This is a genomic window from Rathayibacter sp. AY1F8 (assembly GCF_002932165.1).
GTDB lineage: Bacteria > Actinomycetota > Actinomycetes > Actinomycetales > Microbacteriaceae > Rathayibacter.
Map to the genome: position 1 here is coordinate 1 of NZ_PSVB01000016.1, position 55,312 is coordinate 55,312.

Below are 55,312 nucleotides of genomic sequence, written 5' to 3' on the forward strand. Positions count from 1 at the left end.
GGCTCATGGGGGACCGTTCTCGAGGGGGAGGACGGTGGGGGAGCCGTCGGTGCTGACGCTAGGGGAGCGGCGCCCCGGATGACCCCGAACGGGTGACCCCAGAACGGGCCGGATGTGCGCGACGGCAGCGGATCCGGTCGTCCGGCGGGCGGAACCGTCTGGAAGGCGAGCGTCCTCTCAGCCGCCCGCCACCGGCACGATCCGCAGCCGGCTCATCGCCCAGACCAGCGCCCCCGACGCGAGGAACGCGACCGCGATCCCGACGACGAACACCGACACCTGCCCGTACCCGGTCGCGGGATCCAGGAACGGATAGGGCACCCAGCCGTCCGTCGCTCCGCGGATCAGCACCACGACGAGCCAGACGATCGGGTAGACCACGACCAGCCAGAGCCTGCGCCACGGCAGCGGAGGGCGATCCGCGAGCAGCAGCCAGTCGAGCAGTCCGTAGACGGGGAACAGCACGTGCATGACGGTGTTGGCCCACGGCAGCGCCACTCCGCCCGCCACATCGGTGAGGAGGGTGTTGTACACGAGGCCGACGACGATGATGTACCCGGTGAAGGCACCCCGCACCAGTAGGAGCCCGCCGGGCGCGGGACGGCGGCGGAGCGCGAGCACGGCGGTGGCTCCGAGCACGACGGCCAGCACGATGTTGCTCTGGATGGTGAAGAAGCCGAAGAAGTTGAACGGGTTCAGCGGCGTCCGAGAGGCGGTGTCGACGGCCGTCGCGATCACGGCCACCAGAACGGCGGCGGCCACGAGGAGGCGGAGGAGCGCGACCGGCACGCGGGCCGACTCCGCCCGGGAGGAGGGAGCGGGCGGCGTCATCGCTCGAGCGTAGCGCCAGAGCGCCTACCCTGTCCCCGTGCTCACGATCGGTGTCGACCTCGCTGCGGAGCCGGTGCGCACCGCTCTCGCCGCCCTCGAGTTCTCCGGCGGCCGGGCCGTCGTCCGCTCGCTCGTACTCGGCGCCGAGGACGCGACGATCGTCGATGCGTCACGGGACGCGGCGGTCATCGGGATCGACTGCGCGTTCGGCTGGCCGGTGGAGTTCGCGGCGTTCGTCTCCGCGCACACGCGACGGGAGGTCTCGCCGCGGACGCTCGCGGGACGCGACTGGCGCCGCCGCCTCGCGTACCGCGAGACGGACCGGGTGGCGCGCGAGGTCACCGGCCGCTGGCCGCTCAGCGTCTCGACCGACCGGCTCGGGATGACCGCGATGCGCTGCGCGGAGCTGCTCGACGCCTTCGCCGCGAGCGGGGAGGACGTCGACCGCTCCGGGCGCGGACGGCTCGTCGAGGCGTACCCGGCGGCGGCGCTGCGGCTCTGGGGAGTGGACACCACGGGGTACAAGACGCGACCGGAGGCCGTGGCGCTCGCCGCGGAGTCGCTGCGACGGGCCGCACCCTGGCTCGATGCGCCGGCGCCCGCGCTCGCGCTGATGAGCCGCTCCGACGACGCGTTCGACGCCGTCGTCGCCGCTCTCAACGCCCGCGCCCACGCCCTGGGCGCGACCCTGCCGGTGCCTCCCGAACTGCAGGAGGCGGCGGAGGCCGAGGGGTGGATCGCGGTCCCGACCGGATCGCTCGCGGAGCTCGCGGGCTGATCCGGCCGTCTCGGCGGGTGTGCACTCAGGCCGGGATCTTCGCCCCCAGCAGGCCGGCGGCGACCTCGGCGGCCCGCTCGGCCTCCTCGACGGTCGAGAAGGGTCCGGTGGGGACGAGGGAGGGCGCGGTGGTCAGTCGGGCGTCGATCTCGAGTCGGAACCGGGGCAGCTCCGCCCCGGGGACGACGACGATCCTGACTCCGTTCCGGCTCCATCGCGCGGGTTGGATAGAAGAAATCTGTGTCATGGTGCTCTCCGCTTTCGCGATCATCCGCACGGGTGGCTGACGCCTCGACCGTGCACGCTTCACGCTACGTCCGGTGCCCGTCTCTCCGAACGGGCTTGACCTCTCAGGCTCGTCGGGCGTAGCGCCTCATTGCAGTCGGTCGAGGGTGTCGCTGATCCGCCGCAGGCACTCGATGAGGACCGACACCTGCGCGGCGTCCAGGTCGGCGAGCACCTCGCCCTCGGCGGCGACGAGATTGCGCATCGCCTCGTCGACCCGCTTCGTGCCCCGCGGGGTGAGCGAGACGATCTTGCTGCGCGAGTCGGCGGCGTTCTGCTCGCGGACCACGAGCCCGCGGGCCCCGAGGCGGTCGACGCGGCTGGCGAGGTTGCCGCTGGACAGCGCGAGGTGCGTGGCCAGGGCCGAGGGCGTCATCCCGCCCTCCCCGCGCTGCCGCAGCAGCGAGAGGAGCTCGAACTCCCACGGGGCGAGATCGCTGACGGCGAAGGACTGCCGCCGAACCTCCTGCACGCGCGGGCTGAGGCGGCGGAGGCGGGAGACGACGTCCAGAGGCGCGAAATCGAGGTCGGGCAGGGCCCCGGCCCACGCGTCGATCACCAGATCGACATCGTCGTCTTCGCGCATGCCCCGATTATCCCCGGACGGCGCGGGCGCCGACGACGGGTGGTCCGGGGAGGCCGGCGGGCCTAGCCTGTGCGGACGACGGGCGGACCGGTCAGGCGCGGGCGGCCCGGACGTAGGCGACGATCGCGTTGGCGTGGCCGTGGCCCAGGCCGTGCTCGGTCTTCAGCCAGGTGACGACCTGCATGTGCGGCTCGGAGCGCAGACGCTCGTCGGCGAGGTCCAGCCAGTCCTGGACGGGACGGTCGTAGGTCTTCTCGATGCTCGGGAAGTACGAGGCCGGTCCCTTCGGCTTCGCACCGTCGGCGGGCGGTTCGGGAGAGAGCACGCGGTCGGTCATGCGGTCACGATAGCGAGCCGCGGTCAGGTCGTGTAGGCCGAGGGGTCGAACCGGCCGAGCTCCTCGCGGAAGGCGAAGGCGAAGTCGGGCCAGAGCAGGGTGAGTCGCCGGTTGTCGTCCAGGTACCAGCTCTCGCAGCCGCCGTTGGTCCAGACGGTGTCGGCGCTGAGGGCGTCGAGGCGGGCGACGGAGGCGGCCTCGGCCTCGGCGGTGACCTCGAGCCGGTCGGCGCCGGAGACCGCGAGGTGGTCGAGCGCGCCGAGCACGTAGTCGATCTGCGTCTCGATCATGTGCACCGCGGAGTTGTGGCCGAGGCTCGCGTTGGGGCCGTTGACGACGAAGAGGCTCGGGAACCCGTGGACCGCGGTCGACTCGTACGCGACCATGCCGTCGGCCCAGCGGTCAGCGAGGAGGACGCCGCCGCGGCCGCGGATGCGCCGGGCGAAGGGCGGCCGCGTGGAGTGGAAGCCGGTCGCGACGACGAGCACGTCGACCCCGTGCGGGACGCCGTCGTCGCCGAGCGCGGCGCCCTCCTCGACGCGCCGGAGCGGACCGGGGACGACGCGGACGTGCGGCTGCGCGAGAGCGGGGTAGTAGTCGTCCGAGAGGAGCACGCGCTTGCAGCCGATCTCGTAGTCCGGAGTCAGCACGGCGCGGAGCGCGGGATCGATGATCTGCGCCTCGAGGTGGCCGAGCGCCTCCGCCCGCAGCCGGTCGATGGCCTCGGGCACGGCGACGCGGCCGGCGAAGCCGAGCTCGGCGCGCCAGAACAGCTCCTCGCGGAGCCTCGCCAGGGCCCCGGGCGCGCGGGAGAGGGTTCGGCGCTCCTCCGGCGGGTACGGGCGGTTCCGGCGGGGGACGACGTACGGGGCCGAGCGCTGGAAGAGCACCACCTCGGCGGCGCGCTCGGCGAGGTGCGGCACGATCTGCACGGCGGAGGCTCCCGAGCCGACGATGCCGACGCGCTTCCCGTCGAGATCGACGTCGTCCCGCCAGCGGGCGGAGTGGAAGGCAGGACCCGCGAACGAATCCAGGCCCGGTACGGCCGGGAGGCGTGGCTCGGAGAGGCGCCCCGCGCAGACGAGGAGGACCGCGGCAGAGTAGTCGCCCCGGGAGGTGCGCACCCGCCAGCGGTGCGCCTCCTCGTCGAAGACCGCCTCGAGCACCTCGGTCCCCAGCCGGAGCCGGGGCGCCAGGCCCTCCTTCTCGACGACGCGCTCGAGGTAGGCCTGGATCTCGGCCCCGGGGGCGTAGAACGCCGACCAGTCGGCCTCGGGGGCGAAGGAGTAGGAGTAGAGGTGCGAGGGGATGTCGCAGGAGACCCCGGGGTAGACGTTGTCCCGCCAGGTCCCGCCGATCCGCTCGGCGCGCTCCAGCACGACGAACGAGGTCCCGCCGCTGCGCTCCAGGCGGACCGCGGCTCCGAGGCCGGCGAACCCGGCGCCGATCACGACGACGTCGACGTCCATCAGACCGTCGTCCTCGCCAGGACGCTGCCCGCCGGGTCGCGGTGCGGATCGGCGAGGAAGTGCTCGAGGACGGCGAGGAGCTCGGCGGGCCGCTCGGCGAGCACCGCGTGACCGGCGTCGAGGACGGCGTAGCGGGCGTCGTCGATCGCGCCGAGCAGGGCCTCGGCGCCCTCGACTCCTGCGACGGCATCGGCGGAGCAGCCGACCACGAGGGCGGGAACCCGGCAGTCCATAGCGGCCGCAGCGACGTCGGCCCGGGCGGAGGCGGCGAGCATCCTGGCGGCGTCGGCGCCCCACGGGGAGGAGGTGGTGGCCGAGCGGACGGCGAGGAGCCGAGCGGCCTCCTCCTGCGCGTCGGGCGGCAGCATCGGCCAGAGGCGCGCCGTGCGGAGGAGGCGCTCCGTCGGGCGCAGCCATCCGGCCACGAGGGCGAGGGCGCGCACCCGCCGATCGCCCGCGGCGAGGGCCACGGCGGCTCCGAGCGAGTGGCCGATCAGGACGGCCTCCTCGGCGCCGAGCGCGTCCAGGGAGGCGCGGACCGCGGCGGGTCCGTCGAGCCAGGGGTCGCCGAGATCGGCGAGCTCGAGCGCGGCGACGCGGTGGCGCCGCGCCAGCATCGGCAGCAGCAGCCCGGTGTCGCTCCGCGCGCCCCGGCCGACGCCGGTCAGCAGCAGGACCGCGCGCGGGCTCCCGGCGCCCGCGGTCAGCAGCCGCACGGTGGCGCTGTCCGACTCGATCCGCTCCTCCCGGACCAGCTCGGCCTGGCGCCGCAGGTACTCGGAGCGGGTCATGACGCCCGGCGGGTCCCGCGGACCGGGAGGCGCATCCGCTGAGGACCCGCCGCTGCGACGGGCTCCGCCCGCAGCGCCCTCTCCGGCGCGACCACGCCGTACGTCGTGGTGCGCTGGCGCCAGCCGCGGCCGATCTCGCCGCTCAGCCGGGCGACGGTCGCGATGTCGAGCGAGCGGTAGGCCTCCGCTCCGGCCTCGGGCCGCAGGGCCCCGTCGAGCAGCAGGCCGCCGAGGTCGTCCGCCCCGCCGCGGAGGAGGACCTGCGCCGCATGCAGTCCGAGCTTGGTCCAGGCGGTCTGCACGTGGGCGATCCGGCCGTGGAGGATGAGCCGTGCGACGGCGTGCACGGCGCGGGTCTCGCGGAGGGTCGGCCCGCCCCGGCTCGCGCGCACCACGGAAGGAGGCGCCTCCGCCGGGACGAAGGGCATCGCGATGAACTCGGTGAAGCCGCCCGTCTCGTCCTGTATCGCCGCGAGCGTGCGCAGGTGCGCGAGCTGCTGCTCGGGGGTCTCGACGTGTCCGTAGACCATGGTCGAGGTGGAGCGGAGGCCGCTGCGGTGCGCGGCCGTGATCGCCTCCCGCCACTCGGCCACGGTCGGGTCCGTCCCCTCGCTCAGGACGGCGCGGACGTCGTCGTCGAGGATGCGGGCGGCGGTCCCCGGGACGGAGTCCACGCCGGCCTCGCGCAGAGCGTCGAGCATCTCGGGCAGGGTTCGGCCCGTACGCCGGGCGACCTCGAGGATCTCGCCGGGCCGGTAGGCGTGCAGGTGCAGCGAGGGCTGCCGCTGCTTCAGCGTGCGGACGATCAGCAGCAGATCGTCGCCCGGGTGCTCCGGTCCGATCGCGCCCTGGAGGCAGAGCTCGGTGGCGCCGAGCGCGACCGCCTCGTCGGCGAGCTCCTCCAGCCGCTCGACGGTCAGATCGCCGACTCCCCAGAGCGAGGTGTCGATGTTGCGGTTCACGACGACCGAGACCTCGTCGCCGGCGGCGTCGTGCCGCAGGTCGTCCGCCAGAGCGGAGAGGGCGTCGAGGTCGTCGCCGTCGGCTGCGAGCAGGGCGAGGTAGTCGGCGTCCTCGAGACCGGCGGGGTCCGTCTCCGCCCGGGCGAGCACGGCGCCGAGGGCGGGCGCGACCGGTCGGGGCAGGGGGTCGAGCGAGTCGCGGTAGGGCCGGGGGAGGACCGCCGCCGCCTCGTCGGCGAGCCAGGTCCCGCGGTCGGCGAGTGCCTCGACGTAGGGAGCGACGCGCGGATCGATCCAGGTGGCCGAGTCGCGGAGGTACTGCGGGTGGGCGGTCAGCCGCTCGTGCAGCCGGTAGCCGGCCGCCGCGGTGAGCCGCGCGAGGTCGTCGATGTTCGGCCAGGGGCGCTCCGGATTCACGTGATCCGCCGTGAGCGGGCTGACACCGCCCCAGTCGTCGACCCCGGCGCGCAGCAGCAGCCCGAGCTCCTGCTCGTCGGTGAGGTTCGGCGGCGCTTGGATCGTCGCCTCGGCGCCCAGCACGAGGCGCGCGACCGCGACGTTGGCCACGTACTCCTGCAGCTCGAGGTCGACCTCGTTCTGCATGGCCGTCCGCGGCTTCGCGCGGAAGTTCTGGACGATGCACTCCTGCACGTGGCCCCACCGCTCGTGGGACTCGCGGATCGCGAAGAGGGCGTCCGCCCGCTCCGCCGCGTTCTCGCCGATGCCCAGCAGCACGCCGGTGGTGAAGGGGATGCGGCTGCGGCCCGCGTCCTCGAGCACGCGCAGGCGCAGCGCCGGGTCCTTGTCCGGGGAGCCGTAGTGCACGCCGCCCTTCTCGGACCAGAGGCGCTCGGCGGTCGTCTCGAGCATCATGCCCATCGAGGGCGCGACCGGGCGGAGCCGCTGCAGCTCGGCCCACGACATCACGCCGGGGTTCAGGTGCGTGACCATGCCCGTCTCGCTCATCACCAGGACGGCCATGGCGCGCACGTACTCGAGCGTCGAGGCGTAGCCGTGCTCGGCGAGCCAGGCGCGGGCGACCGGCCACCGGTCTTCCGGACGGTCGCCGAGCGTGAACAGGGCCTCCTTGCAGCCGAGCGCGGCACCGGCGCGGGCGACCTCGAGGATCTCCTCCGGCTCCATGAAGGTCGACTCGCGCTTGGCCGCGAGCCCGCCCGGTGTCTCCACGAAGACGCAGTAGTGGCACCGGTCGCGGCAGAGCTTGGTCAGCGGGACGAAGACCTTCCGCGAGTAGGTGACGACGCCGGGCCGTCCGCGGCGGGCGAGTCCGTCGTCGCGCAGGCGGCCGGCGGCCTCCAGCAGCAGGTCGAGGTCGTCGCCGCGCGCGCCGAGGAGCTCCTCGGCGGTCACGCGCGTCAACGCCTCGCCGCGGTCGAGCCGGGCGAGCAGGGTGGCCGTGGTCATGCGGGAGCGGCCCTTCCGAAGGGGGTCGTGGCGGAGGCGGGAGGTCAGAGCGCGCGCAGCCGCGGCGCGAGGTCGCGCTCGAAGGCGTCGAAGAAGCGCTGCTGGTCGTCGCCCGGGGCGTGGAAGACCAGGTGGGTGAAGCCCGCGTCGACGTAGGGCTTGATCTGCGCGACCGTCTCCTCGGGGTCGGAGCCGACGATCCAGCGCTTCGCGACCTGCTCGATCGGCAGCTCGTCGGCGGCGCGCTCCATGTCGACCGGATCGGTCAGCGAGTGCTTCTGCTCGGGCGACAGCGAGAGCGGCGCCCAGAAGCGCGTGTTCTCGAGCGCGAGCGCCGGATCGGGATCGTAGGAGAGCTTGATCTCGATCATGCGGTCGATGGTCGAGGAGTGGCGATCGGCCGCCGCGGCGCCCGCCTCGACGGCGGGGAGCAGCTTCTCGGTGTAGAGCTCCATGCCCTTGCCCGACGTGCAAATGAAGCCGTCGCCCGCCCGGCCGGCGTACTTGGCGACGACGGGGCCGCCCGCCGCGATGTAGACCGGCACGCCGCTCTCGGGCTTGTCGTAGATCGACGCCTCGTGCGTGGAGTAGTACTCGCCGTCGAAGGTGACGCGGTCGCCCGCCCACAGCGCGCGCATCAGCCGCACGGCCTCGCGCAGGCGGGCGAAGCGCTCCTTGAAGTCGGGCCAGGTCTGCTCGCCCGCGCCCTGATAGCCGGTGGCGACCTCGTTCAGCGCCTCGCCGGTGCCGACGCCGAGCATGATCCGCTCGGGGTAGAGCACGCCGAGCGTGCCGAACGCCTGGGCGATGACGGCGGGGTTGTAGCGGTAGTGCGGGGTCATGACGGAGGTGCCGAGGGTGATGGTGGAGGTGCGCTCACCGGCCGCGGCGAGCCAGGCGAGGGAGAACGGCGCGTGCCCGCCCGTGTGCCGCCACGGCTGGAAGTGGTCCGAGACGACCGCGGTCTCGAAGCCGTGCCGCTCGGCGCCGACCGCGAGCTCGACGAGCTCCCGGGCGCCGAACTGCTCCGCCGATGCCTTGTACCCGAGCGTGATCGTCATCTGCAGCCTTCGTGAGAGGTGGGACGGCCCCCGGAGCGGGAGCGGCCCCTCCATTCTGCGCCCGCCGCGGCGTCCGGCGGGACGGGTGGACGCACCCGGGGGGAGGCGTACCCCGATCCCGTGCTGGGGAGGAGCGTCAGGCCGGCGGAGCGGCGATGTTCACCATCCAGCCGACGCCGTAGCGGTCGACCAGCATCCCGAAGCGGTCGCCCCAGGGCGAGGCGACCAGCGGCTCGACGACCGTGCCGCCCTCGGCCAGGCCGTCCCAGTAGCCGCTCAGCTCGGCGTCGTCGTCGCCGAAGAGCGCGATCGTGATGCGGGCGCCGCTCTCGGCCGGGCTCGAGGAGGGGGAGTCGGAGCCCATCAGGATCATCCCGCTCGGCGTGACGAGCTGGGCGTGCATGATCCGGTCCTGGTCGGCCGGATCCGCGCTCATCCCGAAGTCGCCGAAGCGGCTGGAGCTGAGCTCGCCGCCGAGGACGTCCCGGTAGAACTCCATCGCCTCCTGCGCGGAGCCGTCGAAGCCGATGTAGGGGCTCAGTGAAGTGGGCACGGCACGCCTTTCCGTCGAGGTGCGCCCAGTATCTCCGCGTCCCGACGCGAGCACCAGGGGCGTCCTGCAGAAGGCCCGCCCCCGGCCCTCAGAGCTCGTCGCGGGTGGGCGGGTTCGCGCCGGAGCGGGAGGTCGTGATGCCGGCGACGTGCGCGGCGTGACGGCCGATCGCGTGAAGGGCGGGGCCGTCGAGGAGCATCCCGTTCGCGGCGCCGAGGCCCTGGCGGAACGCCTCGTCGAGGATCGCGCCCATCGCGGAGTCGCCGGCGCCGATCGTGTCCGCCACCACGATCCGGGCGGCGGGCACGGTCACCCGCGTGACGGCCGAGGCCAGCAGAAGTCCCTCCGCGCCGCGTGTGACGACCGCGAGCTGCGACCCGAGGGAGAGCAGCCGGCTGAGGACCTCGTCGAGCTGCATCGTCGGGTAGAGCCACTCCGCGTCCTCGTCGCTGAGCTTCACGACCTCGCACGCGGCGGCGATCCGCTCGAAGCGCGCGAGCGCCTCGGCGTGCGCGCCGACCAGAGCCGGGCGGATGTTCGCGTCGACGCTCGCCGTCACTCCGGCGGGCAGAGCCTCGAGGAGCTCGAGCACGGCGGATCCGCCCGGCTCGAGGAAGATCGCGATGGAACCGGTGTGGACGTGGGAGGCGCCCTCCGGGTCCGCCGCCGGCGGGTTCCAGGAGAGGTCGAAGACGTAGCGGGCCGACCCGTCCGCGGCGAGGACCGCCCGAGCGGTGCTGGTGCGCTCCGAGTCGCCGTGCCGGACCTCCACGCCGGAGGCCTCGAGGTGGGCGCTGATGCGGCGGCCGCGCTCGTCGTCGGCGATGTCGGTGACGAGGGTCGCGGGTCGCCCGAGTCGGGCGAGCGTGAGGGCGACGTTGGCCGGGGAGCCGCCGACGTGCTCCGTGGCGCTGCCGTCGCGCTCGACGATGTCGATCAGCGCCTCGCCGATGACCAGGGTGCGGGAAGCCGGGCTGACGCGCTCGTCGGTGGAGGACATGCCGACATCATGCCGGGTGACGGGGTCGCCCCGCGACGCGCGGGGCCGACTGGCGCAAGCGGCTCGCGTCCCGACCGCGGTCTCAGCCCCGGGCGCGCAGGTCCGCCAGCACCGCGTCCACGGTCGTGATCTCGATCAGCGGCGCGTACAGGGACATGGCGTCGAGCGCGCGCTGGTGGTCGGCCTCGGAGGCGCCCGCGCAGGCGTCCGCGGCGACCCTGACCCGCACTCCGGCGTCCGCGGCCGCCAGCGCCGTCGAGAGCACGCAGCAGTCGGTCGAGACGCCGGTGAGCACGAGCTCGCGGGAGTCGTCGAGCTCGGCCTCGAGCTCGGGCCCCCACTTGCCGAAGGTCGTGGCGGTGATCGTGCGGTGGCCCTCGAACCCGGCCACGAGCTCGTAGAGCCGGTCGCTCTCGGGGACGAGCGCGAACGGCCATTCGCGGTAGTAGGGGATCCACGCGCCGGCGGGCCGCTCCGGGGCGACGAAGCGGGTGGTCACGACCCGCTCGCCGAACGCCGGGAGGAGCCGGCGGGTCCCCTCGGCCGCGCGCTCGAATCCGCCGGATCCCCACGGCGACTCGGCGTCGGCGAAGACGTGCTGCAGGTCGATCGCGACGAGCAGGCTCACGCCGAGGCCTCCTGGCGGCGGACGGCCCCGCGCGAGAGGGCGAGCGTTCCCGCGAAGCCGATCACGAGCGCCACGAGGACGCCGAGGTTGGCGCCGGCCCAGTCGCCGTCGCGGCCGCCGAGCGGGCCGAGGAGGTAGCCCTCCCACTCGAACCCGGGGGAGTAGTTGACCACCAGGCCCCAGCCGACGACGGCGCCGATCAGCACGAGGGCCACGGGGACCGCCGAGACGCTGCCGTAGCGGCCGCGGGAGTCGTACAGGGCTTCCTGGTCGTAGTCGCGCCGGCGGAGGAGGAGATCGGCGAGGAACACGCCGAGCCATACCGCGATCGGCACGCCGAGGGTGATCAGGAAGCCCTGGAACGGGCCGAGGAAGTCGCCCGCGACGAACACGACGTAGACCGCTCCGAGGACCATCAGCACGCCGTCGATCCCTGCGGCCACTGGCCGCGAGACCTTGAGCCCCGTGCTGAGCAGTGCCAGGCCCGAGGAGTAGATGTCCATCACGGCCCCGCCGATCAGGCCGAGCAGCGCGACGACGATGAAGGGGAGCAGGAACCAGGTCGGCAGGATCCCGGCGAGCGCTCCGATCGGGTCCGCGGCGATCGCGTCCGAGAGCTCCTGCGAGGAGCCGGCCAGCAGCAGGCCGACGACCACCAGCACGACGGGCGCGACCGCTCCGCCGATCGTCGTCCACGCGATCACTCCGCTCGTGCGGGCACCGCGGGGGAGGTAGCGGGAGTAGTCGGCCGCGGCGTTCACCCAGCCCAGCCCGAAGCCGGTCATCATGAACACGAGCCCGCCGATGACCGCGGCGGCCGAGCCCGCGGGCAGGGCGCCGACGGCGGCGAGGTCGATCCGGTCGAGGACGAGCACGACGTAGACCACGGTCAGCACGGCGGTCGCGACGGTGATCGCGAGCTGGAGCCGCATGATCAGGCGGAAGCCCGCGATCCCGGCGATCACGATGAGCGCGGCGACCACGATCAGCGCGACCACCTTGGTGAGCACGCCCCCGTCCCAGCCGAACTCCTCGAACACCGTCGCCGTCGCGAGCACCGCGAGGGAGGCCAGCACCGTCTCCCAGCCCACCGTGAGCAGCCAGGAGATCACCGAGACGAGGCGGTTGCCGTCGACCCCGAAGGCCGCCCGGCTGAGCACCATCGTGGGGGCGGAGCCGCGCTTGCCGGCGACGGCGACCAGACCGCAGAAGAGGAACGAGACGACGATCCCGATCACGCTGACGAGCGTCGCCTGCCCGAAGGAGAGGCCGAAGCCGAGGAGGAAGGAGCCGTAGCTCAGCCCGAGCACGGACACGTTCGCGGCGAACCACGGCCAGAACAGGTCGCGGGGGCGGCCGTGCCGCTCCGACTCCTGGATCGTGTCGAGGCCGTTGAGCTCGATGCCGCTTGCGGGGCGGGTGCTCGGACGATCGGGGGAGGTCATCGCGTCCTCGTTCTCACGGGTGCCGGCCCTGCGCCGGAGCTGTGACGAACCTACAGCGCCCCGCGCTCGAACAGCAGCCGGAGCGATTCGAGGTCGTCCGCGACCCGCGCGCAGTCCTCGTCCCAGTCGTCGAGGCTCATCCCGGGGCGCCGCCGCACGGTGAAGGCCACCTCGGCGCCGTCCCCGTTCACGAGCACCCGGAGCGGATTGTCCACCACCGTCCCGTCGGGGAGCGTGACCTCGTGGTCCGCGACGCCGAACGGGTTCTGCGGGGCGAAGCGCACCTCGACCCGGCCCATCGGCGAGTCGGCGAACCAGCGTCCGTCGACCTGCTCGAGCGCGGAGGAGGCGAGGCCCGCGGCCCACCGCGGGAGGTTCGCCGGGTCGGAGACGAAGGCGTACACCTCCGCGGCCGGAGCCTCGATCACGACGCCCACGGGGCGCGATTCGTACAGGGTCATCCGCTCGTCCTTCCTCTGCAGCCGGTCAGTGCTCGTCGCCGAAGCTGGCGACCAGCAGCGCGGCGAGCGCCGTCCGCTCCAGCATGCCCTCGATGCCGATCGCCTCGCTGCGCGCGTGCGCACCCTCGCCCGGGGCGCCGAGCCCGTCGAGGACCGGCAGGCCCAGCGCGGCGACGAGGTTGCCGTCGCTCGCCCCGCCGACCGCGATCTCGCGGAGGGGGACGTCGATCCGCTTCGCGACCCGCTCGGCCCTGCGGTAGAGCGCGGCGACGGAGGCGGTCCGCTCGAAGACGGGCCGCTCCCAGGAGCCGCGCACCTCCAGCCGGATGCGCGGGTCGGCGGCGGCGAGCGCGTCGAGCTCGGCCTCGACGCGGGCGGCCTCGGCGGATCCGCGGATCCGCGCCTCCAGCTCCAGGCGCACGCGGGCCGTCGTCACGTTGACCCGCGAGCCGCCGGAGACCACTCCGATGTTGACCGAGGTGCCCTTCTCCTCCCGCGCGATCGCCAGCACCCGCGGGATCAGCGAGCCGAGCTCGTGGATCGCGCTCGCCCCCTTCTCCGGCTCGACCCCGGCGTGCGCCTCGACCCCGACCACGTCGATCACGAAGCGCCCGATGCCCTTGCGCGCCGTCTTGACCGCGTCGCCGATCGCGCCCTCGAACACCAGGACCGCGTCGGCGCCCACGCACTGCCGCTCCAGGAACGGGCGGGAGGCGGCGCTGCCGATCTCCTCGTCCCCGCTCATCACCAGGCGGACGGCCGGATGCGGGACGCCGGCGTGGCGGAGCGCGGCCACCAGCCACACCATCTGCACCAGCCCGGCCTTCATGTCGTAGCTGCCCGGTCCGCTCAGGCGGTCGCCGTCGACGGCGAAGGGCCAGGAGCGGGTCGTGCCCAGGGGCCACACCGTGTCGTAGTGGCCGAGCAGCGCCACGAACGGACGCGTGCCCCGGTGCGGTCTCGCGCCGCCGCTCGCCGGGACGGTCCAGCTGGTCGCGGTCGGCGCGTCCTGCGCACGCCGGTGCTGCACGTCGGCGTCGTGCCCGAGCCGCTCTCCCACCCAGTGCACCAGGAAGGCGTGCAGCTCGCCGAGCGCCTCGAGGGAGTCGCTGGGGCTCTCGATCATCACGAGGTGCCGGACGTCGTCGAGCATCCGCGAGCGGTTGTCGCGGAGGAAGGAGCGCACGCGGGCGGCGTCGTCGGCATCGGGGAAGGTCATCGACTCCGGAGTACCAGAGTGGGGCCGCTCGCGCGAACCGGCTGAACCGTTCGGGCCCCCGTTACGTTGGTGCAGGAAGAGGTGGAGATGTCCGAGGATCAGGCCCAGATGCTGCGTGCGCTGCACGACGAGCACGCCAGCGCGCTCTGGCGGTTCGTGCTGCGCCTGACCGGCGACCGCCAGATGGCGGAGGACGTCGTTCAGGAGGCGCTGCTGCGCGCCTGGAAGCACCCCGAGATCCTCGCCCAGGGCGAGGCCGCCGCCCGCTCCTGGCTCTACACCGTGGCCCGGAACCTCGTCATCGACGACCGCCGCAGCGCCCGCTACGCCCGGGAGCTGGGCACGGACGAGGTCCCCGAGCGCCCGACCGCCGACCGCACCGACCAGGTGCTCGACGCCTGGCTGCTCTCGGACGCGCTCAGCGGACTGAGCCACGACCACCGCGCCGTCATCGTGCACGCCTACTACGGCGGCCGCACGGTCACCGAGATCGCCGCGCTGCTGGGGATCGCCCCGGGCACCGTCAAGTCTCGGATGCACTACGGGATGCGGGCCCTCAAGCTCGCACTGCAGGAGCGGGGGGTGACGGAGCTGTGAACCGCGACCCCTCCTCCGACGACCGGCACGACGACCCCTTCCGCGACTGGGACGCCGCGTACCTCCTCGGATCCCTGACCGCCGCCGACCGCCGCGAGTACGAGCTGCACCTGCGCGCCTGCCCCGGCTGCCGCGACTCCCTCGCCGAGTTCGTCCCGCTGCCGGGCCTGCTGGCCCACCTGCCCCAGGACGAGGCGGTGCGCCTGGTCGAGGAGCCGGAGGCGGCCGGCGATCCGGCTCCGGCGGCACTGCTGACCCGCCTCGCCGCGGCCACCGACTCCGTCCGCCGCCGGACGCGGCTGCGCATCGCGGGCCTGGTGCTCGCCGCCGCGGGCGTCTCGGCCGCCGCCGCCGTCGCCCTGCCGCTCGCGATCGGCCCGTCCCTCGCCCCCGTCGAGACCGTCGGCTCGACCGTCTCGCTCGCCGCGGCTCCGGGCGTCCCCGTCGAGGCCTCCGTGCGGTTCGTGCCGCAGCAGTGGGGCACGCGGATCGACATGGACTGCAGCTGGGCCGACACGGCCGAGCAGTACGCGGGCTCGGCCGGCTACGTCCTCTACGTCACGGACACCTCGGGCGGCACCGAGGCCGTCGGATCGTGGACGAGCGCGCCGGGGACGACGATGGAGCCCAGCCTCGCCACCGGGCTCCCGCTGTCCGAGATCGCCTCGGTCGAGGTGCGGCTGCAGGGATCGGACACCGTCGTGCTCACCGGCCGCCCCTGAGCGGGCCGCCGGATTCCCAGGTGCGCGCGCGGCGGACTGAGTAGCTTCTCAGTCATGACGATCGCGACCCTCGCCCTCGCCCCCGCCTCCGTGGCGACCGCCTCCTCCTCCGACAGCATCGACGAGCTCTCCGGACTCGTCGGCGTCGCCGCGCGGGTGATCGCCGCGCTCGGAGAGGCGGGCGTCGGCCTGCTGACGCTGATCGAGACGGTGTTCCCGCCGATCCCGAGCGAGCTCGTGCTGCCGCTGGCCGGCTTCCTCGCCCAGCAGGGCCGGATGAACCTGGTGCTGGTCGTGATCACGGCGACCCTCGGCGCCTACCTCGGCGGCCTGATCCTCTACGCGCTCGGCCACCGCATCGGCACGGAGCGCTCGATCCGCCTGCTCTCCAAGCTCCCGCTGGTCGACCGCGAGGACTTCGAGAAGGCGGTCGGCTGGTTCCGCCGGCACGGCACCTGGGCGGTCCTCTTCGGTCGCCTCATCCCGGGCGTGCGCAGCCTCATCTCGCTCCCCGCGGGGGCCGAGCGGATGAACCTGCTGCTGTTCTCGGGACTGACGATCCTCGGCTCCGGCATCTGGAACGGCCTGCTGATCGGCCTCGGCGCGGCCCTCGGCACGCAGTACGAGCTCGTCGACCAGTATGCGGGCGTGCTCGACGCGATCATCTACAGCGCGTTCGGCGTGCTGCTGCTCGCGCTCGTGGTGCGCCGCGTGCGGCGGCACCGTGCCGCGGCGCGCTCCGGATCGCGCCACTGACCTGCGTCCTCGGGCGGGCGGGCGCAAGGCCCCGCGCCACCCCGCCCGGGTGCCCTAACGTTCGAGGGGTCCGCACTCCCCGACGCGAAGGAACGCCATGTCCGAGACCGCCGCGCCCACGATGTCCCGCACCTCCGTCGAGCGCTGGTGGATCATCGCCGTCTCGCTGATCGCGATCGTGCTCGGCGTCATCGCCGTCCTGATCCCCGGTCCGACGCTGCTGACCGTCGCCATCGTCTTCGGCATCCACCTGATCGCCGCGGGCGTCTTCCGCCTGCTGCTGGCCTTCACCGCCTCGCGGCTCGATGCCCGGGTGCGCTGGCTCGCGGGCCTGCTCGGCGCCCTGATCCTGGTCGCGGGCATCCTGTGCCTGTCGAACCCGTTCGAGTCGCTGAGCGTCCTGGGCCTCGTGATCGGCGCGGGCTGGATCCTCGACGGCGTCTCGAGCATCACCAGCGGCCGCACCGTCGCCGGCCCCGCGTGGCTGCCGATCGCGGCAGGGATCGCCTCGGTCATCGCGGGCGTCCTGACGATCATCATGCCCGTGCTGGCGCTGGCCTCCTTCGTCACGGTCGCGGCCATCCTGCTGATCGTCGTGGGCGTCTCGGGCCTGCTCCTGCTCCCGGGCCGCACGAAGCGCCCCGAGGGCGCCGAGGCGTAGACCGCGCGGATGGCCGATCCCGATCTCGTCCCCGAGCTGCTCGTCGCCGACCTCGCCGGAGCCTGGGATTCTGGTGCGGTCCCTGCGGGTCCCGGATCCACTACGCCCGGCCTGAGGAGGGCTTCGCGTACCTGGTCCTCGGCTCCGCGCACGTGATGCTCGAAGAGGCGGGGCGGGGCCGCAACTGGATCGCGGCACCGCTGGAGCGCCCGTTCGGCCGGGGGATGAACCTGCAGCTGCACGTCGACGACGCGGACCGGACGGCGGCGGCGCTCGCCGAGGGCGGGACGCCGCTGTTCTCGCCGCTCGAGACCCGCTGGTACCGGGTCGGAGCGGAGGAGGCGGGCGTCCGTCAGCTGGTGGTGGCCGATCCCGACGGGTACCTGCTGCGGTTCCAGTCGTCGCTCGGACGCCGACCGGCTCGAGCGGACGTCCCCGTCGCTCCCTGACCGGCCGATCGCGCCACCATCCGCTCGGCTCAGGACGTCATGCCAGCGAGTGACGACCGTGACACCGCGCGGCTGGTTCCCTCGAGACATGACGCAGCACCCCGCCACCGCGACCCTCCCGCAGGTCCCGGCCGCCGCCCTCTCCGAGCCCGCGATCGAGCAGGCCGCCTCGGCGGAGCACGAGCCCCTCGTCCGTCCGGCAGACCTGGTGTCGGCGCTCACGGGCGTCGCGCTCTGCTTCTTCTCCCTCTTCGTCTACGCCATCGCGCACTGGCAGTACTTCGGCACGGACGTCGACGAGATGAGCGTCCTCGGCTGGCTCGCGCCGCTGATCGCCGGCGTCGCCTGCCTGCTGTCGGCCGTCGTGTCCGTCGGGGTCCGCGCCTCCGGGCGCCGCGCCGAGCGGACCGCGGCATGATCCCCGTCCTCGCCGGGCCCGGCCTCGAGGCCGCGGAGCAGCTCCTCGTCCGCGCCGGATGCCTCCGCCCCGAGCACCCGTGGGCGGCCGGTGCCGCCACGGAGGCCGCGCCGCGGATCGACTTCGCCGTCCTCGCCGAGCAGGCGTGCCTCCTCGACCTCTCGGAGGAGGCGGTCGCCCGCATCGCCGTGTCGCTCGCCACCGGCCGTCCCGTCGATCTGCGGAGCGCCTTCGGGCATCTCGCGCGCGACCACGCTCAGCTCGTCATGACCGCGGTCGCCGCTGCCGCCGGGCACGACCGCGTGAGCAGCCGGATCCGCGTGGTCGGCGACGAGCGCCGGGTCGAGACGGCGCCGCCCCTGGCCGTCTGGCCCTCCTGAGCCCCCCGCCCGCCCCGATCGGGCGGGCGCGCTCGCCGATCCGACCCTGGGCTCCGCGTTCCTCCGATGCTCCGGCCCGGTGAGCCGTACGGAGGTGCCGTGCCGCCGACCCGCGTCGCTACGGCCTTTCGGAGGTGCCCGGTTTAGGGTGTCCGTGTGCAACGAGTCGACGATTTCCCAGGAGCCGGACCGGTGGCGACCTCACCCGAATCCGGTGACCAGGGGGAGGCGTCCGCGCATCGGCTCTCCCCGACGGCGACCTCTCCCGTGCAGGTGACGAGCGGCGAGGCCGGCTACCAGGGCGGCAACGTGGCCGATCCGGTGTGGCAGTCGTGGCGCGACGAGCTCGCCAAGGTCGGCGGTCCGTCGCCCCTGCTCCACTTCGTGGACTCGCCCCGGACGCGCATCGAGCTCTCGACCACGCACCCCGGCGGGCTGCCCCCGTTCATCTCGGGCAAGACGACGCTCCTCTCCTCGCTCATCCGCGACGAGCTCGCCCTGCGCACCGCGAAGAACGCCGCGGGCGCGATCACCGACAAGGGGATCGAGCTGCGCTCGGTCCGCGGCATCGAGGGCGTCCACCTCGCCATCGGCCTCGCCCAGTGGCGCGCCGGCGACACGGAGTTCACCGCTCCCGTGCTCCTCCGCCCGCTCGCCATCCGCCGCTACGGCCGCGACTTCGAGCTCAAGCTCAAGGGCCAGCCCTACTTCAACCCGCAGCTCGCGCGCGCCCTCAAGCAGCAGTTCGGCATCACGATCGACCCCGAGCAGTTCGTCGAGCTGGCCGTGCAGAACGGCGTCTTCAAGCCGCAGCCGGTCATCGACCAGCTGCGCGGCCTGACCTCGCACCTGCCGTGGTTCGCCGTGCACCCGCGCCTCGTGGTCTCGAGCTTCGCCGACGTGGCGGGCGACATGCTCCGCGACGCCCGGATGCTCGAGCACCCCGTCCTCGACGCCGTCGCCGGGAACCCGGCCGCCAAGCGGGCGCTGCAGCAGTCGCAGAAGGTGGCGTCGATCATCCCGCAGGACGAGCGTCCTCCGGCGACCGACAACCTCCTCCTCGACGCGGACGCCGAGCAGGAGCAGGTGATCGCGAACATCGCGGCCGGCAACTCGCTCGTCGTGAAGACCCTCCCCGGCACGGGCGGCACCCAGACCATCGTCAACGCGATCGGCGCCCTGGCCGCCCAGCACAAGCGCGTGCTGGTCGTCAGCGCCCGCCGGTCGAGCCTCGACAGCATCCACCAGCGCCTGCTCTCGGCGGGCCTGGGCGGCATCGCGGTCGGGCCCCGCACGCTCCGCCGCGACCTCATCCAGTCGATCGGCCGCAATGAGAAGGCGGCGCGCCCCTCCGTCAGCGAGATCGACGACGCCCTGCTCCGGCTGCGGAAGGTGCTGCTCGACTACCGCGGCGCGCTCTCCCGGCGCGACGAGAGCTTCGGCGTCTCGGCGCTGCAGGCCCTCGAGGAGCTCGCCCGCCTCTCGCAGCTGCGGACGCCCCCGTCGACCGCCGCCCGCCTCGACCGCCGCTCCGTCACCGCTCTCGCGCACAGCCGCCCCGAGGCGACCCGGATGCTGATCGAGTCGGCACGCCTGGGCGAGTTCCGCTACGGCCCGGGCGACTCGCCCTGGTACGGGGCCCAGTTCGACTCCACCGCCGACGCCGAGATCGCCCACGAGCTGGCCAAGCGACTGCACCTGCGCGACCTGCCGCGCCTGCTCGACCGCGCCCAGGACGTCATCGGCCAGACGCGGATGCGCCCGTTCGAGTCGGTCGCCGAGCTCGGCATCTACCTGCGTCTGCTGCAGGACGTCCGCGAGACGCTGGACAAGTTCCAGCCGGCCGTCTTCGACCGCTCGATCCAGGACCTCATCGTCGCCACCTCGCCGCGCCGCGAGGCAGCCGAGATGTCGTCCACCAACCGCCGGCGCCTGAAGAAGCTCGCCCGCGAGTACCTGCGTCCCGGCGCGCACGTCACCGACTTGAACGCGGCGCTCCGCCGGGTGCAGCAGCAGCGGACGCTGTGGCAGCGCTACGCGGTCGCCGGCACGATCCCCGAGGTCCCGGTCGGCGTCGCCGACGTGCAGGTGGCCTACCAGCAGGTGACCGACCAGCTGAGCCGCCTCGACGAGCCGCTCGGCCGCCGCGGGACGAACCTGCAGCTCGCCTCGCTCCCTCTCGCGGAGCTGGCCTCGATGGTGTCCGGCCTCGCCGAGGACAGCGAGGTGCTGGCCAACCTCCAGGAGCGGACGACCCTCCTCGCCACCCTGCGCGACTGGGGCCTGGACCCGCTGCTCACCGACCTCTCGCGCCGCCACGTGCCGGCCGAGCTGGTCGCGGGCGAGCTGGACCTGGCCTGGTGGCGCTCGGCGCTCGAGATCATGCTGACCGACGAGCGTGCGCTGCTCGGCGGCAACACGAGCGTGCTCGACCGGCTCGAGGCCGACTTCAAGCTCGTCGACGAGGCGCACGCCGCCTCGAGCGCCGAGCTGCTGGCCTGGAAGCTCTCCGAGACCTGGAAGATCGGGCTCGTCGACTGGCCGCAGGAGCGCGACGCGCTGCGCGCGCTGCTGCGCACCGAGGCGGCGACGACCCCTCAGGAGCTGCAGAAGGCCGCTCCGCACCTCTCGCGCGTGCTCGCTCCGGCCTGGCTCGCCTCGCCGTACGAGGTGCACCGCATCGGCACCGAGACGACCTTCGACGCGGTGTTCCTCGTCGACGCCGGGGCGACCACGCTGGCCGAGAACGTCGGAGCGATCCGCCGGGCCAAGCAGGTCGTCGCGTTCGGCGACCCGGTCACGCAGACCCCCACTCCCTTCGGCCTGCGCGTCGACGAGACGCCGGAGTTCGGCTCCACCGCCTCGCGGACCGACGTGGAGGCGCTGCACGCCCAGTCGGCGCTCGCCCGACTCGGCGAGCTGCTCAACACCGTCACGCTCACCCGCAGCTACCGCGCGGGCGGCGAGGACCTGGCCGAGCTGGTCAACCGCCGCTTCTACGGCGGCCGCATCGACTCCCTGCCCTGGGCCGGCTCCTTCCTCGGACACGACTCGCTCCGCTTCCACTACATCGCGAGCGGGCACGGCATGCCCGAGAACGACTCCGGAGCCGTCGAGTCCGTCGACGCCGAGGTCGCGAAGGTGGTCGAGCTGGTGCTCGAGCACGCGGTGATCCGTCCGCGCGAGTCGCTGATGGTCATCACCGCGAGCCCTCGCCACGCCGTGCGGGTGCAGCAGGCGGTGCTGACGGCCTTCGCCAAGCGCACCGACCTGAGCGACTTCATCCTCGGCGACCGGCCCGAGCCCTTCGCCGTCGTGACGCTGGAGCAGTCGGTCGCGCAGAGCCGTGACCGCGTCATCTTCTCGATCGGCTACGGCCGGACGCCCCACGGCCGCCTGCTGTCGAACTTCGGCGCTCTCGCGGAGCCGGGTGGAGAGCGCCTGCTGGCGGTCGGGATGACCCGTGCCCGCCGCTCGATGGACATCGTCTCGTGCTTCCGCCCGGGCGACATCGACGAGTCGCGCATGCGCTACGGCATGGTCGCGCTCGCGCAGGTGCTGCAGGAGGCGGAGGACCGCGTCCAGCCGAGCGACCGCGACGACTACTCGGAGCCGATGCTGGTGGATCTCGCCGCGCGCCTCGAGCGCCGCGGACTCCGGGTCAACATCGGGCACAAGGGCAAGCTGGCCCTCGTCGCCGCGCACGGGACCCGTGCCGTGGTGGTCGAGACCGACCGCGACGTGAGCACGCAGAGCCTGCGCGTGTCGCTGCGCCTGCGTCCGGAGCTGCTGCGCCGGCTGGGCTGGCACTACCTGCGGGTGCACAACTTCGAGCTGTTCGCCGACCCCGAGGCCGTGGCCGCGCGGGTGGCCGGGCTGATCGGTGCGACCGCGGGGGAGGAGCAGACCGCTGCTCCCGCCGCCGGCGAGGCTCCTGCTGCTCCCGCCGCTCCTGCCGCCGCCGCCGCTCCGGCATCGGGGGAGACGCAGCCCGTCGAGCCGCTGCCGCGCGACTGATCGTGGCGCCGGATCCCGACGCCCCCGCGGGTGCCGACCGCCCGTTGCGGCGCACCCGCGGCGGTCGGCGGGCGACGCTCCCCGCGAAGCCCGGCACCGATCCGTCCCCGCACGACGCTCCGGTCGCCGACCCCTCCGCGCCGCCCGCGCGCCCCGACACCGGCCCGAACGACGCGCGCCTGCGCCAGGACGTCCCCCCGCACTACTGACGTCAGCCGGACCGGTCGGTGATCCGCGAGTCGGCGCTCGACCCGTCGACGACCTCGGACCTCACCCCGCCGCGCCCCGCCTCGACGAGCGAACGCGTCACGCCGCTGTCCGGCGACCGCTCACGTCGGACCCGGCGACGGTGACCGGCTGCTTCCCGTCCGGTGCCTGCGGACGATCGCGTCCGTCCGGTGCCTAGCTGATCGACCGCTTTCCGCCTCATGCCCGGCGATGTCCGATGAAGGCGTGGACACAGGAACGATCAGTCCCCGCCGGAGACGCTGAAGGCCCCGATAGGCGACCTACCGAGGGTGCAGGTGTCGTCCGAAACGCGTGCCAGCGTTTCGAACGCACTGTTCGCACACCGCTCCACGGAACGCTCTCCATCGGGAAGCCGACCGCGGTCTTCTTCCGCCTCCGGCGGAAGAAGACAGAGCGACTCAGTCGACGTGCTTGCCGGAGTTCGCGGTGGTTGCGGTGCCGTTGTTGGCGAGCAGATCGCGGATGTCGGCGAGGAGCTCGAGCTCGGTGGGGGCCTTGTCCTCCGCGGCGGGGGCGTCGGCGGCCTTCTTGGCGAACGCGGCGTTCTTGAGGTGGTTGATCGGCAGGACGAACGCGAAGTAGAGGACGAAGGCGACGATCACGAACTGGATCAGGGCCGAGACGACCGAGCCGTAGGCGATGACGGTCGGGTCCTCGCCGTTCTCTCCCGGTCGGATGGGCCAGACCAGGGCCTCGAGGGAGGAGGCGTCGAAGATCACGCCGATGAGCGGGTTGAAGATCCCCGTCACGATCGCGTTGACGATGGTCGTGAAAGCGGCGCCGATGACCACGGCGACAGCCAGGTCGATGACGTTGCCGCGGAGGATGAACTCCTTGAAGCCGTTGATCATGATTGTTCCGTTTCTGCCGTGAGCGGTGGGTGGCGGGTCAGCTCCCGGAGGAGGAACCCGAGGAGGAGGACCCGGAGGAGCCCGAGGACGACGAGGAGGAGGACGATCCGGAGCCCGAGGACCCCGAGCCGGACGAGGAGCCGCCCGAGCCCGATGAACCCGAGGATCCGGAGGAGGAGCCGCCCGATCCCGAGGAGCCCGACGACGAGTCGGATGAGCCGGAGCCGGATGCGCCCGAGCCGGACGAGCCGGCACCCGAGGAGGAGGAGCCGCCCTCGCTCGACTTCCCGCCGGAGCGGGAGTCGGTGCGGTAGAAGCCCGAGCCGTTGAAGGTCACGCCGACCGCGCTGAACACCTTGCGCAGCGCCCCCTGGCAGCTCGGGCACTCGGTGAGCGTGTCGTCGGTGAACTTCTGCTGGATGTCGAAGGCGTTGCCGCACTGCGTGCAGCGGTAGGAGTAGGTGGGCACAGGGGGCTCCTCGGAGGCGGGTGGGGGAGAAGGAGGACGGGGTCAGTGGCGCAGGTCGACGATGCCGGAGGGAGTGACGACTCCGTCGACGGCCTGGTCGTGGACCTCGCTGGGCACCCGGTCGACGAGCTCGCTGTCGAAGACGACGGCGTAGACCGGCGGGCACTTCTCCATCGAGCCGAGGGTCTTGTCGAAGTAGCCGCGCCCCCAGCCCATCCGCATCCCCTGCCGGTCGACGGTGGCGGCCGGGACGACGATGAGGTCGACGTCGTTGATCGCGATGGGGCCGAGCAGCTGCCCGACGGGCTCGGGCATGCCGAACAGGCCCTGGGTCTCGGTGTGGCCGTCGCCGACCGCCCAGTCGAGCAGGCCGTCCTGGCGCGAGACGGGGAAGAGGACGCGGATGCCGTGGCTCTCGGCCCAGCCCAGGAACGGCCGGGTGCTCGGCTCGTCCGGAGCGGAGAGGTAGCACGCGAGGGAGCGGGCCCCCACGCGGGTGGCGAGCTCGATCAGGTGGGCGGTGATCTGCTCCGCGGCCTGGTCGCGAGCGGTCGAGGTCTGCGTGCGGCGGCGCTCGCGCAGCTCGGCGCGCAGCGCCCGCTTCTCGTGCGTGATGTCGGCTGGCATGCGCTCAGTCTAGAACCGGGCCCCGCGCCGGCCTCCGCGCGGACGACCCTGAGGGACGCTCGTCCCGGACCGCCCCGGAACGGGGTCCGGCGCCTTCCGTCGCCGGTCCTGGCGCGAAACTCCCGCGACTTCCCCCGCCGCTAGGATGGCGCCCCATGGGCACTCGAATCCGCAAAGCAGTCATCCCCGCCGCAGGTCTCGGCACCCGCTTCCTGCCGGCGACGAAGGCCATCCCCAAGGAGATGCTGCCGGTCGTCGACAAGCCGGCGATCCAGTACGTGGTCGAGGAGGCGGCGGACGCCGGCCTCCAGGACGTGCTCGTGATCATCGGGCGCAACAAGAACGCGCTCGCCAACCACTTCGACTCGGTGCCCGAGCTCGAGCAGAACCTGTCCCAGAAGAAGGACGACAAGAAGCTCGAGCACGTCAAGTACGCCAGCGACCTCGCCGACGTGCACTTCGTCCGTCAGGGCGAGCCGAAGGGCCTCGGCCACGCGGTCTCCCGTGCGCAGCGCCACGTCGGTGACGAGCCCTTCGCCGTGCTCCTCGGCGACGACCTGATCGACGCCCGCGACCCGCTGCTCTCCCGCATGATCGACGTCGCCGAGCAGCGCGACACCACGGTCGTCGCGCTGCTCGAGGTCGACCCCGACCAGATCCACCTCTACGGCTGCGCGGCGGTCGAGGCGACCGACGAGGACGACGTGGTGCGGATCACCGGGCTGGTCGAGAAGCCCTCCAAGGAGGACGCCCCCTCGAACCTCGCGATCATCGGCCGCTACGTGCTGAAGCCCGACGTGTTCGGCGTGCTCGAGCACACCGCTCCGGGCAAGGGCGGCGAGATCCAGCTGACCGACGCGCTGGAGCGCATGGCGCAGGACCCGGCCGAGTTCGGCGGCGTCTACGGCGTCGTGTTCCGCGGCCGCCGCTACGACACCGGCGACAAGCTCGACTACATCAAGGCCATCGTGCAGCTCGCCTCCGACCGCGACGACCTCGGCAAGGACCTCAAGCCCTGGCTGAAGGACTTCGTCGCCGGCCTCTGAGCCCCGGCGAGCGCTCCTCCGGAACGGACGGGACCCCCTGCTGCGGCACGGGATCCCGTCCGTTCGTCCGTTCCCCGAGAGCACGGAACGCCGCGGAGTCCAGTCCCCCTCCCGCAGTGCGGCGGAGCAGTAGGGTCGCATCATGCCGCTCCCGATCCCGACGCTCACCGAGGGTCGTGTCACCGTCCGCCCCATCCGCGTGCGCGACGCCCGCCCTCTCGAGCGGGAGCTGATCGCGAACCGGTCGTGGCTGCGCCAGTGGGAGGCGTCCGACCCCCGGGGAGGCGCCGCATTCGACGTGCGCGCCAGCATCCGCTCGCTGCAGCAGAACGCGCGGGCCGGCGGGGGAGTGCCGTTCCTCATCGACTGGGACGGCGAGCTCGCCGGGCAGCTCAACATCTCGAACATCGGGTACGGCTCGCTCTCCTCCGGGTCGATCGGCTACTGGGTGTCCGAGCGCTACGCCGGGCGGGGGATCACTCCGATCGCCGTGGCCCTCGCGGCCGACCACGCCTTCCTCGACCTGGGGCTGCACCGGATCGAGATCTGCATCCGCCCGGAGAACCGGCCGAGCCTGCGCGTGGTCGAGAAGCTCGGCTTCCGCTACGAGGGCCTGCGGCGACGCTTCATCCACATCAACGGCGACTGGCGCGACCACTTCTGCTTCGCCCTCGTGGCGGAGGAGGTGCCCCGCGGCGTGCTCCGCCGCTACCTCGACGGGCAGGTCCCGTCGGAGGTCGGCGTGCCGACCGACGCGGATCTCCGCGCCTCGCGCCGCTCGGGTCTCTCCGGACCCTCCGACGGCGCCGGTGTCCCTCCGACGGGGCCCCGACTGATCCGCGATCCGCACGGACACACCTACCCGTAATGACGGACGGGAGTGCCCGGTGCTCCTAGCGTTGTCCGCATGAGTAGCGACTGGCTGGGCGGGGGCGTCGTCTGGGCGCTCGCCGCCGTTCTGTGGGTCGCCTACCTGATCCCCACGTGGATGCGCAGGCGGTCGTACAACGCGACCGAGCGCAACGCGGTGAGGCTGCAGCAGACGCTGCGGATCCTCGCCGAGACCGCGGAAGTGCCCGAGCACGTGCGTGCGGAGGCGACAGCCCGCGAGGTGGCGCTGCAGCAGCGCCGGCTCCGGGTGACCGAGACACGACGACGAGCCGAAGAGAAGGCACAGGCGATGGAGCTGGCACAGGCGGAGAAGGCGGCGCGCGACGCGCTGCGACGGGCGACCGCGAGCGCACGGCGGAGCACGCGGTCAGGGCCCTCGGTCCTGCGCTGGCGCCAGGGCGCCGCGCTGGCCGTGCTGGTCGGGGCGGTCGCCGCGCTGGTCGGGCTCGTGATGCTGCCCTTCGGCGGCACGGGTGCGGTGCCGCTCGTCGGCCTGCTCCTCGCCGTCGCGGGGCTCGGCACGCTGATCCTGCTGGCTCCGGGTCGCCGGCGCGCGGCCGCTCCGGCCGCAACAGCGACGACGGCCGCCGCGACCGAGCGCCGGCGCGCCGAGGTCTTCGAGGCCGAGCTCGCCGAGGAGGCGGCGGACGACGCCTCCGAGGAGCTCGCCGAGGACCGTGCGAGCTGGACGCCGCAGCCGCTCCCCAAGCCGCTCTACCTCTCCCGGGGCACGGTCGCCGCCTCCGCGATGGCGTCGATCGACGCCGTGGAGCGCCTGCGCACCGCCGCGGCGGAAGCGGAGCTCGCCCAGCGCGCCGCCGCGACCGCTCCCGAGGTGGCGCCGCTGCGCGTCCCGCGTGCTGCCGCTCCCGCTCCCGAGGCGCCGCGTCCCTCCTCCCGCTTCGCCGCGATGGGCGTCGTGGACGGCGTCGACGCGATCGACCTCGACCAGGCGCTGCAGCGCCGCCGCGGGGCCTGACCCGAGTGCGAGGCGCCTGCTCGTCCGTGCTAGTGTGGACGAGTTGTTCGGGCCGGTGACGGCTCGGAAGGCACGGGTCCGTGGCGCAGTTGGTAGCGCGCTTCGTTCGCAATGAAGAGGTCAGGGGTTCGAATCCCCTCGGATCCACCACCACGGAAGGCCCGCTCGAGAGAGCGGGCCTTCTGTGTTCTCCCGGCGGCCGGATCGGGAACCTCGCCTGTTCGGCGGGTCGACCGCCTCGCGGCCTCGACGCGCTCGTCGGCGGAGGAGTGGTCCGTTGGATCGGCTTCGGTACTAGGCGTCTCCGCCGATCCTGGCTCGACCGCCGAGGACGGCGACTCCCGTCGAGACTCCGGCGACTGCGACCATCGCGACGATGCCCAGTGCCCGGAGCACGAACGCCTTGTGCTCCGAATCCTTGAGTGCTTCGTCGTCGATCGCTTCTTTGAACAGCCGAAGGACCGAGTAGCGGTCCGCCGCGCTCAGGGTGTCACGATCCAGTTCGCGGTTCAGGACGGCGCGGTACTCGGCGAAGGCCCTGTGAACCTTCTTCTGACTCTTCCAGTTGGCTCGAACGGCTGAACTCGCCTGATCTCGCACTTCACTGAACGAGTCGAGGACGAGATTCTTGAAATCCGGGAACTGCTCGACGACCTTCAGGGCGAGCTCCTCGCTCATGTTCGGCAGCTCGGATGCGAACGCTATGAACTTCTCTTTCGACAGATTCCTCCAAGAGTCGATACCGATCCTCTGCTTGAGATCGTCCTCGTTCGAGTAGTCCATGCTGATCCCTCTTCCCTCCACGGCGACGGCCGATCATCGCTTCAGAGTATCGAGGAGTAGCCGTCGGTCCACGTGCTCTCCGGGCGGGAGAGCGCGCGGGTCGGTCGTGCAGGTCCTGACGATCGGGCGCCCGAAGCTGTGGGCCGCTCGCCTCCGTGCGTCCTCCGTGTCCCCCATCCGGGCCGCGCCTGACGGGAGCCGCCCTCCTCCGGTCCGTCGGGGGAGCCGCGGCGACGTACGCTCGCCCCTCGTGCTCTCGCAGCACGCGAGGCACTCGAACGATGGACGACCAGGGGACGGGACGACATGGGGACCACAGCACACAGGGCACGGCGGAGAGCAGCAGGGGTCGGCGCGGGGGCGATCGCGCTCCTGGCGGGGCTCCTGGCGGCACCGCCGGCGCAGGCGTCCGGGACGCAGACGCTGCTCGCGCTCGGCGACTCGATCACGCGCGCGGCCACGACCTGCGGGGTGAACCGCGACTGCGTCGAGAACTCCTGGGCGACGGGATCGGCGCCCGCGGTCGACTCGATCGCGAACCGGATGGCGGCGGCGGATCCGCGGACGGCGGTCCGCGCGGTGAACTACGCGAAGTCGGGCGCGGTCATCAGCGGAGTCGAGTCGCGGATCGACGCCGCGGTCGCGGCCGGGGAGGAGCCGGACGTGGTTACGCTGCTGATCGGCGGCAACGACCTCTGCTCGCTGAGCCTCTCGCCCGACTCCCGCGACGGCTACGCGATGACGCCCGCGGCCTCCTTCGCCGCGTCGGCGACCCGGATCCTGCGCTCGATCGGCGAGGAGTGGCCGGAGGCGACGGTGCTCGTCGGCTCGGTCCCGGACATCGAGTCGGAGTGGGAGGCCGTGAAGCCGACGCCGGGCGCCGCGATCTGGGCCTGGGGCGGGGTCTGCCGGACCCAGCGCGGAGTCGACGCCACGACCGGAGCCTCTCTGATCGGCTCGGCCTACACCGCCTCGCTCGCGGCGGCGGAGGACCGGGAGGCCGCCTTCAACGAGGCACTGGAATCGGCCTGCGCGTCCGCCGCGAACGACTGCGTCTGGGACGGCGGCGCCCTCACGGCGGCTCCGATCTCGCTCGACCAGCTCTCGACGGACGTCGACTACTTCCACCCGAACGTCGCCGGCCAGGCGATGATCGCGGAGGAGCTGTGGACGGCCTGGGGCCTCGGCGACGAACCGGCTCCGACCCCGACCCCGACTCCCACGTCGGCGCCCACCGCGGCTCCTGCTCCGGCACCCACGGGCTCGCCCGCGCCGTCGCGCGACACGACGGCTCCGAAGACCGTCATCACCGCGCCGACGAGCGGATCGACGGTGCGCGGCTCGGTCACCCTGGTCGCCACCGCCAAGGACGACGTCGGCACGACAAAGCTGAGCTTCTGGAGCGGAGCCACGCGGCTGGGCGACGCGACGAGGGCGTCGGACGGCACGTGGCGCCTGACCGTCTCGGCCTCCTCCTACCCGGCCGGGCGGTACGCGATCGTCGCGCACGCCTCCGACGCCGCGGGAAACCTCGGGCGGAGAGCTTCGATCACCCTCAAGCGCTGAGCGGCTGAGGGGGCCGCCACCGGCCCCCTCAGCCCCGCGCGACGAGCAGCACGTCGGGACGATCCCAGTTCTCGACGGTCTGCAGCACCCAGAAGATCCCGAAGAGGGCGAGCGCGACGGCCTCGCCGAGCAGGAGCCACTGCTCGCCGAGAAGTTCCGCTCCCCGCCCCGTGAGAAGCAGGAGCACCAGCGCCGCATCGACCGCGGCGATCAGCACCGCGAGAACGGCGTAGCAGCGGGAGTAGAAGCGCGGCGTCCCCGGCCCGCTCGCTCCCTCCTCGCGCACCGCGACGGCGTGCAGACCCGCGGTGACGGCGATGAGGAGGAAGAAGACGCCGGCGGCGGCGTAGTGGCCGAGCCGCAGGAACGACGGAAGCGTGCTCCAGGCCGCCAGAGCGATCAGGAGGGCGGCGGCGATCGCGGTGCGGACGAGCGCCCAGCGGTCGAGGACCCGGTCGAGGGCGAGCAGGATCACGGAGGCGACGAGGACGGCCGCGGCCGTGACCAGGTAGGCGGGCAGGGAGGCGGCGACCTCACCCGCGGCCGTCGTGGGAAGGCACGACGCCCCTCCCGCCGGGCACACCGCTCCCTGGAGGCGCTGCAGCTCCTCCGAGGCGAGGGGCACCGGCACGATCGCGATGACCGGCGCCGTCATGCCCGCCAGCAGCAGGAGGAAGCGCCGCACGCTCCTCCCGGCGAGGACGACCAGCGCGACGCCGACCGCGAAGAGCGCCCCGGTGAAGAGGGAGCGGACCGGGGTGTAGTACGAGGCGCTGATCGAGCGCAGCGGGCCTCCGACGACGAGCTGGTGGACGAGGCCGGCCGTGAGGAGCACCACGGCCGCCACCAGGGAGAGGCGGACGTAGCGGTAGGTGCGGAGGGAGGAGACGGCACCGCCCCCGCCCAGCGCGTCGCCGCGGGCCACCCGGCTACTCCGCGCGCAGGCCGGAGGAGGCGAGGGCGAAGTCGACGTCGATGCGGATAGCGACGCGGAGGGGGTTCGGGCGCGGGGTGCGGTAGCGCTGGGAGTAGAGCTCGACGGCGTGCTGCACGGCGTCCGGCTCCTCCTCGATCGTCGCCGGACCGCCCAGGCTCAGCCACCGGATGCCGTCGACCTGCCCGACCGTCGCGGTGCCGCCCCGCCGGACGTTGAGCACCTTCTGGCTCTCGCGGGAGGTGATGACGCGGACGACGCCGTCCTCGTAGGTGAAGCCCACGGCGACCACGTGCAGGCGGCCCTGGCGGCCGGGGGTGGAGAGGGTGGCCAGGTGGCGCTCGGTGACGAAGGCGAGGCCGTCGGCGCTCAGGATGCTCATCCCGCGAGCGTAGCCGGAGGCGCCGACGCGCTCCTGGGGGCGGACCGCCGGTCAGCCCTCGAGGATCAGCGCCTCGCCCTGGCCGCCTCCGCCGCAGAGCGCGGCGACGCCGAGCCCGCCGCCTCGGCGACGGAGGGCCAGCGCCAGGTGCAGGGCCAGCCGTGCTCCGGAGGCGCCCACCGGGTGGCCGAGCGCGATCGCCCCGCCGTCGAGGTTGACCTCCTCGGGCTCGACGCCGAGATCGTCCGCCGACTGGAGGACGACGGAGGCGAACGCCTCGTTGATCTCGATCAGGTCCAGGTCGGACACCGCTGCACCGCGGCGGCCGAGCGCCCGGAGGATCGCCGCCGACGGCTGTGAATGCAGGGAGTTGTCCGGTCCGGCGACCTGCCCGTGCTCGGCGACGGTCGCGAGCCAGGGCAGTCCGCGCTCGCGGGCCCAGCCGCGGGACACGACGACCAGCGCGGCGGCGCCGTCCGTGATCGGGGACGAGCTGCCCGCGGTGATCGTGCCCTCGGGCGAGAACGCGGGGGCCAGCCGGGCGAGCGTCTCGACCGTGCTGTCCTCCCGGATCCCGTCGTCGGCGGACACGACGAGGTCCGGTCCGCGCCGCTGCGGCACCGCGACCGGCACGATCTCCTCGGCGAGCACGCCGGTGGACCGTGCCGCGGCGGCCCGCTGGTGCGAGAGCGCGGCGAAGGCGTCCTGGCGCTCGCGGCGGATGCCCCGTGCGGCGTTGCCGTCGTCGGTCACCCTCCCCATCAGGCGGCGGTCGAACGGATCGAGCAGGCCGTCGTGGAGGAGTGCGTCCTCGAGCGGACGCGGACCGACACCCAGGCCCGAGCGGGATCCGAGCAGGAGGTGCGGCGCGTTGGTCATCGACTCCTGCCCTCCGGCGACGACCACCTGCGCCTCGCCGAGCCGGATCATCCGCGCCGCGTCGATCACCGCGGTGAGACCCGACAGGCAGAGCTTGTTGATCGTGACCGCCGGGACGTCCCAGCCCAGGCCCGCGAGGACCGCGGCCTGCCGGGCGGGGCCCTGACCGGCTCCGGCCTGGATCACCTGGCCGAGCACGGCCGCGTCGACGTCGGCCGCGGAGGCGCCTGAGCGCTCGAGAGCCCCTCGGATGGCAGCGGCGCCGAGCTCGACGCCCGAGAGCGGCGCGAAGGCTCCGGAGAAGCGGGCGAACGGGGTGCGGGCGCCCCCCAGGATCACGGGGGTGGTGTCGTCAGTGGACACGGGGACTCCTTCTCGACGGTGAGAGCGGGGGAAGCGGTGGGGAGACGGATGCCGGATGCCGGCCCGGGTCAGGGAACGAGCAGGATCTTCCCGCGGACGTGGCCGTCCTCGCTGAGCCGATGCGCCTCGGCGGCCTGCTCGAGCGGGAGGCGCGGACCGGTCGCGACCGCGAAGCGCCCCTCGCTCGCCAGCCGGGCGGCGAGCGGCACGCCCTCGCGGCGGAGGCGCTGCTCCTCCTCGGTCAGCGGCACGGGACTGCCGCCGCTCCAGGCCCGGATGCCCAGCTCTGCCGCACGAGGGCCGGCGACCACTGTTCCGACGTGCTGCGGATCCGCCACCAGCGCGAGCGAGGCGGCGAGCGCCTCGTCCGTCCCGGCCGCGTCGAGCACGCGGTCGACGCCCTTGGGCGCTACGGCGCGCAGCCGCTCGAGCAGCCCGGGCCCGTAGGCGACCGGCACCGCTCCGAGCGCGCGCAGCGCCTCCTGGTTCGCCGGGCTCGCCGTGGCGATCACCCGGGCTCCGCGGTCGACGGCGAACTGGATCGCCGCCCGTCCTACCGCGCCGGCGCCCGCGTGGACCACGAACGTCGATCCCTCCGCGACGCCGAGCGAGACCACCGCCTGGTAGGCGGTGGAGACCGGGATGCCGAGCGCGGCCGCCTCCTCGAAGCCGAGTCCGTCGGGGAGCGGATCGAGGGAGTCGGGGGAGACCGCGACGGCGGTCGCGTAGGTGCCGGTGGCGCCGCTGACGATGACCCGGTCGCCGACGCTCCAACCGGTCACTCCCGGACCGACGGCGGAGACCACGCCGGAGCCGTCCGACCCGAGCCTCCGCGGACCGTCGAACGGCGGGCTCGGGCGCAGGCCGGAGCGCACCTTCCACTCGATCGGGTTCACGCCGGCCGCGCGGACGGCGACCACCACGGTGCCGGGCCCCGCCTCGGGCTCCGGCGCCTCGACGGTCTCGAGCACCTCGGGCCCGCCGATCCGCTCGTACTGCACGATCCTCGCCATGTCGTCCTCCTCCTCGCGGGCCACCGCCCGCTCCGGTCGCCTCAGTCCAGCAGACTCTCGCGCACCTGGCGGCGCAGCACCTTGCCGATCAGCGAGGTCGGCAGCTCGTCCACCGGGACGATCCGCCTGGGCACCTTGTAGGGCGTCAGGTGCAGCCGGCAGAAGTCGCGCAGCGCCTCCGGATCCACGGCCGTCCCGGCCCGCAGGACCACGGCCGCCGCGACGCTCTCGCCGCCGTCCTCGCGGGGGAGCCCGACGACGGCCGCGCGCGTCACGTCCGGGTGCGACTCCAGCACTCCCTCGACCTCGGAGGGGGAGACGTTGAAGCCGCCGGTGATGATGAGCTCCTTGGCCCGGTCGACGATCGTCACGAAGCCGTCGGCCGAGACGGTCGCGATGTCGCCCGTGCGCAGCCAGCCGCCGGGGAGGAGGGCCTCGGCCGTCTCCTCCGGCCGCTTCCAGTACCCCTGGAACACCTGCGGCCCCCGGAGCAGGAGCTCGCCGGACTCGCCCGGGCCGCGGTCGACCGACGGATCGGCGGGGTCGACGAGGCGGATCGTCGTGCTGGGGAACGGCACGCCCACGGTGCCGGGCCGGCGGGTCGGGCCGACCGGGTTCCCGAGGGCGACCGGCGAGCTCTCGGTCATGCCGTAGCCCTCCACCAGGAGTCCCCGGCTCGCGCGCTCCCACCGGTCCACCGTCGCGACCGGCAGGCTCATCGCTCCCGAGATCGCGAAGCGGATGCCGCGCAGGTCGAGCTCGTGGCGCTCGGAAGCGCGGGCCAGCGCGTCGTACACGGGCGGCACCGCGGGGAGGAAGGTGGGCGGCGACGACTTCGCGGCCGCCTTCACGAGGCCGACGTCGAAGGTCGGGAACAGCACGACCTTCGCGCCGATGCTGATCGCGAAGGTCAGGCACAGCGTCAGCCCGTAGGCGTGGAACAGGGGGAGCACCGCGTAGAACGTCTCGTCGCCCTCGCGCAGGCCCGGCACCCAGGCGCGGCCCTGCAGGGCGTTCGCACGGAGGTTCGCGTGCGAGAGGATCGCGCCCTTGGGCGTCCCGGTGGTGCCGCTCGTGTACTGCAGCAGGGCCGTGTCGCCGAGGACCGGGCGGGGGTGCGAGCGCGCGATGCGGCGGTTCTTCAGCAGCGACGCGAAGGGCACCAGGGAGCGGCTGCGGGGGGTCGCGGTGAGCTTCTCGCGTGACCGGCGCACCGACGGCAGGGGGAGCCGCAGCGCCAGGCGCTTGCCGAGCGGGAAGGAGCGGGTGAGGTCGACGGAGACGACGCGCTCGATGCCCAGGTCGGCGGGCATGGTCGCGACGACGTCGGCGATCTTGTCCCAGACGACCGCGAACCGGGCGCCGTGGTCCTCGAACTGCCGCCGCAGCTCGCGCGGCGTGTAGAGCGGGTTGTGCTCGACCACGATCGCCCCGAGGCGGAGAGCGGCGTAGAACGCCACCACGTGCTCCGGGCAGTTCGGGAGCACCAGCGCGACGCGGTCGCCGGCGCGCACGCCGAGGCGCCGCAGGCCCTCCGCCGCGCGCGCGACCTGCTCGCCGAGCTCGGCGTAGCTGGTCTCGGCGCCGAAGAACTCGAGGGCGGTGCCGCGGCGGTACCGCGCGACCGAGTCCTCGAGCAGGTCGACGAGGGTCTGGGTGGGAGGGTCGATCTCGGCGGGCACGCCCTCCGCGTAGGAGGTCAGCCACGGCTTCGTCGCCAGGTTCGAGGATCCGGAGGTCACGGGCCGAGTATCGGGCACCCGCCTCCGCACTTCCTCCGAGGCGCGCGGAGGGGGTGCCGCGCCGGGCGCGGGAGCGGCAGGCTGGCGGCATGAGCGCAGCCATCGACCTCCTCCGCGACGCCTTCGGCCGGGTGCACGAGAACGTGCACGCCGTCCTCGACGACAGCACCCCCGATCAGCTCGCGTTCCGCGCGGACGCCCGCTCGAACTCGCCCGCCTGGCTCGTCTGGCATCTCGTCCGGGTGCAGGACGACCACCTCGCCCCGCTCGCCGGCCACGAGCAGGTGTGGACGGCCGACGGCTTCCACGGCCGGTCCGGCCTGCCCTTCGGGCCCGACGAGACCGGCTACGGGCAGGAGCCGGCCGAGGTGGCGGCGCTCGCCGCGGTGCCCGCCGCGCTGCTCGCGGAGTACGCCGACGCCGTGCACCGGCAGACGCTCGCCCTCCTCGACACGCTCGGCGACGAGGACCTCGCGCGCGTCGTCGACGAGCAGTGGGATCCGCCGGTGACCCTCGGGGTGCGGCTGGTCTCGGTGATCGACGACGACACGCAGCACGTCGGCCAGGCCGCGTACGCGAAGGGTCTCGCCGAGCGCTCGGCGCGCTGAGCCCGGCCTCTACGCTGGCGGGATGCGCGCGCTCCGGACCCTGCCCGCGAGCGCGGTCCTCGCCCTCGCCACCGCGCTGACCCTCGTCGGCTCCTGGATCCCCTCCTACTGGAACGACGAGACCGCGACCCTCCGCCTGGCGCGGCTCCCGGTGGGGGAGCTCCTCGCCTTCGTGCAGGAGAAGGACGCGGTGCACCTGGTCTACGGCCTGCTGATGCACGGCTGGATCGCGATCGCCGGGGAGTCGGAGCTCTCGGTGCGCGCGCCGTCCGCTCTCGCCACGGGAGCGGCGGCGGCGGGCGTCGTCGTCCTGCTGCGATCGTTCGACCGGCCCCGGGCAGCACTCCTCGCCGCCGCGGTGCTCGTGCTGCTCCCGCGGTCCTCGTTCTCGGGGACCGAGGCGCGATCCTCCGCTCTGGCCACCGCGCTCGTGGTGGGAGCGGCGGTCCTCGTCGTGCGGGCGGCCCGCTCCGGAGGCGCCCTGCGCTGGACCGCGTTCGCGGCCGTCGCAGGTCTGGCGAACGCCGTGTTCCTCTACTCCGTGCTGGTGCTGCCGGCTCTCGTCGCTCTCGCCGCGGCCGCGGCGCCCCGGGGTGCCGTGCGGGCTCTCCCGGCGAGCGCCCTCTCGGCACTGGGCGCCGTGCCGGTGCTGCTCCTCGCCGCAGGGCAGAGCGGCCAGGTCGGCTGGCTCCGCTTGCAGCCCGTGACCGCGTTCACCGTCCTGGTCGAGCCGTTCTTCGGATCCGCGTGGTGGCTGGCCGGGATCGCCGTCGCGCTCCTCGCGGTCGCCGCGGTGCGGGGCGGCCTGCGCGGGCCGCTCCTGCCGGCCCTCGTCCTCTGGATCGTGCTGCCGACGGCGGTGCTGGTGCTCGGGACCCTCCTCGTCGAGCCGATGTTCACTCCGCGCTACCTCGCGTCGAGCACGCCCGCCCTCGCGGTCCTCCTCGGCCTCGCGCTCGACTCGTTCAGGGCCCGGACGGGCGTCGCCCTCCTCGCCCTGATCGCGGTGGCCGCCCTGCCGGTCCTGGTGCAGATGCGCACGGTCACCGGGAAGCCGGCCGGGCAGGATCTCCGCGGTCTGGCGGCCGCCGTCGAGGAGCGGGCCCGTCCGGGCGACGCCGTCCTCCTCGGCTCCTCCGGGACGGTCTCGCTCCGGCCCCGGCTGGCGCTCGCCGCCTACCCGGAGGCGTTCGCGGGCGTGGACGACGTCGCCCTCGCCGCTCCGTACGGGACGACGGGGACGTACTCCGACGTGCTCCTGGAGGGCGAGGCCCTGCTCGCCGCGCTCGCCGGGGAGGACCGGGTCTGGCAGGCGCTGCCGGAGGGCGAGGCGGACACGGTGCTCGCTGAGGCGGGGTTCGTCGCGCGCGAGCGGATCCGGGTGCCGACAACGGTGCTGACGCTGTGGGAGCGCCCGGAGGGCCGATGATCCGGAGCGCTCGGGGCGTCGCAGCCCCGGAGTGGAGAGACGCCGGAGTGCCCGGAGCCCCGCCGACGGGGAGCCGCTACCCTTGTCCCCGGCGCCGTCGCAGAGCGGTGGCGTCCGCGGAGCGAGGACCGCGCCACCGAGAGGACCCGAACGTGACGTTGCCCGAGACCACCACCACCGCCATCGCGAAGCGGAAGGGGCGCGACGTCGCCCCCGAGATCGCGCGCTCCTGGCTGCTGGTGAACGCCACCCGCACCGAGACGTTCGACGCCGCGCACGCGTCCCGCGCCGACCAGATCGTCCTCGACATCGAGGACGCGGTCGACCCCAAGGCGAAGCCCGACGCGCGGACCGACGTCGCGGAGTGGCTGACCGGCGAGAAGCGCGCCTGGGTCCGCATCAACGACCACTCCACCCCGTTCTGGTCCGACGACGTCGACGCGCTGAAGGGCCTGCCCGGCCTCGCCGGCGTCATGCTCGCCAAGACCGAGGCCGCTGAGCACGTCACCGAGACCTTCGATCGCCTCGGCGGCTCCACCCCGGTGCTCGCCCTGGTCGAGTCCGCCCTCGGCATCGAGGAGGCGGTCTCGATCGCCCGCGCCCGCGGCACCTTCCGCCTCGCGTTCGGCAGTGGCGACTACCGCCGCGACACGGGCACCAGCGCCGACGACCTCGCGATGGCCTACCCGCGCTCGCGCCTGGTCGTCGCCTCGCGCATCGGCGACCTGCCCGGCCCGATCGACGGCCCGACCGTCTCGAACAGCCACCCCGTGCTGCGCGAGCAGTCCGCGCTCACGGTCTCGCTCGGCCTCACCGGGAAGCTCTGCCTCGACACCGAGCAGCTCGCCGTGATCAACGAGGTCATCAGCCCGACGCCGTCCGACGTCGCCTGGGCCCGCGACTTCCTCGATGACTTCGAGGCCCGCGGCCGCGTCATCCGCGACGGCAGCGACCTGCCCCGGCTGGGCCGCGCAAAGAAGATCGACAAGCTGGCCACGGCGTTCGGCGTCAACCCGCTGTGATCCGTCGCGGGGAGGGCGCCACCGCGGCACACTGAGGGAGCCGCGGAGACCCTCCCGCGCAGGACGGAGACTCCGATGGGCGCGGTCAGCACCTTCCTCTGGTTCGACGACGGCGCGGGGGAGGCGGCGCGCTTCTACACGGAGCTGGTGCCGAACTCGCGAATCACCGGAAGCCAGGTGCTGCCGGAGGGCTCCCCGTCGCCCGGCGAGGTGCTGTCGGTGACGTTCGAGCTCGACGGGCAGCGGTTCCAGGCGATCAACGCCGGGCCGCGGTTCCCGTTCACCGAGGCCGTCTCGATCGTCGTGACCGTCGGCGACCAGTCCGAGCTCGACCGGCTGTGGGACGCCCTGATCGCGGACGGCGGCGAGGAGAGCCGGTGCGGCTGGCTCCGCGACCGCTGGGGGCTGTCCTGGCAGATCGTGCCGGAGGTCCTCCCGCGTCTGCTCGGAGGCGCCGACCCCGAGGCGTCCGCGCGCGCTCTGCAGGCGATGCTCGCGATGAGCCGCCTCGACATCGCGGAGCTGGAGCGGGCCCATGCCGGCGCGTGACTCCGCCCGCCCGCGCCGCTCGACCTCGCTGCGGCGCGCGTACCTCCGCGACTACCGCTACGCCTACGGCTCGCGCTTCGTGCACCTGCGGGAGGGCTGGGACGTGTCGCGGTATGCGTCCGGCGACGGCGCTCCGGTGCTGCTCATCCCCGGGATCTACGAGACGTGGCAGTTCCTCCGGCCCATCGCCGAGAGGCTGCACGCGGCGGGCCATCCGATCCACGTGCTGCCCGCGCTCGGCTACAACACGCGGCCGATCGTCGCGTCGGCCGGACTCGGCCAGGACTACCTGCGCGAGCACGATCTGCGCGGAGTCGTCGTCGTCGCGCACAGCAAGGGCGGCCTGATCGGCAAGCACATGATGGTCGTCGACGACCGCGAGGACGGGCGGATCGAGCGGATGATCGCCGTCTCGACCCCGTTCAACGGCTCGTCGCTCGCACGGATCGCCCCGGCGCGGGCGCTCCGGGAGTTCGCGCCCCACCGCCCGCTGATCCGCACCCTGCTGGCCGAGCGCGAGGCCGACGCGCGCATCACGTCGATCTACGGGATGCGCGACCAGTACATCCCCGGAGGGAGCCGCCTCGCCGGGGCGCGCGAGAACATCGCGGTCTCGGTGGTCGGCCACTTCGCGCTGCTCTCGAGCCCGAAGGTGCTCGACCTCATCGCGGCCCGGGTCTGAGGCCGGACGGGATCCGCTGGGCTCGCCGCCCACGTGAGGCGCCTGCCGTGCGGCGCGACCGCGACCGGAGGACGGCCGCCTCAGCGACGGGCCGAGCCGCCCGCCGCGCTCAGGACCAGGGAGTGAGCAGCACGAGCGGGATCTGACGCTCGGTCTTCGTCTGGTACTCGGCGTAGTCCGGCCACGCGGCGACCGCGCGCTCCCACCAGGCCGCGCGCAGATCGCCCTCGAGCACGCTCGCGGCGTAGTCCTTCTTCACTGGCCCGTCCTGCAGCTCGACGTGCGGCTCCTTGAGCATGTTGCCGTACCAGACGGGGTGCTCGGGCGCGCCGCCCTTGGACGCGACGACCACGTACTCGCCCTCGTGCTCGACGCGCATCAGCGCGGTCTTGCGGAGCTTCCCGCTCTTCGAGCCGACGGTGGTCAGGACGATGATGGGGCGGCCGCGGAGGAGGTTCCCCTCGGCTCCGCCGGTCCGCTCGTAGAGCTCCGCCTGCTCGCGGGCCCACTCGGACGTGCTGGGTTCGTACTCTCCGGTCAGCGGCATGCCTCCGATCGTACGGCCGCGGCGGCCCCGGTGGCCGACCCGTGTGCAGGAGGATGGAGCGGTGTTCTCCGCAGACCCGTTCGACCGAGCCCGTATCGCCCTCCTGCGCGACGATCTGATCCGCGCCCGCTACGGCGTGGACGCCGTGCGGGGGCTCTGGGGCGACGAAGCGGCCGAGGCGCTGCACCGCGGCGACCGGGTCCCCGCCCGCCGCGCCCTCGAGCGCAGCGGCGACCACGACGCGCTGGCCACCCTCGCCCGCCTGTTCCTCCTGGCCGATCCCGTCTCGGCGGACGACGCGGACGAGGCGTTCGGCGCTCTCGCGCTGGAGGGGGCGGTGGAGCTCGGCCTGGTGCGCGTCGAGGCCGGAGCCGTCGTCACCGCGGCCCTCGACCTGCGCCCCTACGACGTGGTCGACCAGCGCGGCGCGGCCTCCTGGTGGATCGCCTCCGACCTCGGGGAGCTCGCCCTCGGCCGCGCGCTCGACGAGGACCACGTGCTCGGCGTCGGCGGCGCGAGCCTCACGCTGACCGGCCTGATGATCCAGCGGCCCGTCGGCCGCGTGCTCGACCTGGGGACCGGCTGCGGGATCCAGGCGCTGCACGCCTCCCGCCACGCCGAGCAGGTGGTCGCCACCGACATCTCCGAGCGCGCGCTCGCGCTCGCCTCCTTCACCGCGGCGCTCAACGGGATCGAGAACATCGAGTTCCGCCGCGGCAGCCTCTACGAGCCGGTCGCGGGGGAGCGCTTCGACCACATCGTCACGAACCCGCCGTTCGTCATCACGCCGCGAGCCGAGGGCGTCCCCTCCTACGAGTACCGCGACGGCGGGCTGGAGGGCGACGAGATCGTGCGCCGCGTCATCCTCGGAGCCGCCGAGCACCTGGTGCCCGGCGGTGTCGCGCAGCTCCTGGGGAACTGGGAGTACCGGGAGGGCGCGGACGCCTTCGACCGGATCGCGGACTGGCTCGCCGACGCCCGCAGCCCGCTGGAGCAGGCGCTCGAGGCGGGGCCCGAGGGGCTCGACGCCTGGATGGGCGGGACCGCCTCTCCTCTGGACGTCTGGGTCGTGGAGCGCGAGCGTCAGGATCCGGCGGTCTACGCCGAGACCTGGATCCGGGACGGCGGCACGACTCGCGGCCCCGCGTTCGACGCGCTGGTCGACGCCTGGCTGACCGACTTCGAGCGGCGCGGGGTGACCGGCGTCGGCTTCGGCTACGTCACGCTCCGCCAGCCCGAGCAGCCCCGCCCGCCGATCCGCCGCCTCGAGCGGATCACCACGCCGGTCGCGACCGCGGGCCTGGGCGGCCACCTCGCCGCCTGCCTCGACGCGGCCGAGGCCCTCGCGTCGCTCGACGATCGCGCTCTGGCGGGTCTCGCCCTGGTCGTCGCCGGAGACGTCACGGAGGAACGGCACTACTGGCCGGGCAACGACGATCCGACGGTGCTGCGGCTGCGCCAGGGCGGCGGGTTCGCCCGGGTCGAGGAGGTCGACACGGCGCTCGCCGCCGTGGTCGGCGCCTGCGACGGCGAGCTCTCGGTGGCGGCGATCGCGGCGGCGGTCGCCTCGCTCCTCCAGGTCGAGGAGGAGGCGGTGTCCGACTCGGTGCTGCCGCGGGTGCGCGAGCTGGTGGCGACGGGGCTGCTGCGGCTGCCCAAGGGGGAACGCGGCTAGAAGAGGGTGGCGGAGTCCTCGACGGGGGCCGCGGCGGGCGCGGCGGCGGCCGTCGGCCATCCGGGTCCGGCGTCGACGGGCTGCCGGCGCTGGTAGGCGGTCGCGGCGCTCCGGGCACGGACATCGGCGGCCTCGTTCATCCGGTGGTTGGCGTGCCCCTTCACCCACTCGAAGGTGACCGCCCGGCCCTGCAGCTCCTCGTCGAGCGCCTTGATGATCTCGACGTTCATCACCGGCTTGCCGTCGGCCTTGCGCCAGCCCTTCCGCTTCCAGCCCGGCAGCCACTCGGTGCAGGCCTTGATGGCGTACTGGCTGTCGCAGAGGATGTGCAGCGGCTCCTCCTCCTGCGCGGTCGCGCGCAGCAGCTCGAGCACCGCGGTGAGCTCGCCGATGTTGTTCGTGCCGTGCGACCAGCCGCCCGCGGCCCAGCGCTCGTCGTCGACGTACCAGGCCCAGCCGGCGGGGCCGGGGTTGCCCAGTGCGGACCCGTCTGCGGCGGCGATGATGCTCACGTGCGTCTCTCCTCGTGCTCTCGGTGCTCACGCCGGTGCGGCGCCCTCCGAGGGTAGTCGGCGGGCGGGGCGGTCCGCGGCGCGCGGCGCGGAGTCAGGCGGAGGAGGAGCGGCGCGCGATCGTCACGCGCGTCGAGTACGGCATCGCGACGGTCCCGCTCCCGCCCGACTCCTCGTCCACCACGGCGTCGACCGCCGCGAGGACCGCGGCGCGCTCCTCCTCGGGCATCGCGATGACGGAGCTGCGGGACGCGAACATGTCCCGCACCCCGGCTCGGTCCAGCTCGAAGGACCACTCGAAGGCCGCGAACGCCACCCGCTCGAGAGCGGAGCCGAGCGGCGGCCGGAGCGTCTCGAAGCGCTCGGCGGTGGAGGCTCCGGCGACCTCGCCGAGCCGGCGCACCCAGGGGACCGACTCGTCGCGGATGTTCCACACCAGCGCGAGCACGCCCTCCGGCACCAGGACGCGGGCGACTTCGGCTCCCGCGCGCTCGGCGTCGACCCAGTGCCACGACTGCGCGGCGGTGACGAGCTCCGCGGAGGCGTCCGCGGCGGGGATCGCCTCGGCCGTCCCCTCCTCGGGGCGGACCCCCGGCAGATTCGAGGCGAGCCGCGCGAGCATCTCCGCGTCGGGCTCGACCGCGGTCACGGCGAGGCCGCGGGACGCGAGCGACGCGGTGAACTTGCCCGTTCCCGCGCCGAGGTCCACGGCGCGCAGCCGATCGGAGGCGTCGGCTCCCGCCGCGCGGGCCCGCTCCGGGATGAAGGCGCCCGCCACCCGCGCGGGGGCGTGCCCCACGATCCAGTCGACGGCGTCGTCGGGGTAGCCGGGCCGCCCGCGGTCGTAGGCGTCGACCGCGCTGCCGAAGGAGCGTCCGAGGCCGCTCATCGCTTCTCCGCCGCTCGCGCGAGCACGTCCACCGCGTAGCCGTAGCCGGCGATGCCCGCGCCGACGATCACGGCGATCGCGACGTCCGAGAGGTAGGAGTGCTGCCGGAACGGCTCACGCCGGTGCACGTTGCTCACGTGCACCTCGACCATCGGCAGCTCGGTCGCGAGGACGGCGTCGCGGATCGCGATCGACGTGTGCGTGAACGCCCCGGCGTTGAGCACCACTCCCGAGACGGAGCCGCGAGCCGCGTGCAGCCGGTCGACGATCGCGCCCTCCGAGCTGCTCTGGAAGGTCTCGACCGTGAAGCCGTGCCGCTCGGCCGCCTCCGCCGCCAGCGCCTCGGCGTCGGCGAGGGTGTCCGAGCCGTAGAGCTCGGGCTCGCGGGTGCCGAGCAGGTTCAGGTTCGGGCCGTTGAGGACGAGGATCGGCAGCTTCACGCTCCGACCCTAGCGCCGGCCGTCCCCGCGAGCGGGAGCGGCGGCAGCGCCGCGCGCAGGAGGATCAGCTCGCGCGCATGGGCGTCCAGATGCCGGTCCTCCTCGGTCCGCAGCTCGAGAGGCGGGACCGGCTCGGCCGCCCCGTCGGCGCCCCGCACCACGAAGACGCTCCGGCACTGCGTGGTCAGCTCCAGCTCGCCGGTCCGCGGGTCCCCGGAGCGCACGTGCACCGCCAGGTGCATGCTCCGGGCGCTCGTGTGGATGAGGCGCGCCTCCACCTCGACGAGATGCCCGATGCGCACCGGACGGTAGAAGTGGATCCCCCCGGAGTAGACGGCCACAGAGTCGCGGCCGGTCCAGCGCTGCGCGACCGCGTCGGCCGCCTCGTCGATCCAGCGCATCACGATCCCGCCGTGGGCGTTGCCGCCCCAGTTGACGTCTCCCGGTGCCGCGAGGAAGCGGAACACGATCCGCGGACCGGTGCCCTCCTCGGTGTACTCCTGGGCGCGCATCACGTCGTGCAGCCTCCGGCGGCCCTCGATGCGCGCGGCGGCGCCCTCGGCGAGGGACAGGTCCTCGATCGAGCGGGGCCGCCACTCCGGGACCGACCGCGGCCTCTTCTCGTCGTCGACGGCCACGAACACGAGGAGGCAGTGCGTGGCGTCCTCGTAGAGGCCGGTCCGCGGATCCGCCTGCGCGACCTGCACCAGCACGTGCATGCTCGTGCGCCCGGTGTGGATGACGCGGGCGGTCGCCTCGATCAGGTTGCCGACCGAGATGGGCCGGGTGAAGTGGACGTTGCCGACGTACGCCGTCACGCAGTAGCCGCCGCTCCAGCCCACGGCGCAGGCGTAGCCGGCCTTGTCGATCCACTCGAGGACGCGGCCGGCCTGGGCACTGCGGCCGTCGGCGGTGGCGTCCTGCGGGGCGGCGAGGAAGCGGAGCGTGATGCGGTCGGTCATGGTGCCCGTCGTCGTGGGAGCGGAAGGGGGGAGTGGACCCGCGGGGGTGCGAGGAAAGGGGGATGATCCGCCCGCGGGCCACAGGGGTGTCCGGCAGGAGCCGGCTCGGTCAGGGGGATCAGGCCGCCAGCGGCAGCTTCTCGGCGAGGAGCCGGAGCCGCAGGGCCTGGAGCTCGGCGGACAGCTCGGGCGGCAGCCGATCGCCGAACCGCGTGAAGAACTCCTCCGTGAGCGCGCACTCCTCCAGCCACGCCTCCACCGGGACGGAGAACAGCTCCTCCTTCTGGGCCGCGGAGAGCAGGAGCCCGTGCGTGTTGATCGCGACCGGCAGGTCGCCGAGGGGGCTCCGCCGCGCCTCCGCCAGCCCCTCCAGGCGGCGGACGAGCCACTGCAGCACCCGCGCGTTCTCGCCGAAGCCGGGCCAGAGGAACTCGCCGTCCGCGTCCTTCCGGAACCAGTTGACCTGGAACACGGCCGGCGCCGCATCGCCGAGCTCGGCGCCGATCGCGAGCCAGTGCGCGAAGTAGTCGGCCATGTTGTAGCCGCAGAAGGGGAGCATCGCGAATGGATCGCGGCGCAGCTCCCCGACCGTGCCCTCCGCGGCCGCGGTCTTCTCGGAGGCGACGGTCGCACCCAGGAAGACGCCGTGCTGCCACGAGGTGGCCTGCGTGACCAGCGGGACGTTGCTCGCCCGTCGGCCCCCGAAGACGATCGCGTCCAGCGGCACGCCCTCGTGGGCGTCCCAGTCGGCGGAGAGCGACGGGCACTGCGCGGCCGGCGCGGTGAAGCGGGAGTTGGGGTGCGCGGCAGGCGTGCCGGACGCCGGCGTCCACGGGTGCCCGCGCCAGTCGGTCAGCCGCTCCGGGACCTCGTCGGTCAGGCCCTCCCACCACACGTCGCCGTCCTCGCGGAGCGCGACGTTGGTGAAGATCGTGTTGCCCCAGAGCGTCTGCACGGCGTTCGGGTTCGAGGTCTCCCCGGTGCCGGGAGCGACGCCGAAGAAGCCCGTCTCGGGGTTCATCGCCCAGAGGCGTCCATCCTCCCCGCGGCGCATCCAGGTGATGTCGTCGCCCAGCGTCTCGACCCGCCAGCCGGGGATCGCGGGCTGCATCATCGCGAGGTTGGTCTTGCCGCACGCGCTCGGGAAGGCGGCGGCGACGTGGTAGCGCCGTCCCTCGGGCGAGACGATGCGGATCAGCAGCATGTGCTCGGCGAGCCAGCTCTCCTCGCGCCCCATCGCCGAGGCGATGCGCAGGGCGAAGCACTTCTTCGCCAGCAGGGCGTTGCCGCCGTAGCCGGAGCCGTACGAGACGATCTCGCGCGTCTCCGGGAACTGAGTGATGTACTTCACGGGGCTGCACGGCCAGGCGACGTCCTCGCGGGAGACGCCGTCCGCGTCGCGGAGGGGCAGCCCCACGGTGTGCACGCCGCGGACGAACGGGGTCTCCTCGGTGAAGGCGGCGAGCGGCTCGGAGCCCACGCGCGCCATGATCCGCAGGTTCAGCACCGCGTAGGCCGAGTCGGTGACCTGGACGCCCAGCTGCGAGAGCGGACCGCCGACGGGCCCCATCGAGAACGGGACGACGTACATCGTCCGTCCGCGCATCGCTCCGTCGAGGAGGGGAGCGAGCTCGGCCCTCATCGCGGCGGGCTCGCGCCAGTTGTTGGTCGGTCCCGCGTCGGCCTCGTCGGTCGTGCAGATGAAGGTGCGGTCCTCGACCCGGGCGACGTCGTCCGGGTCGGTGCGGGCCAGGAACGAGCCGGGCCGCCACTCCGGATTGAGCGGGAGGAGCGTGCCGGAGGCGACGAGCCGCTCGGTCAGGCGGTACCACTCCGCGGGGGAGCCGTCGCTCCACTCGATCGCGTCGGGCTTGAGGATCGCGGCGGTCTCGCGCACCCAGCGGCGGAGGGCGAGGGGCGCCGGCGGCACGACGGGCGCGGGGACGGACGTCGGCGCGGTCATGGTGCTCGGCTCGAGTCGGACGGTGTTGCTGTAGATGCTCATGCTGGCTCCGCTTTCGGTGGTCGTCGTCGACGGGGGTGGGGAGTCGCCGGCCGCAGCCGGGAAGAGGCCGGCCGGGCCGGGAGGGGCGCTCAGTGGCGCCTGAAGCCAGGATGGAGGAGGATCGGGAGGTATTCCCGGCGCTCAGGCGGTCAAGAAACCACCTTTTTGCGCTTTCGTCACAACCGATCGCTGGAGCTCGCCGTGACCGATCCCTCGACGCCCGCCCCGGGCTCCGACGCCGTGCTGCTCGGGCAGCGCCTGCGCCACTTCCGCACCCGGCGCGGACTGACCCTCGGGCAGCTCGCCGAGCGCGTCGACGTGTCGGGGAGCCAGCTCTCGCTGATCGAGACGGGGCGCCGCGAGCCGCGCCTCTCCCTCCTGCAGCGCCTCGCGGCCGCGCTCGGCGTCGAGCTGGCGGCGCTGCTCTCGGACGAGCCGCCGAGCGAGCGGGCCGCGCTCGAGATCGAGCTGGCGCGCGTGCAGAAGGGGTCGCTGTACCGCTCGCTCGGCCTGCCCGAGTTCAAGGTCAACAAGGGGCTGAGCACGCCCGTGCTGGAGGCGTTCCTCGGCGTCTACCGCGAGCTCGCCCGTCGCCGGAGCGAGGCGAGTGCCACACCGGAGGAGGCGCGCCGGGCCAACACCGCCCAGCGGCTCCAGCTGCGCGAGCGCAGCTCCTACCTGCCCGAGATCGAGGAGGTGGCGGGCGAGATGCTCCGGACCGTCGGGCACCGCGGAGGAGCACTGACCCACAGCTCCGTCTCGAAGATGGCCCGGCACCTCGGCTTCGAGATCATCCACGTCGGCGACCTGCCGCACTCCGCCCGCTCGGTGATCGACCTCGCGAACGGCAGGATCTACCTCCCGCCCGCCTCGATCCCCGGGGGGCACGGCCTGCGGGCGCTGGCGCTGCAGGCGATGGCGCACCGCCTCCTCGGGCACGAGCGGCCGGTGACCTACGCCGACTTCCTCCGCCAGCGCCTCGAGATCAACTACTTCGCCGCCGCGTGCCTGATGCCGCTGGAGCCGGCGGTCGCGTTCCTCCAGGAGGCGAAGCGCGAGCGGGACATCTCGGTGGAGGACTTCCGCGACGGCTTCGGCGTCACCCACGAGGCCGCCGCCCTGCGCTTCACGAACCTGCTCACCTCGCACCTCGACATCCGGATGCACTTCCTGCGGGTGCTGGGAGACGGCTCGATCCAGAAGGCCTACGAGAACGACGGGCTGCCGCTGCCGACCGACGTCACCGGGGCCGTCGAGGGCCAGGTCGTCTGCCGCTACTGGTCGGCGCGCTCCGCGTTCACCCGGACCAACCGGACGACGGAGTACTACCAGTACGTCGACACTCCGGCGGGCACCTTCTGGTCGGCGTCGCAGACCGGCACGACCGCCACCGAGGAGTTCTCGATCACCGTGGGCGTCCCGTTCGCCGAGGCCCGCTTCTTCCGAGGCCGCGACACCGACCGCCGCGAGCTCTCCCGCTGCCCCGACGAGTCCTGCTGCCGACGCGCCCCGTCGGAGCTCGCCGCGCGCTGGGACGGCAACGCCTGGCCGAGCGCGCGCCTGCACGCGCACGTGCTCGCGCCGCTGCCGTCGGGGACCTTCCCCGGCATCGACGACGCCGAGGTCTACGAGTTCCTCGACGCGCACGCTCGCGAGTCCTGACCGCTCCCGCGAGACGCCGCTCCGGTGCGCCTGGGTCGGCGTGCCGCGTACCCGAGCGCGTCCCGCGGAAGGGCGGGAGTCGTCAGTCCGAGATGAGGGCGCGGGCCGTTCCCTCGTCGAGGATGAGGTCGGTGATGAGGCCGGCCGCCAGGGCGCCGCGCAGGCCCGGCAGCTTCGAGGCGCCCGACACGACGCAGATCCGGCGCGACGCGCGGCGCACCGTGGAGAGGTCCGGACCGCTTGCACGTTCGTTCATGGGGATGTCGTCCCAGCTGCCGTCGGACCGGTAGAACACCGTCGCGACGTCGCCGACGACCCCGGAGCCGCTGAGCGAGGTGAAGTCGCTCGGCTCCAGGTAGCCGCCGATGTAGACCTTCGAGGGGACCGCCGCGAACGGCGACCCGAGCCCGAACAGCGCCACGTCCATCCGCTGCTGCAGCTCCAGGACCCGTCGGGTGGAGCGCTCGCGCCACACCGCCTGCTTGGTGGTCGGGTCGTCGAAGAACGCCGGCACCGGGAACTGCTGGACCTTCGCCGCGTAGGCGTCACCGAAGCGGCGGAGGATCTCGCTCGAGTAGTTGATGCCCGTGGTCTCGGTGTTGCCGGCGCCGTTCAGCTGCACGATCTGCGTGTTGTGCGTCTCCTTGGCGATCAGGTGGCGGCTGATCGCGCTCATCGTGGAGCCCCAGGCGATGCCGACGATCATGTTCGAGTCGATGAACTGCCCGAGGATCCTCGCTGCGGACAGGGCGACCCGCTCGAGCCGGTCGATCTCGCTGGTGTGGTCCGGCACCGGCACGATGTGCGCCGTGATGTCGAAGTGGGACCGCACCTCGGCCGAGAGGGCGCTCGCCCGGTCGAGGGGGGAGCGGATCTGGATGTCGACCAGGCCGGTCGCGCGGGCGTGCGAGAGCAGGCGCGAGACGGAGGAGCGCGACGTGTGCAGCTCGTGCGCGATCGCGTCCATCGTCAGATCCTGCATGTAGTACAGCTGGGCCGCACGCAGCGCGTCCCGCGTCTTGTCGGGATGGGTCGCGTGGGTCGTCTCGTCGAGTTCGACGACCGGTCTCACCGGGGTCATAGCGCTCCCTGCACGGATTTCCACCCGTCTTGACCGGATGTGTTGTCGGGTCAAGGATGGCTGTATTCCTCCGCGAAATCAATCGGTCATCTCCCCGGTGCACGCTGGTGCGGAGGCCTCGACGACACCCCTACGACACGAAGGCGAGTACGAAGTGGCACAGTCCGACGGAACTCCCGGAAACTCCGCTCTGCGCGAGAGCGTCGCTGCTCTCCGCGACAACCCCCGCGCCACGGTCCTGGTCATCGGCGGTGGCATCAACGGCATCGGGACCTTCCGCGAGCTCGCGCTCAACGGCGTCGACGTCGCCCTCGTCGAGCGCGGCGACTACGTCTCCGGTGCCTCGAGCGCCTCGAGCCACATGATCCACGGCGGCATCCGCTACCTCGAGAACGGCGAGTTCCGACTCGTCAACGAGGGCGTGCACGAGCGCAACGGCCTGCTGAAGATCGCTCCCCATTACGTGAAGCCGCTGCAGACGACGATCCCGATCTACTCGACGTTCTCGGGCATCCTCGCGGCTCCGCTGCGCTTCCTGACCCACAAGTCGGGCAAGCCGCAGGAGCGCGGTGCGCTGCTGATCAAGGTCGGCCTCACGATGTACGACTTCTTCTCCCGCGACGGCGGCACGGTCCCGCGCCACCAGTTCCACGGGCGCAAGCGCTCGCTGAACGAGCTCCCCAAGCTCGACCCGAAGATCAAGTACACCGCCACCTACTTCGACGCCTCCGTGCACGAGCCCGAGCGCCTCGCGCTCGACGTGCTCCACGACGCGCTGATCGGCGGCAGGAAGGCCCGCGCGGCCAACTACGTCGAGGCCGTCGGCGCCGACGAGAAGGGCGTCGTCCTCCGCGACCGCGAGTCCGGCGAGGAGTTCACCTTCGCGGCGGACGTCGTCGTCAACGTCTCCGGACCGTGGACCGACTTCACCAACACGGCCCTCGGCACGTCCACGAAATTCATGGGCGGCACCAAGGGCTCGCACATCGTGCTCGACAACCCCGAGCTGGTCGAGGCCTGCGAGGGTCGCGAGATGTTCTTCGAGCACAGCGACGGACGCATCGTCCTCATCTACCCGCTCAAGGGCCGCGTGATGGTCGGCACGACCGACATCGACGCCGACCCCACGAAGCCGGCGGTGTGCACGGAGGAGGAGATCGACTACTTCTTCGAGCTCGTCAACCACGTCTTCCCGGCCATCCGCGTGGACCGTTCGCAGATCGTCTTCAAGTTCTCCGGCATCCGCCCGCTGCCCCGCCACGACGACGAGGCCCCGGGCTTCGTCTCCCGCGACTACCGCATCGAGCCCTCGACGCTCCCCGGCAACGGCTCGCCCGTGCTCAGCCTGGTCGGCGGCAAGTGGACGACGTTCCGCGCCCTGTCGGAGCACCTCTCGAACGAGGTCTTCAAGCGGATCGGCGTGACCCGTCGCGTCTCCACCGTGAAGACCCCCATCGGAGGCGGCAAGGGCTTCCCGCGCACCGACGCGTCCCGCGCGCAGTGGATCAGCCAGCACCGCTCCGGGCTCTCCTCGGCCCGCACGGGCCAGCTGCTCGAGCGCTACGGCACCCGCGCGCAGGAGGTCATCGAGGCCCTGGCCGACGGACACGACGAGGCGCTCGACTTCGACAAGGACTTCACCACCGGTGAGATCCGCTACCTCGCCCAGCGCGAGAGCGTGGTGCACCTCATCGACCTGGTGATGCGCCGCACCAACCACGCCTTCACGGGCGGCCTGAGCCGCGAGCTCCTCGAGGAGCTCGCCGAGCACACGGGCGCCGTGCTGGGCTGGGACGACGCCGCCCGCGCGTCGGAGGTCGACGCGACCATCGCGCACCTCAAGGAGTACAACGGCGTCGACGTCGGGGGCACCTCGGTGCAGACCCCGACGGCCGTGCCCGCCTCCTGATCGGCGATCAGGCGCGGATCGACGGAAGCCCCGGACCGAGGACCACCTCGACCGGGGCTTCTGTCGTGACAACGCACAAACGTGCACGCGCCGTTCCTTGTCGCTAGGACAGGGCGCCGATAACTTCACACCGTCGGGCATCGAAGCCCGCCGCGGACGCCTGTGCGCGTCCGTCTTACGAAAAGGAAAAGGTCAACGTGGACAATCTCGGAGTGGTCTTCCTCGCCGAAGTCGTGGGAACGGCCATGCTCGTGCTCCTCGGCTGCGGTGTCGTCGCCAACGTCGCGCTCGTGAAGAGCAAGGGTCTCAACGGCGGAACCCTCATGGTCAACATCGGCTGGGGCTTCGCGGTCTTCGCCGGTGTGATCGTCTCGTACAACTCGGGGGCGCACCTCAACCCCGCGGTCACCCTGGGCCTCGTCGCGAGCGGAGCGACCGAGTTCGGATCCGGCGTGCCCGTCAACATCGTCTCGATCCTCGTCTACATCCTCGCCCAGATGATCGGTGCGATCCTCGGTGCCGTCTTCTGCTGGCTCGCCTACAAGCAGCACTTCGACGAGGAGCCCGACGCGGCCAACAAGCTCGGCGTCTTCTCGACCGGCCCGGCGATCCGCTCGTACGGCTGGAACTTCGTCACCGAGGTCATCGGCACCTTCGTCCTCGTCTTCGTCGTCATCGGCTTCGGCGGCGGACGTCAGGGCGACGGCGGTCTGGCCGCGCTCGGCGCGCTGCCCGTCGCCATCCTGGTGATCGCGATCGGCGCCTCCCTCGGCGGCCCGACCGGCTACGCCATCAACCCCGCCCGCGACCTCGGCCCCCGCATCGCGCACGCTCTCCTGCCGATCAAGGGCAAGGGCTCGAGCGACTGGAGCTACGCCTGGGTGCCCGTCGCCGGCCCGATCGTCGGTGGAGTGCTCGCGGGCCTCGCCTCGCTCGTGCTGCTCCCGGTCCTCTAGACCGCCGCGCTTCCTTTCACCCCCGTTACGAAGGAGTAATCATTCATGGCTGACTACGTCATCGCTATCGACCAGGGGACCACGTCGTCCCGCGCGATCATCTTCGACAAGAAGGGATCGATCGTCTCCACCGGCCAGAAGGAGCACGAGCAGATCTTCCCGCGCGCCGGCTGGGTCGAGCACGACCCGATCGAGATCTGGAACAACGTCCGCGAGGTGATCGGCCAGGCTCTCTCCCGCGCCGACCTGACCCGCCACGACATCGCCTCCGTCGGCATCACCAACCAGCGCGAGACCGCTGTCGTCTGGGACAGGACGACCGGCAAGCCCGTCTACAACGCCATCGTCTGGCAGGACACCCGCACCCAGTCGATCGTCGACCGCCTCGCCGGCGACGAGAGCGCGGACCGCTTCAAGTCGATCGTGGGCCTCCCGCTCGCGACCTACTTCTCCGGCACCAAGATCGTCTGGATCCTCGAGAACGTCGAGGGTGCTCGCGAGAAGGCCGAGGCGGGCGACCTGATCTTCGGCACGACGGACACCTGGGTCCTCTGGAACCTGACCGGCGGCATCGACGGCGGCGTCCACAAGACCGACGTCACCAACGCCTCCCGCACCCTGTTCCTCGACCTCGAGACCCTCGAGTGGCGCGACGACATCCTCGAGGCCTTCGGGGTCCCGAAGTCGATGCTCCCCGAGGTCTGCTCCTCCTCCGAGGTCTACGGCCACGTCGAGTCCTCGTCGCTGCTGCGCGAGGTCCCGATCGCCGGCATCCTCGGCGACCAGCAGGCCGCGACCTTCGGCCAGGCGGCGTTCGACCCGGGCGAGGCGAAGAACACCTACGGCACCGGCAACTTCCTGATCTTCAACACGGGCACCGAGATCGTCCACTCGAAGAACGGTCTGCTCACCACCATCGGCTACAAGCTCGGCGACGGCGAGGTGCACTACGCGCTCGAGGGCTCGATCGCGGTCTCCGGCTCGCTGATCCAGTGGCTGCGCGACAACCTGGGCCTCATCGGCTCGGCCCCCGAGGTCGAGGCGCTGGCCGCCACGGTCGAGGACAACGGAGGCGCGTACTTCGTGCCCGCCTTCTCGGGTCTGTTCGCCCCCTACTGGCGCTCCGACGCACGCGGAGCCCTCGTCGGCCTCACCCGCTACGTCAACAAGGGCCACATCGCCCGCGCCGCGCTCGAGGCGACCGCCTTCCAGACCCGCGAGGTCCTGGACGCGGTCAACGCCGACTCCGGCGTCCCCCTGCAGGAGCTCAAGGTCGACGGCGGCATGATCGCCAACAACCTGCTCATGCAGTTCCAGGCCGACATCCTCGGCGTCCCGGTCGTCCGACCGGTCGTCGCGGAGACCACCGCGCTCGGAGCGGCCTACGCGGCCGGTCTCGCGGTCGGCTTCTGGGAGAACCTCGACGACCTGCGCCAGAACTGGCAGGAGGACTCGCGCTGGACCCCGCAGATGGACCAGGACGAGGCCGCCCGCCAGTACCGCCTCTGGAAGAAGGCCGTCACCAAGACCTTCGACTGGATCGACGAGGACGTGCAGTAGTTCCTTCCGCGGCAGTCCCTGCCTGCCGCGGCGCGGTCGGCTCATCGAGGTGGTCGCGTCTCGGGGAGCGGGTTCCGTCCGGCTAGGGGACGACGCTGACACGCGTCCTCCCCGTTCGCCTTGCGCAACGAGCGGATGGCGTGAGTCCGTTCACGTGAAGCGCCCTGTCCGACCCCCGGGTCGGGTGGGGCGCTTCGTCGTTCCGACGACGGCGCAACGGGTATCGCAACGGGGTGGTTCGGGGACACCCATGCTGGTCGAGTGGTCGCCGTTGACGGCTCATCGAGACCCGGCAATTCGGACCTGCATGCTGGTCGCGTAGTCGCTGCAGGCGGTTTATCGAGACCCGGACCGGGTGAGGCCTCAGCCCGCCGACAGCCCGAGCTGCGCGTCCAGCTCGTCCAGGGAAGCGATCCGGCGCACGCCCAGCTCGACCGCCTCGGGCGGCAGCACGCGGCCGTGCTCGGGACCGCCGACGCGGTCGAGCCAGACGCCGCGCAGGCCCGCAGCGGCCGCTCCGACGGCGTCGGTGCCGAGCCGGTCGCCGACGTAGAGGGCCTCCTCCGGAGAGACCCCGAACCGCTCGCAGGCGATCGCGAAGATCCGCGCGTCCGGCTTGGTGACGCCGACGTCGCCGGAGGCGACCACGTGCTCGAAGCGACCGGAGAGGCCCGTGCCCTCGATCTTCCCCCGCTGGAAGTCGAGCACGCCGTTGGTGATGACGCCGAGGCGGACTCCGGCGGCGTCGAGCCGGTCGAGGACGGGCAGCGCGTCGTCGTGGAGGGTCCAGGCGGCGACGTAGTGCTCGAGGTACCCGCGGAACCACGAGCTCGCCTCCTCGGGAGTCAGCCCGACTCCGGCCTCCGCGGCGAAGTCCGTGGCGCGCGCCCGGCGCTGGCCCTCGTAGTCGAGCTCGCCCGCGAGGTAGCGGTGGTAGTGCTCCTCCTCGAGCAGGTGCCAGCGGCGCTGCACGTCGGCCGGCTCGCCGGCGTAGGCGGCGCCGAGCGAGGCGGCGTACGCGACGATCCCCTCCCGCACAGCGCGGGCATGGGCGAAGAGGGTGTCGTCGAGGTCGAAGAGCGCGAGCCGCAGCACGGCCGCCTCAGCGGACGCGGCGGAGGAGGCCGACGGAGTCGTAGACGGCGGCGAGCGTGCGCTCCGCGGTCTCGGACGCGCGGTCGGCGGCGAGGGAGAGGACCCGGTCGAGCTCGGCCGGGTCGGCGAGCAGCTCCGCGGTCCGCGCTCGGATCGGGTCGAAGGTGGCGGCGACCACCTCGACGAGGCCCTTCTTGAGGTCCCCGTAGCCGCGGCCCGCGTACTCCTGCTCCAGCGACTCGACGGAGCGGTCGGCGAGGACCGAGTAGATCGTCAGCAGGTTCGAGACGCCGGGCTTCGCCGCCCGGTCGAAGCGCACCTCCGACTCGGTGTCCGTCACGGCGCGCATGATCTTCTTCGCGGTCGCCTTCGGCTCGTCGAGCACGCTGAGCAGGCCCGCATCCGACTCCGCCGACTTCGACATCTTGGCGCCCGGGTTCTGCAGGTCGAAGATCTTCGCGGTCTCGCGCACGATGTGGGGCTCCGGCACGGCGAAGGTCTCGCCGAAGCGCGAGTTGAAGCGCGCGGCGAGATCGCGGGTGAGCTCCAGGTGCTGGCGCTGGTCCTCGCCGACCGGCACCGCGTCCGTCTGGTACAGCAGGATGTCGGCCGCCATCAGGATCGGGTAGGTGAACAGGCCCACCGAGGCGGCCTCAGCGCCCTGCTTCGCCGACTTGTCCTTGAACTGCGTCATCCGGCTGGCCTCGCCGAAGCCGGTCAGGGTGTTGAGGACCCAGGCGAGCTCGGCGTGAGCGGGTACGTGGGACTGGATGAAGAGGGTCGAGCGCGTGGGGTCGATGCCCGCGGCGATGTACTGCGCGGCGGTCGCGCGGGTGCGCTCGCGGAGCTGCTGCGGGTCCTGCGGGACCGTGATCGCGTGCAGGTCGACGACGCAGAAGTAGGCGTCGAAGTCCTCCTGCATCGCGACCCACTGGGTCAGCGCGCCGATGTAGTTGCCGAGGTGCAGCGACCCGGAGGAGGGCTGCATGCCGGAGAAGATGACGGGCTTGGCGCCCGGGGTGCTGGGAGTCATGGGTGGCCTCGAGGGGTCGGTTCGCGGGGGAGAGGGTCAGAGCTCGTAGTCGACGACCACGGGGGAGTGGTCGGACCAGCGGGTGTCGTAG

At 73.0% G+C, this 55,312-nt stretch carries 57 protein-coding genes and 1 tRNA gene (1 of these 58 cut by a window edge); 25 read left to right on the forward strand and 33 right to left on the reverse strand.

The window, feature by feature from the left end:
* Positions 1–177: 177 nt before the first annotated feature.
* Positions 178–831 carry a Pr6Pr family membrane protein gene (locus C5C35_RS11830; protein WP_104249443.1) on the reverse strand — a complete coding sequence of 218 codons (654 nt, stop codon included), beginning with the start codon at positions 829–831 and terminating at the stop codon, positions 178–180.
* A 37-nt stretch (positions 832–868) separates the two neighbouring features.
* On the opposite strand from C5C35_RS11830, the gene C5C35_RS11835 reads away from it, so the two are divergent.
* Entirely contained in the window at positions 869–1,609 is a 741-nt protein-coding gene (locus tag C5C35_RS11835) for a DUF429 domain-containing protein (RefSeq protein WP_104263181.1), read from the forward strand.
* A 25-nt stretch (positions 1,610–1,634) separates the two neighbouring features.
* On the opposite strand, the gene C5C35_RS11840 is transcribed toward C5C35_RS11835, so the two are convergent.
* From C5C35_RS11840 to C5C35_RS11900, 13 genes are all read right to left on the reverse strand, one after another.
* Entirely contained in the window at positions 1,635–1,856 is a 222-nt protein-coding gene (locus C5C35_RS11840) for a hypothetical protein (RefSeq protein ID WP_146076606.1), read from the reverse strand.
* A gap of 126 nt (positions 1,857–1,982) precedes the next feature.
* Positions 1,983–2,480, reverse strand: a complete 498-nt coding sequence (locus tag C5C35_RS11845) for a MarR family winged helix-turn-helix transcriptional regulator (protein WP_104225059.1) — start codon at positions 2,478–2,480, stop codon at positions 1,983–1,985.
* A gap of 91 nt (positions 2,481–2,571) precedes the next feature.
* Entirely contained in the window at positions 2,572–2,817 is a 246-nt protein-coding gene (locus C5C35_RS11850) for a DUF4287 domain-containing protein (protein ID WP_104226459.1), read from the reverse strand.
* Positions 2,818–2,840: 23 nt separating this feature from the next.
* Positions 2,841–4,286, reverse strand: a complete 1,446-nt coding sequence (locus tag C5C35_RS11855) for an NAD(P)/FAD-dependent oxidoreductase (protein WP_104263182.1) — start codon at positions 4,284–4,286, stop codon at positions 2,841–2,843.
* Positions 4,286–5,077: an alpha/beta fold hydrolase gene (locus C5C35_RS11860; RefSeq protein ID WP_104263183.1), complete on the reverse strand. Its 792-nt coding sequence runs from the start codon at positions 5,075–5,077 to the stop codon at positions 4,286–4,288. Before C5C35_RS11860 ends, C5C35_RS11855 begins: the two co-directional genes overlap by 1 nt.
* Entirely contained in the window at positions 5,074–7,464 is a 2,391-nt protein-coding gene (gene cofG / locus C5C35_RS11865) for a 7,8-didemethyl-8-hydroxy-5-deazariboflavin synthase CofG (RefSeq protein WP_104263184.1), read from the reverse strand. Before cofG ends, C5C35_RS11860 begins: the two co-directional genes overlap by 4 nt.
* Before the next feature lie 44 nt (positions 7,465–7,508).
* Positions 7,509–8,525 (reverse strand): glucose-6-phosphate dehydrogenase (coenzyme-F420), encoded by a 1,017-nt coding sequence (fgd, locus tag C5C35_RS11870; RefSeq protein WP_181134073.1) that lies wholly within the window; start codon positions 8,523–8,525, stop codon positions 7,509–7,511.
* 136 nt (positions 8,526–8,661) lie between these two features.
* A complete protein-coding gene (locus C5C35_RS11875; RefSeq protein WP_104246718.1) occupies positions 8,662–9,078 on the reverse strand; it encodes a VOC family protein in 417 nt (138 codons plus the stop codon).
* An 88-nt stretch (positions 9,079–9,166) separates the two neighbouring features.
* Positions 9,167–10,078: a carbohydrate kinase gene (locus tag C5C35_RS11880; protein WP_104232867.1), complete on the reverse strand. Its 912-nt coding sequence runs from the start codon at positions 10,076–10,078 to the stop codon at positions 9,167–9,169.
* Between the two features lie 82 nt (positions 10,079–10,160).
* Complete coding sequence (locus C5C35_RS11885) at positions 10,161–10,706, reverse strand: cysteine hydrolase family protein (RefSeq protein ID WP_104232866.1); 546 nt, start codon at positions 10,704–10,706, stop codon at positions 10,161–10,163.
* Positions 10,703–12,151 carry a cytosine permease gene (locus C5C35_RS11890; protein WP_104238336.1) on the reverse strand — a complete coding sequence of 483 codons (1,449 nt, stop codon included), beginning with the start codon at positions 12,149–12,151 and terminating at the stop codon, positions 10,703–10,705. The genes C5C35_RS11885 and C5C35_RS11890 overlap by 4 nt, the downstream gene beginning before the upstream one ends.
* A 50-nt stretch (positions 12,152–12,201) precedes the next feature.
* A complete protein-coding gene (locus C5C35_RS11895) occupies positions 12,202–12,612 on the reverse strand; it encodes an SRPBCC family protein (protein WP_104249452.1) in 411 nt (136 codons plus the stop codon).
* A 25-nt stretch (positions 12,613–12,637) separates the two neighbouring features.
* The gene (locus C5C35_RS11900; protein ID WP_104263185.1) at positions 12,638–13,831 is read right to left on the reverse strand and encodes a M20/M25/M40 family metallo-hydrolase; all 1,194 of its coding nucleotides are present in this window, start codon (positions 13,829–13,831) and stop codon (positions 12,638–12,640) included.
* Positions 13,832–13,918: 87 nt separating this feature from the next.
* Here C5C35_RS11900 and C5C35_RS11905 point away from each other — a divergent pair, with 87 nt between their 5' ends.
* From C5C35_RS11905 to C5C35_RS11945, 9 genes are all read left to right on the forward strand, one after another.
* A complete protein-coding gene (locus tag C5C35_RS11905; protein WP_104225070.1) occupies positions 13,919–14,428 on the forward strand; it encodes a sigma-70 family RNA polymerase sigma factor in 510 nt (169 codons plus the stop codon).
* Entirely contained in the window at positions 14,425–15,150 is a 726-nt protein-coding gene (locus C5C35_RS11910) for an anti-sigma factor (RefSeq protein ID WP_104263186.1), read from the forward strand. Before C5C35_RS11905 ends, C5C35_RS11910 begins: the two co-directional genes overlap by 4 nt.
* Before the next feature lie 54 nt (positions 15,151–15,204).
* Entirely contained in the window at positions 15,205–15,906 is a 702-nt protein-coding gene (locus tag C5C35_RS11915) for a DedA family protein (protein ID WP_104261104.1), read from the forward strand.
* Between the two features lie 97 nt (positions 15,907–16,003).
* On the forward strand, positions 16,004–16,567 hold the full coding sequence (locus C5C35_RS11920) for an HdeD family acid-resistance protein (protein ID WP_104232862.1): 564 nt from the start codon (positions 16,004–16,006) through the stop codon (positions 16,565–16,567).
* Positions 16,568–16,719: 152 nt separating this feature from the next.
* Complete coding sequence (locus C5C35_RS11925; protein WP_219814170.1) at positions 16,720–17,016, forward strand: hypothetical protein; 297 nt, start codon at positions 16,720–16,722, stop codon at positions 17,014–17,016.
* A gap of 88 nt (positions 17,017–17,104) precedes the next feature.
* Complete coding sequence (locus C5C35_RS11930) at positions 17,105–17,434, forward strand: hypothetical protein (RefSeq protein ID WP_104263187.1); 330 nt, start codon at positions 17,105–17,107, stop codon at positions 17,432–17,434.
* Positions 17,431–17,814, forward strand: coding sequence for a hypothetical protein (locus C5C35_RS11935; protein WP_104238332.1), 384 nt, complete (start codon positions 17,431–17,433; stop codon positions 17,812–17,814). The genes C5C35_RS11930 and C5C35_RS11935 overlap by 4 nt, the downstream gene beginning before the upstream one ends.
* A gap of 192 nt (positions 17,815–18,006) precedes the next feature.
* Complete coding sequence (locus C5C35_RS11940) at positions 18,007–21,831, forward strand: DEAD/DEAH box helicase (protein WP_374952906.1); 3,825 nt, start codon at positions 18,007–18,009, stop codon at positions 21,829–21,831.
* 2 nt (positions 21,832–21,833) lie between these two features.
* Positions 21,834–22,040: a hypothetical protein gene (locus C5C35_RS11945; protein ID WP_104232858.1), complete on the forward strand. Its 207-nt coding sequence runs from the start codon at positions 21,834–21,836 to the stop codon at positions 22,038–22,040.
* 438 nt (positions 22,041–22,478) lie between these two features.
* On the opposite strand, the gene mscL is transcribed toward C5C35_RS11945, so the two are convergent.
* Genes mscL through C5C35_RS11960 form a run of 3 tightly spaced genes read right to left on the reverse strand, consistent with a single transcriptional unit; the run spans position 22,479 to position 24,027 of the window.
* The gene (gene mscL, locus C5C35_RS11950; protein WP_181027096.1) at positions 22,479–22,931 is read right to left on the reverse strand and encodes a large conductance mechanosensitive channel protein MscL; all 453 of its coding nucleotides are present in this window, start codon (positions 22,929–22,931) and stop codon (positions 22,479–22,481) included.
* Between the two features lie 37 nt (positions 22,932–22,968).
* Positions 22,969–23,400, reverse strand: coding sequence for an FmdB family zinc ribbon protein (locus C5C35_RS11955; protein WP_104223220.1), 432 nt, complete (start codon positions 23,398–23,400; stop codon positions 22,969–22,971).
* 42 nt (positions 23,401–23,442) lie between these two features.
* Positions 23,443–24,027 carry a 5-formyltetrahydrofolate cyclo-ligase gene (locus C5C35_RS11960; RefSeq protein ID WP_104223219.1) on the reverse strand — a complete coding sequence of 195 codons (585 nt, stop codon included), beginning with the start codon at positions 24,025–24,027 and terminating at the stop codon, positions 23,443–23,445.
* Positions 24,028–24,182: 155 nt separating this feature from the next.
* Between C5C35_RS11960 and galU the strand changes: the two genes are divergently transcribed.
* From galU to C5C35_RS11980, 4 genes are all read left to right on the forward strand, one after another.
* A complete protein-coding gene (gene galU / locus C5C35_RS11965) occupies positions 24,183–25,073 on the forward strand; it encodes a UTP--glucose-1-phosphate uridylyltransferase GalU (protein WP_104223218.1) in 891 nt (296 codons plus the stop codon).
* Positions 25,074–25,215: 142 nt separating this feature from the next.
* Positions 25,216–25,941 (forward strand): GNAT family N-acetyltransferase, encoded by a 726-nt coding sequence (locus C5C35_RS11970; RefSeq protein WP_104223217.1) that lies wholly within the window; start codon positions 25,216–25,218, stop codon positions 25,939–25,941.
* 39 nt (positions 25,942–25,980) lie between these two features.
* Positions 25,981–26,943 carry a hypothetical protein gene (locus C5C35_RS11975; protein ID WP_104223216.1) on the forward strand — a complete coding sequence of 321 codons (963 nt, stop codon included), beginning with the start codon at positions 25,981–25,983 and terminating at the stop codon, positions 26,941–26,943.
* A gap of 74 nt (positions 26,944–27,017) precedes the next feature.
* Positions 27,018–27,093 (forward strand) — tRNA-Ala (locus tag C5C35_RS11980).
* Positions 27,094–27,237: 144 nt separating this feature from the next.
* Here C5C35_RS11980 and C5C35_RS11985 read toward each other — a convergent pair.
* Entirely contained in the window at positions 27,238–27,726 is a 489-nt protein-coding gene (locus C5C35_RS11985; protein WP_104226443.1) for a hypothetical protein, read from the reverse strand.
* A 306-nt stretch (positions 27,727–28,032) separates the two neighbouring features.
* On the opposite strand from C5C35_RS11985, the gene C5C35_RS11990 reads away from it, so the two are divergent.
* On the forward strand, positions 28,033–29,292 hold the full coding sequence (locus tag C5C35_RS11990; RefSeq protein ID WP_104263188.1) for a GDSL-type esterase/lipase family protein: 1,260 nt from the start codon (positions 28,033–28,035) through the stop codon (positions 29,290–29,292).
* Positions 29,293–29,320: 28 nt separating this feature from the next.
* On the opposite strand, the gene C5C35_RS11995 is transcribed toward C5C35_RS11990, so the two are convergent.
* The 5 genes from C5C35_RS11995 to C5C35_RS12015 form a co-directional block, all read right to left on the reverse strand.
* Positions 29,321–30,217: a hypothetical protein gene (locus C5C35_RS11995; protein WP_104246708.1), complete on the reverse strand. Its 897-nt coding sequence runs from the start codon at positions 30,215–30,217 to the stop codon at positions 29,321–29,323.
* 4 nt (positions 30,218–30,221) lie between these two features.
* Positions 30,222–30,608, reverse strand: a complete 387-nt coding sequence (locus C5C35_RS12000) for a pyridoxamine 5'-phosphate oxidase family protein (RefSeq protein WP_104223212.1) — start codon at positions 30,606–30,608, stop codon at positions 30,222–30,224.
* 51 nt (positions 30,609–30,659) lie between these two features.
* Positions 30,660–31,850 (reverse strand): acetyl-CoA C-acyltransferase, encoded by a 1,191-nt coding sequence (locus C5C35_RS12005; protein ID WP_104263189.1) that lies wholly within the window; start codon positions 31,848–31,850, stop codon positions 30,660–30,662.
* A gap of 68 nt (positions 31,851–31,918) precedes the next feature.
* On the reverse strand, positions 31,919–32,863 hold the full coding sequence (locus C5C35_RS12010; RefSeq protein WP_104263201.1) for an NADP-dependent oxidoreductase: 945 nt from the start codon (positions 32,861–32,863) through the stop codon (positions 31,919–31,921).
* Between the two features lie 41 nt (positions 32,864–32,904).
* On the reverse strand, positions 32,905–34,605 hold the full coding sequence (locus C5C35_RS12015; RefSeq protein WP_104223210.1) for a long-chain-fatty-acid--CoA ligase: 1,701 nt from the start codon (positions 34,603–34,605) through the stop codon (positions 32,905–32,907).
* Positions 34,606–34,694: 89 nt separating this feature from the next.
* On the opposite strand from C5C35_RS12015, the gene C5C35_RS12020 reads away from it, so the two are divergent.
* The 5 genes from C5C35_RS12020 (at position 34,695) to C5C35_RS12040 (ending at position 38,895) form a co-directional block, all read left to right on the forward strand.
* Positions 34,695–35,213: a DinB family protein gene (locus C5C35_RS12020; protein ID WP_104246705.1), complete on the forward strand. Its 519-nt coding sequence runs from the start codon at positions 34,695–34,697 to the stop codon at positions 35,211–35,213.
* Between the two features lie 22 nt (positions 35,214–35,235).
* Positions 35,236–36,642: a glycosyltransferase family 39 protein gene (locus tag C5C35_RS12025; protein ID WP_104263190.1), complete on the forward strand. Its 1,407-nt coding sequence runs from the start codon at positions 35,236–35,238 to the stop codon at positions 36,640–36,642.
* 158 nt (positions 36,643–36,800) lie between these two features.
* Complete coding sequence (locus C5C35_RS12030) at positions 36,801–37,664, forward strand: CoA ester lyase (protein WP_208543400.1); 864 nt, start codon at positions 36,801–36,803, stop codon at positions 37,662–37,664.
* A gap of 75 nt (positions 37,665–37,739) precedes the next feature.
* Complete coding sequence (locus C5C35_RS12035; RefSeq protein WP_104263191.1) at positions 37,740–38,213, forward strand: VOC family protein; 474 nt, start codon at positions 37,740–37,742, stop codon at positions 38,211–38,213.
* Entirely contained in the window at positions 38,200–38,895 is a 696-nt protein-coding gene (locus C5C35_RS12040; RefSeq protein ID WP_104223206.1) for a triacylglycerol lipase, read from the forward strand. The genes C5C35_RS12035 and C5C35_RS12040 overlap by 14 nt, the downstream gene beginning before the upstream one ends.
* Positions 38,896–39,004: 109 nt before the next feature.
* Here C5C35_RS12040 and C5C35_RS12045 read toward each other — a convergent pair whose 3' ends face one another.
* Positions 39,005–39,442, reverse strand: a complete 438-nt coding sequence (locus C5C35_RS12045) for a nitroreductase family deazaflavin-dependent oxidoreductase (RefSeq protein WP_104223205.1) — start codon at positions 39,440–39,442, stop codon at positions 39,005–39,007.
* Between the two features lie 61 nt (positions 39,443–39,503).
* Here C5C35_RS12045 and C5C35_RS12050 point away from each other — a divergent pair, with 61 nt between their 5' ends.
* Positions 39,504–41,117, forward strand: a complete 1,614-nt coding sequence (locus tag C5C35_RS12050; protein ID WP_258069055.1) for a methyltransferase — start codon at positions 39,504–39,506, stop codon at positions 41,115–41,117.
* On the opposite strand, the gene C5C35_RS12055 is transcribed toward C5C35_RS12050, so the two are convergent.
* The 5 genes from C5C35_RS12055 to C5C35_RS12075 all read right to left on the reverse strand — a co-directional run bounded on the left by C5C35_RS12055 (position 41,114) and on the right by C5C35_RS12075 (position 45,883).
* Positions 41,114–41,629 carry a ribonuclease H gene (locus tag C5C35_RS12055; protein ID WP_104263193.1) on the reverse strand — a complete coding sequence of 172 codons (516 nt, stop codon included), beginning with the start codon at positions 41,627–41,629 and terminating at the stop codon, positions 41,114–41,116. The genes C5C35_RS12050 and C5C35_RS12055 overlap by 4 nt on opposite strands.
* Before the next feature lie 94 nt (positions 41,630–41,723).
* Positions 41,724–42,518, reverse strand: coding sequence for a class I SAM-dependent methyltransferase (locus C5C35_RS12060; protein WP_104263194.1), 795 nt, complete (start codon positions 42,516–42,518; stop codon positions 41,724–41,726).
* Entirely contained in the window at positions 42,515–42,958 is a 444-nt protein-coding gene (aroQ, locus tag C5C35_RS12065; RefSeq protein ID WP_104223201.1) for a type II 3-dehydroquinate dehydratase, read from the reverse strand. Before aroQ ends, C5C35_RS12060 begins: the two co-directional genes overlap by 4 nt.
* Complete coding sequence (locus C5C35_RS12070) at positions 42,955–43,920, reverse strand: acyl-CoA thioesterase (protein WP_104249470.1); 966 nt, start codon at positions 43,918–43,920, stop codon at positions 42,955–42,957. Before C5C35_RS12070 ends, aroQ begins: the two co-directional genes overlap by 4 nt.
* 118 nt (positions 43,921–44,038) lie before the next feature.
* Entirely contained in the window at positions 44,039–45,883 is a 1,845-nt protein-coding gene (locus C5C35_RS12075) for a phosphoenolpyruvate carboxykinase (GTP) (protein WP_104263202.1), read from the reverse strand.
* 243 nt (positions 45,884–46,126) lie between these two features.
* Between C5C35_RS12075 and C5C35_RS12080 the strand changes: the two genes are divergently transcribed.
* On the forward strand, positions 46,127–47,587 hold the full coding sequence (locus C5C35_RS12080) for a helix-turn-helix domain-containing protein (protein ID WP_104223199.1): 1,461 nt from the start codon (positions 46,127–46,129) through the stop codon (positions 47,585–47,587).
* An 82-nt stretch (positions 47,588–47,669) separates the two neighbouring features.
* On the opposite strand, the gene C5C35_RS12085 is transcribed toward C5C35_RS12080, so the two are convergent.
* Positions 47,670–48,668 (reverse strand): sugar-binding transcriptional regulator, encoded by a 999-nt coding sequence (locus C5C35_RS12085; protein ID WP_104223198.1) that lies wholly within the window; start codon positions 48,666–48,668, stop codon positions 47,670–47,672.
* A 154-nt stretch (positions 48,669–48,822) separates the two neighbouring features.
* On the opposite strand from C5C35_RS12085, the gene C5C35_RS12090 reads away from it, so the two are divergent.
* The 3 genes from C5C35_RS12090 (at position 48,823) to glpK (ending at position 53,093) form a co-directional block, all read left to right on the forward strand.
* On the forward strand, positions 48,823–50,577 hold the full coding sequence (locus tag C5C35_RS12090) for a glycerol-3-phosphate dehydrogenase/oxidase (protein ID WP_258061232.1): 1,755 nt from the start codon (positions 48,823–48,825) through the stop codon (positions 50,575–50,577).
* A gap of 245 nt (positions 50,578–50,822) precedes the next feature.
* The gene (locus C5C35_RS12095; RefSeq protein ID WP_374952909.1) at positions 50,823–51,533 is read left to right on the forward strand and encodes an MIP/aquaporin family protein; all 711 of its coding nucleotides are present in this window, start codon (positions 50,823–50,825) and stop codon (positions 51,531–51,533) included.
* 45 nt (positions 51,534–51,578) lie between these two features.
* Entirely contained in the window at positions 51,579–53,093 is a 1,515-nt protein-coding gene (gene glpK, locus C5C35_RS12100) for a glycerol kinase GlpK (protein WP_104263195.1), read from the forward strand.
* 363 nt (positions 53,094–53,456) lie between these two features.
* Here glpK and C5C35_RS12105 read toward each other — a convergent pair whose 3' ends face one another.
* The 3 genes in view from C5C35_RS12105 to C5C35_RS12115 are tightly spaced (at most 36 nt apart) and all read right to left on the reverse strand, a layout consistent with a single transcriptional unit that may run on beyond the window.
* Positions 53,457–54,188, reverse strand: coding sequence for an HAD family hydrolase (locus C5C35_RS12105; protein WP_104263196.1), 732 nt, complete (start codon positions 54,186–54,188; stop codon positions 53,457–53,459).
* A gap of 7 nt (positions 54,189–54,195) precedes the next feature.
* Complete coding sequence (gene trpS, locus C5C35_RS12110; protein WP_104246695.1) at positions 54,196–55,221, reverse strand: tryptophan--tRNA ligase; 1,026 nt, start codon at positions 55,219–55,221, stop codon at positions 54,196–54,198.
* 36 nt (positions 55,222–55,257) lie between these two features.
* Positions 55,258–55,312 carry the final stretch of an exodeoxyribonuclease III gene (locus tag C5C35_RS12115; protein WP_104263197.1) on the reverse strand. It continues 782 nt past the right edge of the window, so 55 of the gene's 837 nt are visible here — the last part of the coding sequence; the start codon falls outside the window, past its right edge; the stop codon is at positions 55,258–55,260.

Coding starts and splice junctions, on each gene's coding strand:
- cofG (WP_104263184.1), bottom strand. CDS start 7,464: ATGACCACGGCCACCCTGCTCGCCCGGCTCGACCGCGGCGAGGCGTTG.
- C5C35_RS11930 (WP_104263187.1), top strand. CDS start 17,105: ATGACGCAGCACCCCGCCACCGCGACCCTCCCGCAGGTCCCGGCCGCC.
- galU (WP_104223218.1), top strand. CDS start 24,183: ATGGGCACTCGAATCCGCAAAGCAGTCATCCCCGCCGCAGGTCTCGGC.
- C5C35_RS11845 (WP_104225059.1), bottom strand. CDS start 2,480: ATGCGCGAAGACGACGATGTCGATCTGGTGATCGACGCGTGGGCCGGG.
- C5C35_RS11900 (WP_104263185.1), bottom strand. CDS start 13,831: ATGACCTTCCCCGATGCCGACGACGCCGCCCGCGTGCGCTCCTTCCTC.
- C5C35_RS11960 (WP_104223219.1), bottom strand. CDS start 24,027: ATGCCAGCCGACATCACGCACGAGAAGCGGGCGCTGCGCGCCGAGCTG.
- C5C35_RS12075 (WP_104263202.1), bottom strand. CDS start 45,883: ATGACCGCGCCGACGTCCGTCCCCGCGCCCGTCGTGCCGCCGGCGCCC.
- C5C35_RS12085 (WP_104223198.1), bottom strand. CDS start 48,668: ATGACCCCGGTGAGACCGGTCGTCGAACTCGACGAGACGACCCACGCG.
- C5C35_RS12045 (WP_104223205.1), bottom strand. CDS start 39,442: ATGCCGCTGACCGGAGAGTACGAACCCAGCACGTCCGAGTGGGCCCGC.
- C5C35_RS11935 (WP_104238332.1), top strand. CDS start 17,431: ATGATCCCCGTCCTCGCCGGGCCCGGCCTCGAGGCCGCGGAGCAGCTC.
- trpS (WP_104246695.1), bottom strand. CDS start 55,221: ATGACTCCCAGCACCCCGGGCGCCAAGCCCGTCATCTTCTCCGGCATG.
- C5C35_RS11990 (WP_104263188.1), top strand. CDS start 28,033: ATGGGGACCACAGCACACAGGGCACGGCGGAGAGCAGCAGGGGTCGGC.
- C5C35_RS12000 (WP_104223212.1), bottom strand. CDS start 30,608: ATGAGCATCCTGAGCGCCGACGGCCTCGCCTTCGTCACCGAGCGCCAC.
- C5C35_RS11920 (WP_104232862.1), top strand. CDS start 16,004: ATGTCCGAGACCGCCGCGCCCACGATGTCCCGCACCTCCGTCGAGCGC.
- C5C35_RS11905 (WP_104225070.1), top strand. CDS start 13,919: ATGTCCGAGGATCAGGCCCAGATGCTGCGTGCGCTGCACGACGAGCAC.
- C5C35_RS12025 (WP_104263190.1), top strand. CDS start 35,236: ATGCGCGCGCTCCGGACCCTGCCCGCGAGCGCGGTCCTCGCCCTCGCC.
- C5C35_RS12035 (WP_104263191.1), top strand. CDS start 37,740: ATGGGCGCGGTCAGCACCTTCCTCTGGTTCGACGACGGCGCGGGGGAG.
- C5C35_RS11890 (WP_104238336.1), bottom strand. CDS start 12,151: ATGACCTCCCCCGATCGTCCGAGCACCCGCCCCGCAAGCGGCATCGAG.
- C5C35_RS12095 (WP_374952909.1), top strand. CDS start 50,823: ATGCTCGTGCTCCTCGGCTGCGGTGTCGTCGCCAACGTCGCGCTCGTG.
- C5C35_RS11915 (WP_104261104.1), top strand. CDS start 15,205: ATGACGATCGCGACCCTCGCCCTCGCCCCCGCCTCCGTGGCGACCGCC.
- C5C35_RS11830 (WP_104249443.1), bottom strand. CDS start 831: ATGACGCCGCCCGCTCCCTCCTCCCGGGCGGAGTCGGCCCGCGTGCCG.
- C5C35_RS12010 (WP_104263201.1), bottom strand. CDS start 32,863: ATGGCGAGGATCGTGCAGTACGAGCGGATCGGCGGGCCCGAGGTGCTC.
- C5C35_RS11880 (WP_104232867.1), bottom strand. CDS start 10,078: ATGTCCTCCACCGACGAGCGCGTCAGCCCGGCTTCCCGCACCCTGGTC.
- C5C35_RS11850 (WP_104226459.1), bottom strand. CDS start 2,817: ATGACCGACCGCGTGCTCTCTCCCGAACCGCCCGCCGACGGTGCGAAG.
- C5C35_RS11860 (WP_104263183.1), bottom strand. CDS start 5,077: ATGACCCGCTCCGAGTACCTGCGGCGCCAGGCCGAGCTGGTCCGGGAG.
- glpK (WP_104263195.1), top strand. CDS start 51,579: ATGGCTGACTACGTCATCGCTATCGACCAGGGGACCACGTCGTCCCGC.
- C5C35_RS11840 (WP_146076606.1), bottom strand. CDS start 1,856: ATGACACAGATTTCTTCTATCCAACCCGCGCGATGGAGCCGGAACGGA.
- C5C35_RS11855 (WP_104263182.1), bottom strand. CDS start 4,286: ATGGACGTCGACGTCGTCGTGATCGGCGCCGGGTTCGCCGGCCTCGGA.
- mscL (WP_181027096.1), bottom strand. CDS start 22,931: ATGATCAACGGCTTCAAGGAGTTCATCCTCCGCGGCAACGTCATCGAC.
- C5C35_RS12040 (WP_104223206.1), top strand. CDS start 38,200: ATGCCGGCGCGTGACTCCGCCCGCCCGCGCCGCTCGACCTCGCTGCGG.
- C5C35_RS11970 (WP_104223217.1), top strand. CDS start 25,216: ATGCCGCTCCCGATCCCGACGCTCACCGAGGGTCGTGTCACCGTCCGC.
- C5C35_RS12060 (WP_104263194.1), bottom strand. CDS start 42,518: ATGAGCGGCCTCGGACGCTCCTTCGGCAGCGCGGTCGACGCCTACGAC.
- fgd (WP_181134073.1), bottom strand. CDS start 8,525: ATGACGATCACGCTCGGGTACAAGGCATCGGCGGAGCAGTTCGGCGCC.
- C5C35_RS11985 (WP_104226443.1), bottom strand. CDS start 27,726: ATGGACTACTCGAACGAGGACGATCTCAAGCAGAGGATCGGTATCGAC.
- C5C35_RS11895 (WP_104249452.1), bottom strand. CDS start 12,612: ATGACCCTGTACGAATCGCGCCCCGTGGGCGTCGTGATCGAGGCTCCG.
- C5C35_RS11975 (WP_104223216.1), top strand. CDS start 25,981: ATGAGTAGCGACTGGCTGGGCGGGGGCGTCGTCTGGGCGCTCGCCGCC.
- C5C35_RS12070 (WP_104249470.1), bottom strand. CDS start 43,920: ATGACCGACCGCATCACGCTCCGCTTCCTCGCCGCCCCGCAGGACGCC.
- C5C35_RS12020 (WP_104246705.1), top strand. CDS start 34,695: ATGAGCGCAGCCATCGACCTCCTCCGCGACGCCTTCGGCCGGGTGCAC.